We start from the raw sequence: 57,671 nt of genomic DNA, 5'->3' as shown, positions 1-57,671 counted from the left end.
AAAATATCCCTGCAAACGTTTGCCAGTCCTTCGGGCTCGGAATCAACAGTGAAGCAAAGCCTGACTGATTATTTGCAAAAAAATTCCGGAAAGGTTCAGGCTGTTTTGGCTCATACGGCAAAATTGGAGGAAGCCGCCAGCGATGCTTTGAAACAATTACAATTAGCTAAAAAGGTTTTGCTGATTGGAGGGCAGGCAACTATCCCTTCTCTGGAACGGATGGCGAGTGGAAGTCAGGTGAGTGATGTGGATACCAACCCCTATCTCCAAGGAGCAAACGCCTTTCAGTGGGCTCAAAAAATTATTAACAAAGAGCCTCTTGATATCAGTGATTCTATTACCAGCGAGCAAGGAGAAATTCCTGCCAAGATAATTCAAGTTAAAACCGTGACTCCTGAAAATCTGGCTGTTATTCAAAAGAGTTATGTTAAAACGATGCAGAGTGCTGAACAAGATCAAAAACAGCAGACCGCAAAGGCTAAACCTCAGAGCAAAAGCCAAGGAGACAGTAAAACCCAAGGAGACAGTAAAAACAAAGGAGGGGATCAGCAAGGGGCAGGCGGCAGTGAAAATCAAGGCCAAAATTCAGGCAATGTTCCTTCAGGGGTTAAAAAAGTTACGGAAACAGTTAAGACGGAAACTACGCGAGAGTATTTAGATGGCCAGGGAAAAGTCATAGGAACGGAAAAAACAACCAACGAACAAGTTAAAACGGTGCCCCCGGAAATGTTGCAGCAAGAACAAAAAGCTCAATCCTCACAAAGTTCATCACAAGGCCAGGGAGATCAGTCACCTCAAGAAAAAGTCGGCAGTGGAGGCAGTGGAGACAGCGGAGGCTGACATAAAACATATACAAATAAAAGAGTCACGGGGAACATACTGATTAGCTCCCCTTTTAGTGGACGGTTTAAAAACGAAAAACTATTTACTAAAAGGAGGAGCTTTTATATGGTGCAGCGAGAAGCTCCCCCATCCTCTATAGATGAGATGAAGCGCTGTCTCAAAATATTACCGGAACACCAGTTCCAAAGTTGTTCTCTATGTAGTAAAATAAAGGTATCAAATAACATACCATTTTTATTTAAATGATTTCGCAAAGGTTTAGAATAATAAGGATCTTTTGGCTGCTTAAGTAAACTAGGGTCTGATTTGTTGAATGCATATCTCTCTAGAGGTAAAATAAACTTAGAAAAATTATAATTATATGCTTTGCACTTAAGTTAAATACTAACTTGCATATTTCGTAAATAAGAATTATCTTATTGTAATTATCTTGCTTTAATAAAGGGGATCGAAGGATGGAATTTCGTTTGCATGCTCCATACCAATCTTCGGGGGATCAACCTCAAGCCGTCGAATCTTTGGCAGCCGGAGTGAAGGAAGGACGGCGTTTTCAAACCCTGCTTGGGGTCACCGGCTCGGGTAAGACCTTTACCATGGCAAACATTATCACGAAAGTACAAAGGCCAACCCTTGTTCTGGCCCATAATAAAACATTGGCGGCGCAGCTCTACAGTGAATTCAAAGAGTATTTCCCGGAAAATGCCGTAGAGTATTTTGTGAGTTATTACGATTATTATCAACCGGAGGCTTACGTTCCCTCCAGCGATACCTTTATTGAGAAGGATGCTTCAATTAACGACGAGATAGAAAAATTGCGGCACTCTGCTACGGCGGCGCTTTTCGAGCGGCGAGATGTTCTGGTAGTTGCCAGCGTTTCCTGCATTTATGGTTTGGGTTCACCTGAGGAGTATCGTGATCTGGTGCTTTCTTTGCGACAGGGACAAGTTATTGACCGCAATGATATTTTACGCAAATTGATTTCAATTCAATATGACCGTAATGACATCGCTTTTACTCGGGGAACTTTCCGTGTGCGCGGTGATGTTGTAGAAGTTTATCCGGCATCATCTAGTGAAAAAGTTCTTCGGGTCGAGATGTTCGGTGATGAAATTGAACACATTTACGAAATCAATGTTTTAACAGGGGAAATATTAGGCGAAAGAAACCATGTAGCAATTTTTCCTAATTCTCACTATGTAACTGCCCACGAAAAGGTCATGAAGGCTGCAGAGAATATTGAACTCGAATTAACTGAACGTCTGCAGGTATTGCAATCGCAAAATAAACTCTTAGAGGCCCAACGTCTTGAACAGAGGACACGGTATGATTTGGAAATGCTCAGAGAAATGGGCTTTTGCAACGGGATTGAAAATTACTCCCGACATTTAACGTTCCGAGAACCGGGAGAGACGCCTTATACCTTGCTCCACTATTTCCCAGAAGATTTCTTGCTTTTTGTCGATGAATCTCATGTTTCAATTCCCCAGGTGAGAGGAATGTACGAAGGAGACCGTTCACGGAAGACTACGCTTGTAGATTTTGGCTTTAGGCTTCCGTCTGCTTTAGATAACCGCCCCTTGACCTTTACCGAGTTCGAAAGGATAATTAACCAAATAGTTTTTGTCAGTGCTACACCGGGTCCTTATGAACTAGCTCATTGCCCGACAGTTGTTGAACAAATTATCCGTCCAACGGGTCTCCTGGATCCGGAAGTGGTGGTCCGTCCGACGAAAGGTCAAATTGATGATTTATTGGGAGAAATTCGCGAGAGAATTTCTCGCAGCGAAAGAGTCCTTATAACCACGCTGACCAAAAAAATGGCTGAAGATTTGACCGATTATTTAAAAAACCTGGAAATAAAGGTAAAATACCTTCATTCTGATATTAAGACTTTAGAACGTGTGGAAATCCTGCGCGAGCTGCGCCTGGGCATGATTGACGTTGTTGTTGGGATCAATCTTCTGAGGGAAGGACTGGATTTGCCTGAAGTTTCCCTGGTAGCCATTCTTGACGCTGACAAAGAAGGCTTCCTCAGATCGGATCGCTCACTGATCCAGACCATTGGCCGCGCTGCGCGTAATGCTCAAGGAAAGGTCATCATGTACGGAGATAAGATAACTCAATCGATGCAAGTTGCCCTCGACGAGACAAATCGACGCCGGGCAATTCAAATGGCTTATAATGAGAAGATGGGAATTATCCCGCAAACGATTCGCAAGATAGTTCATGATGCGCCGGAAGCAACAAAAGTGGCCGAAACCAAACAAGCATACGGATCGCAGCTTCCGCCCGAGGAGCTGGCTGCCCTTATTGCGAGCTTAGAGCAAGAAATGCGTCTCGCTGCTCAAAACCTGGATTTTGAACGAGCGGCAGAAATTCGTGATGCTATGATAGAATTAAAAGGTGAAGAAAATAAGTATAAGATGACAAGCCAGCAGCGCGGAAGCGGAAGTCGTTACAACCGGGCTAAAAGTAATAGTAAAAAGAGAAAGAAAACAAGTTAGACAAGGGAGTGGATCTCTTGTCCCGTATATACAATTTAGGAGGCAATCATGAGCCAAGAATACTTGCGTGTGCGTGGAGCACGCGCTCATAATTTGAAGAATATTAATATTGATATTCCCCGGGACAAACTGGTCGTAATTACCGGCTTGTCTGGCTCCGGAAAATCATCGCTGGCTTTTGATACGATCTATGCTGAAGGCCAGCGGAGATATGTAGAATCACTTTCTGCCTACGCCCGGCAATTTTTAGGGCAAATGGACAAGCCGGATGTCGATTCTATCGAGGGACTTTCGCCGGCAATTTCCATCGATCAGAAAACAACGAATCGAAATCCCCGTTCAACGGTGGGAACAGCAACGGAAGTTTCGGATTATTTGCGTCTGTTATATGCTCGTATAGGTCACCCTCACTGTCCAAAATGCGGACGTGAAATTTCACAACAAACTGTTCAACAAATGGTAGATCAGATTTTGGAGCTGCCAGAGCGTACGAAACTTCAAGTTTTGGCTCCTTTGGTCAAAGGGAAAAAAGGAGAACATCTTAAAGTTTTTGAGGAGGCCCGCAAAGCCGGATATGTGCGAGTCCGAGTTGATGGTGAAATTCATGATTTGAGTGAAGAAATCAAATTAGTGAAAAACAAAAAACATTCAATTGAAGTCGTGATTGACAGAATAATTCTTAAACCTGAGAGCGCTGAACGTTTGGCGGATTCTTTAGAGACGGCACTTAAGCTTGGCGAAGGAAATGTTATTATCGATGTCACAGAGGGCGACGAACTGCTGTTTAGTGAAAATTTTGCCTGTCCTGACTGTGGTATAGCACTGGAGGAAATTTCGCCCCGGCTTTTTTCGTTTAACAGCCCTTATGGTGCCTGCCCCACATGTACGGGTTTAGGTGCTAATTTGGTTGTAGATATTGACTTGATTATCCCGGACCGTTCTAAGTCCTTGTCCGAAGGCGCCATAGCACCCTGGGCCAAATCGACCTCGACCTACTATCCCAAAATGATGGAGGCCGCGGCCCAGAATCTCGGCTTTAAGATGGATACTTCACTGCAGGAACTCTCTGAAAAACAATGGCAGGGTCTGCTCTATGGCACAGAAACACCTATTCGCTTTCAATACCATAATATTTTTGATCAGTTAAAAACCTATCATTCAAACTTCGAAGGGCTAGTCCCACTGTTTGAACGTCGTTATCGGGAATCCGCCTCTGACATGGTACGTACCGAAATCGAAAGTTATATGACGGAACGGCCTTGTCCTGACTGTCAGGGAAAACGCTTAAAACCTGAAGCCCTGGCAGTAAAGGTGGGCGGTATTTCCATTGATGATTTATCCCGGCTTTCCATTACGGAGGCGATTGACTTTATTAATCACTTGACATTAACGCCGAAAGAAGAAACTATCGCTCATCAAATCTTAAAGGAAATCAGAGAGAGATTAGGCTTTCTAATCAATGTGGGATTAGACTATCTTACCATGGCTCGTTCCGCAGGTACGCTCTCCGGAGGAGAAGCTCAGCGAATTCGCCTTGCCACCCAAATTGGATCAAGCCTTATGGGCGTACTTTATGTCTTGGATGAACCAAGTATCGGGCTTCATCAACGGGACAATGCCCGGCTGCTTTCCACCCTAAAACGCTTAAGGGATTTAGGAAATACGTTAATTGTCGTCGAACACGATGAAGACACAATGCTTGAAGCTGATCATATTATTGACATTGGCCCGGGGGCGGGGGCCCACGGCGGTTATGTAGTCGCTGAGGGAACAATTCAACAAATTATGGCCAATAAGAAGTCCGTAACGGGTCAGTATTTAAGCGGGGAAAAACAAATCCCCGTACCGGAGAAGCGGAGAGAAACTAATGGCAAATGGTTGGAAGTACTCGGGGCTCGGGAAAACAATCTCAAAAGTATTAATGTACGGATCCCTTTAGGGCTTTTGACTTGTGTTACCGGGGTTTCCGGGTCGGGAAAGAGTACTCTGGTCAATGAGATCATTTATAAAGGCCTGGCTGCAAAGCTAAACGGAGCTCGGAAGCGTCCTGGTGCTTTCGATAGTTTGGCAGGATTGGAGCACCTGGATAAGATTATTGATATTGACCAATCTCCTATCGGACGAACCCCCCGTTCCAATCCGGCAACGTATACAGGTGTTTTTGATCTGATACGCGAGCTATTCTCCTTGACTCCTGAAGCTAAGATGAGAGGTTATAAACCGGGTCGGTTTAGTTTTAACGTTAAAGGCGGACGCTGTGAAGCGTGTCACGGAGATGGAATTATTAAAATTGAGATGCATTTTCTCCCCGACGTTTATGTTCCTTGTGAAGTTTGCGAAGGAAAGCGATACAACCGGGAAACCCTTGAAGTTCGTTATAAAGGGAAAAGCATTTCTCAAGTTCTGGATATGACCGTAGATGAAGCCGTAGAGTTCTTTCAGGCCGTTCCTAAAATTTCCAGGAAACTTCAAACCCTTCAGGATGTCGGACTCGGGTACATTCATTTAGGACAGCCGGCGACAACCTTATCCGGAGGAGAAGCTCAACGCATTAAACTAGCCACAGAATTAAGCCGGCGCAGTACGGGAAAAACCATCTATATTCTTGATGAACCTACTACCGGACTACACATGGCGGATATTGATAAGCTTCTCCAAGTCCTGCATCGTTTAGTGGACGCCGGAGATACTGTACTAATTATTGAGCATAATCTCGATGTAATAAAAACTGCCGATTGGCTTATCGACCTTGGACCTGAAGGAGGCGATAAAGGAGGCGAAGTTGTTATCACAGGGACGCCTGAGGATGTGGCCGCTTTTCCTTCATCCTATACGGGACAATATCTCGGACGTTTTCTTTCTCGGGCGCAGGCGGAGGATTTTGGAAAGATTATTAATTCTTAATCGAGATTTCTAATCTCTAGTTGTGAGAGTGTTGGGTCACTGCTAATTAAAGGAATGTGGGGTATGAGTAATGAAAATGACGATGAAGACAGTTCGCGAAGCCGCCCGTGAAAAACTTAAGGGATATTGCCGAGTTTGTCCTGAATGTAATGGCAAAGCTTGTGTCGGAGAAGTTCCGGGGATGGGCGGTGCCGGCACTGGTGCTTCCTTTAAGAATAACGTTGAAGCCCTGGCTGCCTATCGGATTAATTTAAGGACACTCCATGGGGCTAAAAATCCCAATACAAAGCTGGAGCTTTTTGGACAAGAATTGACTACCCCGATCATTGCCGCTCCGATTACCGGCAATAAGTTCAATATGGGCGGGGCCTTGAACGAAGAGGAATGGGCGGAGGCTATTCTTCGAGGTTGTCAAGACGAAGGATCTTTGGGAACGACCGGTGACGGCCCGGACGTAGCCCTGTATAACAGTGGTGTGGATCAAATCGCTAAATTTCAAGGACGCGGTATACCTTTCACAAAACCCAGGGAGCCTGAAGAAGTCATTAAATGTCTTAAGCGTGCTGAGGAAGCCAACGTTGTTGCCGTTGGCATGGATGTTGACGCTGCAGGTTTGATTACTATGGCTGTAGGCCCTAAGCCGCTGGATGATCTGAAATTGATTATATCCAGTACGAGGCTGCCGGTGATCCTTAAGGGAATTATGACTGTTGATGAAGCAGAATTGGCAATTGAAGCCGGTGCGGCGGGAATTGTTGTTTCTAATCACGGAGGACGAATGATTGATCATACTCCGGGAACGGCTGAGACTCTGCCGGAAATTGCGGCAGCTGTCGATGGACGAATTGCTGTTCTCGTCGACGGGGGAATTCGATCAGGGGTTGACGTCTTAAAGATGCTGGCACTTGGAGCGGATGCAGTCCTGATTGGACGTCCTCTTGTCATTGCTGCCTATGGCGGAGGCGCTGAGGGAGTAGCCTTAACTGTTCGCAGGCTGACAAACGAATTGAAACAAGCTATGATCTTGACAGGATGTGCTTCCTTGAATGATATCAGTATGGACGTCATCTTTTAAAAATAGGAAACAAGCATAGCAGAATGCACGAGGGCCTTCCATTAATATAATGAATGGAAGGCCCTCGTGCATTCTGGCACAAGAATTGCATTAAAAGGTTTAAAACGCTATACTTAGGGCGAAGGGGGATTTTCATTTGCGTGTTCTCTTGGTGGCACTTAATGCAAAATATGTCCACACCAATTTGGCCCTTCGTTATTTGAAAGAAGGACTTTTGCGTTCCGTAACTTCGGATGTAATTTTGCGAGAATATAGTATTAATGATCGCCTTGAGCGTATTGCCGGGGAAATCTATGAAACCAGGGCCGATGTCATCGGCTTCTCATGTTATATTTGGAACATCAAGGAAGTCCTGAGTGTCGTTAGGCAGCTGCATCCCGTTTGCCCTGATGTGCGTTTTGTACTTGGTGGTCCGGAGGTATCCTTTGACGTTGAAGAACTGTTAAGCTCTCATCAAGAAGTGGATGCCGTAATTCTTGGTGAAGGCGAGAAATCTTTTAATGACCTGCTTTTAGCTTGGCAGAAGGGAGAGGACCTTTCAAAGGTTGAGGGCTTAGCCTGGAAATATAACGCAAAAGTGATTGTTAATTCTCCTAGTCGGAAATCACTTAATTTGAATGAACTTCCTTTTCCCTATGCAGATGAAGAGGATTTTTCCGGACGAATTGTATATGTTGAAACGACTCGAGGTTGTCCTTTTTCCTGCCAGTATTGTCTGTCCTCCACCTTCCAAGGTGTTCGTTATTTGGAGCCCGAAGGATTTCGCCGAATGTTTCGCCGTCTTTTAGGCCAAGGTGCGCGTACAATTAAGTTTGTTGACCGGACCTTTAATGCCCATAAACGACATGCTTTCGAAATTTTAAATATTGTTCGCGACGAGTGCTGCTCTCTGGGATTATCCGGTCAGGTACGGGTTCACTGTGAAATAGCGGGGGATCTTTTAGATGACGAATGGATGGATTATTTCAAGAATTATCCTCCAGGTTTGATTCAACTGGAAATTGGTGTTCAGTCGACCTACCAACCTACATTAGAAATAGTTGCCCGGCATCAAAACTTCGATGCTTGGAAAAAGTATGTACCTATAATGAAGAAATCGCAAATTCCTTTGCACCTCGATTTGATTGCCGGCCTGCCTCTCGAAAATTGGTTGCATTTCCGGAATTCCTTCAATGAAGTTTATGCTGTCAAACCAGATATGCTCCAATTGGGGTTTCTGAAAGTCCTCAAAGGATCGGGCCTGCGTCTGAACAGCCAAAAGTATGGCCTTCTGTTTACCCCTGAGCCGCCATATACTATATTAGAAACAGCTGTCTTATCACATGAGGAAATGCTTCAATTGCAGCGTATGGAAGAGGTTCTTGACAAATATTATAATTCAGGGAAGTTCATTCACTCTTTGCGTGAAGCCCTTCACATGTTTCCTTCAGCCTTTGACTTCTATCATGAATTGGCCGAGTATTGGGAGAAGAAAGGTTGGTTTCAGCGCTTATGGCCGGGTAAAGCATTATTTGATAAATTATGGGAGTTTATAGAATGGGTTCAACCTCAAAGGGTGAGCCGGAAAGGGTTTCTGGATGCTTTGCGTTTCGACTATTATTTATGGGAACGTCCCAAGACACTACCTGACTATTTTGTCAGAAGTGAAGGGCAGGGAGAATGGCCCAACGGCGGGGAAGCAAAGAGAACCGGCGAAGAGATTCAGCGAGATGGCTGCTGGGCCAATGTAGTTCCTGAGTTTGCAGCCATGGATCGTCGCCAGTGGAATCGTAACACAGCCGTGGCTTATTTCGAGACAGATGTGTTAAAAGTGGGTGAATCTGGTCCCGGCTGGTTCCTCTTCCTTTATCAGCAGGGCCAAGCTAGGATTTATCGCTATCAAGTATGAATGGAGTGCAGAATCATGATTTCCCGTACTCTACCCCGCAGTATTTTCTGTTTATTAATCATTTTTTTCTTAGTTATTGGCTGCGCTCAGGCACCTCAGACAGGACAGCCAGGCGGTCCGGCTCCCGCCGTCATAGAAGTTTGGCATTCTCTTCTCGGGGCCCAGGCAGACGCCTTACAGGCCCAGACTGAGGCAATCATGAAAGCTCATCCGGAGGTGATCGTTAAACTTAAATATATTCCCGAAGAGAAGTTTGCATCCTTTTCTTATCAGGCTGAAGCAGGCGGAGAAGGACCGGAAATTTTCATTGCCCGGCGAGAGGTTATTCGCCAGCTCTATAGTCAGGGAACTTTAGCCAAGACGGCCTATTCTGATCAAGGAAGTTTTTCAGCTGCTTCGGCCGGTTTTCGCTTTGGGGATACCCAGTATGCCTTACCTTGGTTAACAGATGTTCCTCTGCTTTATTACAGAACAGATATGGTAAGTACTCCTAGTACTCTTGACAGCCTCTTTTCATCCCAAGGAGGCACTTCTGTTCTTGCGGCGGATACTGGGACCCTTTCCGCTTGGTGGAATGGACAAGGCGGAAAGTTGATGAATGCCGGGAAACCCTCTCTGGATGATCCCAGTAATCTTGCGTTTTTACAGAAGCTAATAGCTTGGCAAAGCGCAAAGACCCTGAGAATTGATCCGCAGGCTATGTCTGCCTTTGCAAATGGTCAAACTCCCTATGTGATTGCCGGGGCGAGCCAGGCAGCACTTTTAAATCAACAGAAAGTCCCATGGGGATGTATTCCTCTGGCTGATTTAACGGGGGGGCAGGGAGAGCCCCTTTTAGGTTTAACTTTCGGGATCGCGAATTCTGCGATCATGACAAAAGATCTAGGCCCGGAGATCCAGATCGTTGAAAAGGGACTTCTGCAGCCTGAGGCTGAGGGAGCTCTTGTCAAGGCAGGATCCCTTCTGCCGGCGAATATGGCCTATTATAAGTTACCCGAAGCTCAAACAGGAGTTTATCCCCAAGCTTATCAAGCTTTTGCAAAAGCCTGGGTCCTGTCGGGCAGTGCTCAGGAGTGGAACTTGATTTCTCTTCAGGATACAGCCTGGAGCAGTGCTTTGGCGGGAAGTCTCAGTCCGCAGGATGCTTTGACAAATGCTCAGACCCAAGCCTTAAAAGCTTTAACGAAAAGTTCTTAAATGAAGATATAACTATGCAGAGGGGGTGAAAGGAATGGATAAAGAGGGGTTGGAAATCATTGTAATTACTGGCTTGTCCGGGGCTGGAAGAACTCAGGCCATGCAGAGTCTTGAAGATCAAGGTTTTTTTTGTGTCGACAATTTGCCGCCAACCTTCTTGGTCAAATTTGCTGAGTTGTGTGCTCAATCTCGCGGCAAGGTTTCCAAAGCGGCTATTGTTTGCGACTTGCGGGGAGGGGAATTCTTTTCTTCACTGAGTGAAGCATTAACTAATTTGGAGAAAGAAGGGTTTCATCTTCAAGTCCTCTTTTTGGATGCTGCGGATAAAACCTTGATCAGGCGCTATAAGGAATCTCGCCGTCGTCATCCTCTGTCACCTCAAGGAAGAGTCTTAGACGGGATTCAGGCAGAACGTCAGCAGCTTGAAGAGTTAAGGATCCGAGCTGATGAAATTATTGACACTTCCGATTTAACGGCCTCGCAGCTTCGTGCAAAGGTGGCCGAACGTTTTGCCAAAGGGCAAGGCAGGCAAATGGCGGTATCTGTAATTTCCTTTGGCTTTAAATACGGAATACCTCTCGATGCTGATTTACTGATGGATGTGAGGTTTTTGCCTAACCCGTTTTATGTGGAATTATTGCGTCCTTTGACTGGCGAAGATAAGTTAGTGCAGGATTATGTTTTCGGCAATCAAATGGCTCAAGAATTTATGGAAAAATATTTAGCCTTGCTCGAATATATTCTTCCTAACTATGTGAAAGAAGGGAAAACTCATTTAGTCATCGGTATCGGCTGTACAGGCGGGCAGCACCGTTCCGTGGCCATCGCTGAACGGGTTGGACAATTTTTAAGGGAACGCAATTATGCAATTAGTATAAAACATCGGGATGCCGCAAAAAATCGGAAGGGCGGAATCCCTCGATGAGAAGTGTAAGACATGATAAGATTGCTCAATATCTGAAATGGCTTTACCCAAATTTGAAAGTAAAACGATGGTTCCTTGTAGCAGTCTTTGGAATTTTCCTTTTTGCTACAGGTTTTGCCGTTATGAATGATGGCGTGGCCTTGGGATATGCGGAATTGCAATTTCGGGAGATAATTTATCATCTTACAGGAAGCACTCAACACGTAGCTATACCGACAGGCTTGATTATAAGTGTCCTTGGAGTTTTAGCAATTGCTATCGGTTTTAAGCGCATGTTGTATTCGATTATTTCCGGTGTTTTACCGGGAAACGAAGGTAAAATTGTTGATGTTATTTATGCTCGGCAACATTTAATGAGGGGCCCCAAGATTGTCGTTGTAGGTGGGGGAACAGGGCTGTCATCGCTTTTGCGCGGTTTAAAACACTACACGCGTAATCTTACAGCCATCGTAACAGTTTCAGACGATGGCGGAAGTTCCGGTCGTTTACGTGAGGAGATGGGTATTCAGCCGCCAGGTGATGTGCGAAACTGTTTAGTGGCCCTCGCCGACACCGAGGAAATTATGGATACCTTGTTTTCTTACCGTTTTGAAAGCGGGACTCTTAAAGGCCATAGCCTGGGAAACTTACTCTTGGCAGGCCTGACCGATACCTTTGGCGATTTTCAGAAGGGAATAGAACGAGTCAGTAAAGTCTTTGCCCTGCGCGGCAAGGTTTTTCCTTCAACCTTGGAACAAGTTGAGTTAATGGCTGATTTTGAAGACGGGCGACATATAAGAGGCGAGACATCTGTGCGGGAAACTGATGGTAAGATCTGCCGAGTTTCTTTAGATCCCAGTAACTGTACCCCTTTACCTGGTGCTTTACAAGCTTTGGAAGAGGCCGATCTTATCGTTTTAGGTCCCGGAAGCCTTTATACCAGCGTTTTGCCGAACCTCTTAGTTAACGGTCTTCGCGATAAAATTCGTAAGGTCAATGCTCCCTGCGTTTACGTCTGCAATGTTATGACCGAAAAAGGGGAAACTGATGGCTACAGTGTGTCGGATCATTTAAAAGCAATCTTGGATCACTGCGGACCTGGTTTTGTGGATGCAGTATTGGCAACCAAAGGAGAAATTACAGCCTCAATTTTGCAGCGATACGTTGAGGAAGAGGCTGCTCCGGTAGTCACGGATCCTAAAGAAGTGGAGCGGTTAGGTGCAAGGTATTTTGAAGCTAACCTTGTTCAGGAGAGAAATGTCGTCCGTCATGATCCCGATCTTCTGGCAAAGGAACTCATCCGTTTACTGTTTCGCTTAAAACCTATGGGTGAACGTATTGCTCTAGTCGATGCTTATTTACTGTCCCAGAAGCTCCGTAAAAATTCATAAAGGTTTTGAATTATGTGAGTCAAGCTTCTATCCTGGTGTTCAAACCTCGATAAAGGAGGGCTTAGCATTGTCCTTTAGTGCTGTAACCAAAGAAGAGTTGGCACGTTTGTCCGAAAAAAAGCCGTGTTGTGAGCTGGCAGAATTAGCTGCTTTAGTCCGCATGGATGGTACCCTTCAAATTAGTGCTCATCAACAATACACTCTGAATGTTATCACGGAAAGTGCGCCTGTAGCCCGCAAAATTTATCGCTTAGCGAAAGATGTCCTGAGGAGACCCGTAGATATCGTCGTCCGGCGTAAATTAAGGCTGCGTAAGAATAATTCCTATATGGTTCGAATTTATCCCCGGGGAACAGAAGACTTGCAGAGTCTTGGCTTACTTAATGAAGATGGGCAAATATACCATGGTATTTCGCCGGATTTAATCAAAAAACGCTGTGATCAAAGGGCTTATTTGCGGGGGGCTTTTTTGGCCGGAGGTTCCATTAATAATCCTGAAGGAACGTATCACCTGGAAATCGTCAGCAATGACGAGGAACATGCCCAAGCATTATGTCAGTTGGTTAATTGCTTTAAATTAGGGGCTAAAGTTAGTATGCGGAAGCATTGGTATGTTGTTTATATTAAAGAAAGTGAACGAATTGTGGAGTTCCTCGGCTTTATTGGAGCACATCACGCCCTCTTAGAATTTGAAAATGTCCGGGTTCTTAAAGATGTTCGCAATCAAGTTAACCGTCTTGTCAATTGCGAAACGGCAAACCTGGATAAAATTGTCGATGCTGCCGTAAGACAGCTGGAAAATATTCAGCTTATTCAAAATACAATTGGACTTCAGGCCTTGCCGCCAACCCTGAGGGGTATGGCTGAGCTGCGTCTGGAATATACGGATGCCAGTTTAAAAGAACTTGGCGAAATGCTCCAGCCTAAAGTCGGCAAATCAGGCGTTAATCATCGGATGCGCAAAATCGAAGAATTAGCCGAACGAATTAGGAACGAAAAGACAGGAAATTCTAAGCTTATGGTTTAAAATGTTTTGAATAACGATCCCGCGACATTTAGAGGAGATGGGGGGATTAGGTGCGGTTAGGATATGGCTTAAGTTTAGAGCAGACTCAAAAACTAATTATGACTCCGGAATTGCGACAGGCGATTACTATTTTGCAATTGTCCGCACTTGAATTGTCCACATATGTTGAGGAACAGCTGCTAGAGAACCCTTTACTGGAAACACAGGAAGAAAATTCGGAGGTTAAAGGAGAATCTGAGCATAATAGTGCGGAAGAAAGCCCTTTAGACAATAAATGGGATGTTGATTGGCAGGATTATTTCCATGATCAAGATGAAAATCGCCCCCGGCAAGAACGGGTAACTCCTGACGAAAAGCAGCGATTTGATCCTTTTATATCTGCTGCACCGACTCTTCAGGAGCATTTGCTGGAACAACTTCATGTTCAAAAGATCTCGGTTCCTTTAAATGTTGCTGAGTATATTGTTGGGAATCTTAATGATAATGGCGGTTTGACCTTGACCTTGGAAGATATAGCTCGGGAGACTCATGTTTCTCTGGAAACAGCGGAAAAGGCTTTGGCGGACGTGCAAACTTTGGACCCATTAGGCGTAGGAGCGCGAAACCTTGAAGAATGTCTGAGACTCCAGCTCCCGCTCATTCCCGATTGCCCTGATGAACTGTCTGAGTTATTAAAGTATCTTGAAGATTTGGCGGCAGGACGTCTGCAAAAGATCGCCCATACTCTGAAACTGTCGATTACTCGTGTTCAAGAACTTGCAGATATGATTCGAAAATTAGACCCTAAGCCTGGTCTGCGTTTTTCTGGTCCTGGAGATGTGCGCTATATTGTTCCCGACGTTGTCATCGAAGAGATTGGCGGAGAGTTTATTATTTTGGTTAATGATGTTACTGTTCCTCGCCTTGGGATTAATAAAGCCTACCGTGAGGCTCTAAGCCGTGAGGAAGAAACGGATACCCGCAAGTTTGTCGAGCAAAAACTAAACGCAGCTGCCTGGTTGATTCGCAGCATTGAGCAGCGGCGCTTAACACTCTATAAAGTTGCTAATGCCATTGTGAAATGGCAAACCGATTTTCTGCGCTATGGTATTCACCATCTTAAACCACTTACCTTAAGGGATATTGCTGAGGAAATCGGGGTCCACGAGTCGACGGTCAGCCGGGCAACTTCTCATAAATATGTTCAGACGCCGCGAGGAATTTATGAATTTAAATTTTTCTTTGCCAACGGCATGGGGCGTGGGCATAGCAGCGAGTCAAACATCACAACAGAGGAGATTAAGCTTGCCCTGAGAGAGATCATTTCTTTGGAGAACTCGAAGAGTCCTTACTCTGACCAGAAATTAGCGGATCTGCTTAAAGCTAAAAATATGGAGATCTCCAGGCGGACGGTAGCTAAGTATCGCGATGAGCTGGGAATACCTACGGCTACGGTAAGAAAACGATATTAATAAATTCTTTCTGAATTGAGCAAAAGTACAATGTTAATATTTCTAGTATAGGAGAGTGAAGCAAGGTATGGGAATCACTCTCACCTGTAGATTTGGGAGTCTTACGATACAGTGAACTCGCTTACGCTAAAGCTGAACATCGGGGCTTCAGATACAATAATGTCCAGTGGACATTATTGCCGAGCCGTCTTTCCCAACAGGAATACTTAGCGGCGAAGGAGGACTCTACCCCACCTGAAGTTAACGAAGGACCCACCTCCACTTATAGAAGTGGGGGCCATAAAAACTAGATAAAGGAATAAGAATTATTGGAAATTTTATTATTTTAGCATTTTAGTATTGAAAAACGCTAAGAGAAAGAATAGACTAATAGCAAAGATAGAATAATGTCATGAATTTGAAAGTTAATTAGATAATCCAATATGTGGCAGAGTATCAGAGAAGCCGAATTATATTAGTTGTTTTAATGAATGACTAGTATAATTGGGCTTTTTGTTTTTCTAATAGGTTAAGAATACTTCAATAACTAGGGATTTTGCCCAAATTCTCTGTTCATACGTACCTTGCCTAGAATTGCTTTCATAATATTCCCGATACTTGGAAAAGGAAAATCGTATTCTTTGGCTAGAAACTCATAAAAACTTAACTATAATTAGAAGAGGAGCATTCCTGTAGTAGGAAAAAATGAGCTTTGTCAAAAAGAAGACCTCACGTTACAATTTGAAAGGACTGTTGGCCAACAGAATCCAATCAAAATAACGGAGGTCATCCCAAATGAATTTTACACAAAACGAGAAACTAAAGCAACTTTCTGAAAGAAGTATTGTTATCGGAGTGGACATCGCCAGCGAGCTTCATTACGCCAGGGCTTTCGACTGGCGAGGAGTAGAGCTGGGCAAAGTATTCAAGTTTGAAAACAGTGCTGAAGGATTCAGGGATTTCTATGCATGGATTGAACGTTTAAAAGGTCAAGCACAAAAGGACTGCATAGTGGTAGGCGCAGAGCCAACCGGCCATTACTGGTTCGGCCTGGCATCATATCTAAAAGAGCAAAGCATTAAGCTAGTCCTCGTAAACCCATTCCATGTAAAGCGTAGTAAGGAGCTTGATGACAACCACCCCAGCAAAACGGATGCTAAGGACCCCAAAACAATTGCTAAGCTGGTCATCGAGGGGAGATACAATGAGCCCTATATCCCGGAGGGGATCTATGCAGAACTGCGAATAGCGATGGCTTGCAGAATGCGCATCCAAAAGGAAATGAGCAGTATAAAAAATCGCATTCAGAGGTGGCTGAAAATCTACTTTCCCGAGCATGAAACGGTGTTTGGAAAGTTTGATGCGACAAGTAGCATGCTGGTTCTGCAAGTTGCCCCGCAACCTAGGGATATCAAAAGACTTGGAGTAGAAGGAATAAACCGAATTTGGAGAGACAACAAGTTGAGAGCAGTCGGAATGAAAAGGGCTAAGAGCCTGTATGAAGCTGCTCAGAAGAGCATTGGTTGCACCGAAGGAGAGTCTTGTTCCCGAATGGAAATTCAGCTATTACTCCAAGACTATCACACTAAAACAGCACAATATCAGGCAGTCATAGAAACCATCGATGAGTTGTGCCGTCAGATACCAGAAGTAGCGAAGTTACTTGAAATTAAAGGTGTTGGCCTTGTTACCGTGGCAGGCTTTCTCTCCGAAGTTGGAGATATTAGACGCTTTAATTCTCCAAAGCAGATCCAAAAGCTTGCGGGCTTAGCCTTACGAGAAAGCAGCTCAGGTAAGCACAAGGGACAGACCACGATCAGTAAGCGCGGCCGCGCACGACTGAGGGCAATCCTATTTCAAGCAGTGATGCCGCTAGTCGCAAAAAACGCAGAGTTTGCAGAGATACACAACTACTACACAACAAGGATCAAGAATCCCCTGAAGAAGAAACAATCACTAATTGCCTTAAGCTGTAAACTAATTCGGGTGTTCTATGCAATATTAACAAAAGGTACAGAATACGATCCAGAAAAGCTAATTAAGGACATTCATCGTCCAGTTGAGCATTTAGCAGCGTAATTAGAATAGCAGCGAAACCATAAGAAACAAACGATCTGTGGGTTAAAGCGTCACCACAGAAGCGAGCAATCCAGGTAACCTAGCAAAACAAAAGAGCTGGTAGTCAGTCGCATATTTTTCCATTAGAGCAAGGACTCGGTAGAGGAGCATAACTGACACCCAATCATGGATAGGTGGAACGAAGGAATTTAGGGCAGATTTATAATCTTGACCCTGTTAGACATGGGAGGTTTACCACCGTGAGAATCATGGGTTTACAACGGCCAACATATCCACAAATAGTAGACGTTGGCTTTGCCATATCCAATTTCTCCGAATTAGACATTTTATGCGAATTCTATCCGTGGTGAGCTAATTTGGTTAGCTAGGAATTCTATGAAAATACGAGATATCTAAAGAAAATATCAAGATATTATAGGGAGGCCTTATCATTATAGTGAAGAAATATGTCATGGCTCTTGACCAAGGGACTACGAGCTGCAGAGCAATCCTATTTGACAAGGAAAGCAAAATTGTGGGAATAACTCAAAAGGAGTTCACCCAGATTTATCCTAAAGCAGGTTGGGTTGAACATGATCCGGAAGAGATATGGAGTACGCAATACGGGGTAATTGCTGAACTCATTGCCAAAACAGGTATAAAAGTTGATGAAATTGCTTCGATCGGCATAACGAATCAACGTGAAACAACGGTGGTTTGGGATAAAAATACCGGTAAGCCGGTTTACAACGCCATTGTCTGGCAGTGCCGCAGAACGACTGCCATTTGCGATGATATAAAGGCGAAGGGCTGCGAAGAAATGGTTCGGAAAAAAACAGGCCTGGTGGTTGACGCCTATTTTTCCGGAACTAAGGTTAAATGGATTTTGGATCATGTTGAAGGAGCTCGTGCTAAAGCCGAAATAGGCGATTTGTTGTTTGGGACAACAGATACCTGGCTGATCTGGAAACTCACGGGCGGAATGGTCCATGTTACAGATTATTCCAATGCCTCCCGAACGATGATGTATAATATTCGTGAATTGCAATGGGATCAGGAATTACTCAAAATGCTGGATATTCCCAAGGAAATGCTGCCAGAGGTGCGAAATTCCAGCGAAGTCTATGGTCATACTGATGCCGGAGTCTTCCTGGGTTATGAGATTCCTATTGCCGGTGTGGCCGGCGATCAGCAAGCCGCTTTGTTTGGACAAGCATGCTATGAGCCTGGAGATGCGAAAAATACCTATGGAACAGGCTGCTTCATGCTTATGAATACGGGAAGTAAAATTCATGTTTCCAAACACGGTTTATTGACTACGATTGCTTGGGGGATTGACGGTAAAGTCGAATATGCCTTAGAAGGAAGTATCTTTATTGCCGGAGCAGCGATTCAATGGCTGCGGGACGGTCTGAAGATGATTGACGTTGCCCCTGACTCCGAGTATTTTGCCAAGAAGGTTAAAGACACCGATGGAGTTTATTTTGTCCCTGCTTTCGTGGGCTTAGGCGCTCCCTATTGGAATATGCGCGCTAGGGGCGGAATCTTTGGGCTTACTCGCGGAACCACAAAGTCCCATATTATTCGCGCAGCTCTTGATTCCCTGGCCTATCAAACCAAAGATGTTTTGGGATCAATGGAAGCTGATTCCGGTATTTCCTTAAAATCCTTGAAAGTTGACGGCGGTGCAGTGGCCAATAATTTGCTCATGCAGTTCCAAGCTGATATCTTAGGAACAAAGGTTGACAGACCGGAAATCATCGAGACGACAGCCCTGGGCGCTGCCTACCTTGCCGGTTTAGCGGTGGGTTTCTGGAAGAGCAAAGAGGAATTGGCAAGCCGCTGGCTGCTGAATCAGCGTTTCGAGCCTGCAATAGAAGCTGAGAAGAGAGAGAAACTGTACAAGGGCTGGTTAAAAGCCGTTGAGCGGACAAAAGATTGGGAAGAAGACTGAGCTGCGCTTGTAAACTCCGATAAGAATAGATAAGGCGGCTTGAGAATAAGTGAAGCCACTAAAGAGGCCATTGCGAAACAACGGTTTCTTTGGTGGCTCTTAATTTCTGGCAAGGAGGAGCTATGGATGTGTGAGATTGAGACCCAAGTTGTGGTAATCGGCGGAGGAGCGACAGGGGTTGGAATATTAAGAGACTTGAGTATGCGTGGTATCCCGGCGCTTTTGTTAGAACAAGGAGATCTGGCACATGGGACAAGTTCACGCTTTCATGGACTTTTGCACAGCGGTGCGCGCTATGCAGTTAAAGATGCTAAAGCAGCCCAAGAGTGTATCGAGGAAAATAAGATTGTGAAACACATTGCGGCTCATTGTATCGAAGATACCTTCGGCTGGTTTGTATATTTAAAAGGGGATGATCCGGGCTATTTACAGTTATGGCTTCAAGGATGCGATCAAGCTGGAATACCTGTGAAGGAGGTTCCCCTTGAAGAGGCCTTTCGCCTCGAACCTTTATTATCACGACAAACAGCACGGGTTTTTGAAGTTCCGGATGCTACGGTCGACGGTTTTAAATTGTTATGGGCCAATGTGAAATCAGCAGAAAAATACGGAGGATCGTATCGTACGTATTGCAAAGTAAAATCCCTGTGGTTAGAGAATAAAGACATCAAAGGTGTGTACGCCGAGGATCTCATTACCGGGGAAATGATTCAAGTCCGCAGTAAAATTGTCGTCAATGCTGCGGGTCCTTGGTCGGCTGAGATTGCTGCTATGTCCGGGTTTGATGTGCATATGCTGAAAAATAAAGGTTCACTCCTAGTGTTTAATCAACGGATGTTCAATCGAGTAATTAATCGTTTGCGAACTCCGGGTGATGGGGATATCTTTGTGCCTCATGAAACCGTAACGATCTTAGGGACGACCTCACAGATGGTTGATCTGCCGGATGACAATCAGGTCAGAGAACAAGATGTTTCATATTTGTTGGAAATGGGCAAAGATCTTGCGGAAGGAATTGAACAGCACCGTGTTCTGCGTGCTTTTGCAGGCATTCGTCCCTTGTATGAAAGTGAAGATGCCTCAGAGCATGAAGGACGAGGGGTAAGCCGCAACTTTGCTCTCATTGACCATGAAAAAAGAGACGGAGTTCACGGGCTGGTAAGTATAGTGGGCGGTAAATTAACGACCTATCGCTTAATGGCTGAAAAAGTGACGGATTGGGCGGCCGCCAGATTAAATGTTACAACCGCTTGCCGCACAGCTGAGGAGCCTTTGCATCATGAACTCCCGGCAGACGTCTGGAATAAGGCGCGCCAACTGCTGGGAGCTGCAGCCGCGGATAAGATGATGGAACGTTTGAACGAAGAAGCCGCTTCTGTCATAGCAGTCATCGAAAAACAGCCTGAACTTGGACAATTTATCTGTGAATGTGAAATGGTCACACAGGCCGAAGTTCTCCATGCACTCCAAGATCCTGCGGTTCATTCCCTTGATGATCTGCGCCGTAAGACAAGGCTGGGAATGGGGACCTGTCAAGGAACCTATTGTACCTATCGCTCGACGCCTATGCTCAAAGATGCCTTTGGCAGTTGGGAGAGAACCTTGAAAGAATATCGGATTTTAATAAGCGAACGCTGGCGGGGGATAACCCCGGTGCTTTGGGGAGATCAGCTGCGTGAGAGCGAATTGGCACGTGCTTTGTATTTGAACGTTTTGGATTTTAAGGCAGTTGAAAGTGAGGAATGAGCAAAATGTGGGATGCCATAGTGGTGGGGGGCGGTTTAGCAGGTTGGACAGCAGGAATTCGTGCCGCACAACGGGGCAAAAAGGTGCTTATTGTGACAGAAGGAGTCGGTACACTCTATTATTTCTCAGGGATTTTTGATTATGGAGATTTGGAGAGTTTGCGCCATTTGCCGAAACACCCTTATTCCTTATTTGATGCTGAGGCAATTGATCGCGGCAAACACTTTATCCAAGAGCTTTGTCCGGAATATATAGAAACTAACAAGTCCCAGCATGCTTTAACGGTATTAGGGACAGCCCGTCAAGGTGATCTTATGCCCCGCAGCATGGTTCTGCCGAATCACCAGGAACAGGGGAGCTTCGTACTATTAGTGCCTGAAGGATTGAAGGATTTCTTTCCGGAAATTGTAGTGTCGAACCTGGTTCGCGAATTTCCCGGATGGCAAGTGAACGTAAAGAGAGTACACGCGGAAAATTTTGGAGAATGGCAAAGAATGGGCAAGAGTGCATCCGGTATTGATTATGCGGCAATCTGGCGATCAAAGGAGGGGCAAAACCTTCTCGCCCAGGAAATTGAGGCGATTAAACGAGAACATCAAGGAGCAGGCAGCAGATCGGGAAAAATCGCTGTGGTTTTGCCCAGTCTGGTAAGCGAGTACTTTGATGCTTCGCGTACTAAAACTTACGTGCAGGATTATTCCTTGCCGGTCATAGAAATGAGTTCCTTTCTACCAAGTCCGCATGGCCGTTACTTTGCGGAATATTTAAAGCATCAATTTACGGATTTGGGCGGTGAATTAATGATTGGAGCGCGCGCGGCTGCTCTGAATGGAAAGCCGATGTCGGCTAAGCAGCCTAAGTCCTGTCAGGAAATAATAGTCCAGAGTATGGGTAAAGTTTTGCACTTAAAAGCCAAGAAGTTTATTCTGGCTACCGGCGGACTCTTAGGCGGCGGAATTAAAGTGGGCATAGAAAGAAAATTGATTCAAGAAGACGTTTTCGATTTGCCCTTATATGTGCCGCAGGAATGGAGCACTTCCCAGTTCTTTGCTTCCCAGCCATTTGCCCAAATTGGCGTAGAAACGGATAAATGTCTGCGTCCCTTGGACACTAATCAAGGACGAGTTATCTGGGATAATGTCCACGTCGTGGGAAGAATGCTGGCCCATTGGGATCCCTGGACTCAACGGTGCGGCGGAGGTGTATCGGTAACCTCAGGCTGTGCTGCGGCTGAAATTATTTAGGTCCTATCCACTTGAGACGGAAAGGAGGATCCTTGACAATGGATGTAAGAAATGAATTGACGGCACGGTTGGATGCTTGCCAAAAATGTAATGTATGTACGGCTCAGTGCCCGGTGGCCAAAGTAAATCCTCATTTTCCGGGACCGAAAGGTTTAGGACCGGATATGGAACGATTCCGCAGGGGGCAGTTTATTCCAGGGGAGACAACTTTGGATGATTGCTCAAATTGCAAAACTTGTGAAGTAACCTGTCCCTCAGGGGTAAAAATTACAGAGATGATCCTTGAAGCCCGGAGGGCAGCCCGTAAAGGGCCCCATAAAACGATGCTCAGCCTCAAATTACGCTTAAGAGGATATGTTCTGGGCCGGGCAGAATATCTTGGCAAGCTCGGGGTTTTATGGCCTGGGATGGCCAATCAAGCCTTGAAACTAAATTTAGTACGGTGGGCCCTTGACAAAGGACTTGCGGTTAGTCAAAAAGGTCCCTTGCCTGCTTATGGAAGACCTTTAGAAGTAATTGAGGATAAAGGCGGAAGAGCTGGAGGCGCGTTCCGTAAGCAAGTTATCTACTTCCCGGGTTGTTATACGCGTTATAATGAAGGGGATACAGGCCGAATCATGATCAAAGTTTTAGAGCATATTGGCTATAAAACCATTGTGCCTAATTTTCATTGTTGCGGTTTACCTTTAGAGGCTAATGGCCAGTTCGACAAGGCCCGTAAGAACGGACTTTATAACTTGGAATTAATGCGCCCCTATCTGGAGGCAGGAGTGCCTGTTATAACCTCCTGTACCAGCTGCGGCCTGACCTTGAAAGAAGACTATCCTAAGCTGCCGGCACCGGGGGCTCAGATGATTGGGGCTCAGACCTATGATTTGTTCGAATTTCTATGGCAGCTTCACGAAAAGCGAGAATTGCCTCTGGACTTTCAAGAGGTCAAAGCTTGTTTTGGGTACCATCTCCCATGCCACTTAAAAGCTCAAGGGATCGGAACTCCTGCTTTGCGCATTTTACGCTTAATCCCCGGTGTTAAAATACGCAATCTTGATGCCGGCTGCTGCGGCTTATCCGGGAGTTATGGATTTAAAGCTGAAAAGTATGATAAGGCAATGAAAATTGGAAACCCTCTTTTTGAGGCGGTCAATGTCGGAGTTGAACGAGGAGACTTTCAGGAAATGTTAACGGAATGCGGGGTTTGTAAAGTTCAAATTCAACATGGTACTTCTATTCCTACGAAACACCCTTTGCGTATTTTGGCAAAAGCATATAAGATAATACTCGAATAAGCTTGGGGCAGCAAAGAGTATAGTTTAATCCTCGGCTTGTGATATAATCAAAGACTGCTGCGGGTCTTGATTTGATAATGAATAAGTTAATTAATAAAACCTTGGGGGATAGTAACATGGATTTTTTAAGTACTGTTATGAAGGGAAAAAGGGTTGGTGCAACAATTCGGAGAGTCGAGGATTTAAGTGAAGCCATGCTTCATCCCAATATCAGCGCTATCTTTCTTTTAGGTGCAAACATTAATCTCCTGCCTTCCATTGTGAAAAAGGTTCATGGTGATAATAAAGTTTTGATGGTCCATCTTGACATGCTGGAAGGTGCCGGAAAGGACAAGGCGGGGATACATTTGTTGGCGAGAATGGGACTGCGCGGTCTTGTCACGACGAAGCCAAACTTGGTTAAATATGCGCTTGACGAAGGTATGGTGGTGATTCAGCGTCTGTTTGTTTTAGATTCGGAGTCTGTTAAAACAGGGATAAAAATGGCTGCCGCTGTCAAACCAAATGCCGTGGAAATTTTACCGGCCACGATCCCGCGCTTTGTTATCCAGGAAATGAAAGATTCCTTGGGGATACCCGTTCTTGGCGGTGGATTATTAAGAACTGAAGAAGACGTCACGACTGCTTTAGCAAAGGGAATTGATGCTGTTTCTACAAGCCTGCGCCATTTATGGGATATGAGCTTTGACTGAGGTTTTTTGATAGGTATCCTTAACGTTAAATAGAGATTAAGATATTGTTAATAGCGAGAAACATAGTAACGTCAGGCAGGAATCTCATGTTTTAACGAAGAATTTAAGTTCTAATGAACTATTTTACTATTTGAATCTGAAACTCCTCTGGAGAAGATGCCATCAATAGTTTTATAAACTTGGAGTTTGGGAGAGTAGGAAGTTTCTTTTCTCGGTATACTAAGATATATTATTGAAGTTATATAAAACACTGAGAAACACCAAACCCTTGTGCCTAAGAAAGGGGATTTTTGTATGAACAAAAAAAGTGTCAAAGATGTCACTGTTAAGGGAAAGCGAGTATTAGTTCGGGCGGATTTTAATGTGCCGCTAGACGATCAAGGGCAAATAACGGATGATACACGCATACGTGCTTCTCTCCCCACCATTGAATATCTCGTTAAAGAGGGAGCCCGTGTCATTCTTGCTTCTCATTTGGGACGCCCCAAGGGCCAGGTCAATGCGAAATATTCTTTGGCGCCTGTTGCTAAACGACTGAGCGAACGATTGGGGCAAAATGTTGCCTTGGTTCAAGATTGTATTGGAGAAGCGGCTGAAGAGGCTGTCGATAAGTTACAAGATGGTCAAGTCCTTTTGTTGGAAAACGTTCGTTTTCATAAAGAAGAAGAAAAGAATGATCCGGAGTTTGCTCGTGAGATGGCTTCCCTGGCAGATATCTTCGTTAATGATGCCTTTGGAACAGCACATCGTGCTCATGCTTCGACGGAGGGAGTTACGCACTATATTCCTGCTGTGGCAGGGCTGCTGATGCAAAAAGAAGTGGAGTTTATGGGAAATGCTTTGGAACGGCCTGAACGTCCCTTTGTGGCAATTATCGGCGGAGCGAAAGTAAGTGATAAGATCGGAGTTATTGAAAACCTCTTGGATAAGGTTAATGCCTTGATTATCGGCGGGGGAATGGCTAACACCTTTCTCAAAGCTCAAGGTTATAAGGTTGGTAAATCTTTGCTGGAAGAGGATAAGCTCGATCTAGCGAAACAATTGATCGAGAAGGCAAAAAGCAAAGGCGTCGCTTTAGAATTGCCCATTGATGTTGTTGCAGCTAAGGAATTTGCCGCTGAGGCCTCACATCGTATAGCTGCTTTATCAGATATTCAGGATGACGAAATGGCCTTAGATATCGGTCCGGCAAGTGCTGAGCGGTTTAGTACCATTATTTCTTCAGCCCAAACTGTTGTTTGGAACGGTCCTATGGGAGTTTTTGAGATGGATGCTTTCGCTCGAGGAACTGAACGAGTGGCTAAGGCTGTTGCAGATTGTCAAGGGACTACGATTGTCGGGGGCGGAGACTCTGTAGCGGCTGTCGAAAAGACCGGTGTGGCAGAGCGGATGACGCATATTTCGACAGGCGGGGGAGCATCTCTCGAATTTTTAGAAGGGAAAGTTCTGCCGGGTGTTGCGGCCTTACAGGATGCGTAAAGTTTCAATTGATTGCGGGAGGAATTAACTGTGGCAAAGAGAAGACCTGTCATTGCGGGCAACTGGAAAATGTTTAAAACCGTAAAGGAAGCTGAAGATTATGCAGTAACGTTTTTAGAGGAAATTAAAGACGTCACTGCTCTTGATATTGTTCTCTGTGCTCCCTTTACTGCCCTCTATTCCCTTAAAAATGAAATGGAAGAAAGTATTGTCCATTTAGGGGCACAAAATATGTCCTGGGCTGATCAAGGTGCCTATACAGGTGAAATATCGGCTCAGATGCTGTTAGAAGCTGCTTGTACTTACGTAATCTTAGGACACTCCGAGCGCAGAGAAATGTTTGACGAAACCGACGAAATTATTGCCAAGAAGGTCCGCAAGGCCTTGGCTGCAGGGCTGACTCCTATTCTTTGCGTAGGAGAAAATCTCAGCATTCGTGAAGAAGGAAAAGCTGTTGAACGAGTGCAGGGTCAGGTGTCTAAGGCCTTGGAAGGTATTTCTCCGGAAGATCTTAGCCGGGTTGTTATTGCTTATGAACCTATCTGGGCTATTGGAACGGGGGAAACGGCTTCGAGTCAAGATGCTCAAGAAATGTGTGCCGCCATACGTTCCACACTTGCCGAGTTCATGGGAGCAGCTTCCGAAAAGGTGCCGATTCTTTATGGAGGAAGTGTTAAGGCGGACAATATTGCCGAATTATTGTCGGAATCCGATGTTGACGGGGCACTCGTCGGAGGGGCTAGCCTTGATCCTCAGGGATTTTCCAAATTAATACATAACGCTGCTTCAGTTTAGGCACGCGTGGAAGGAAACTAGAAATGAGTACTGACAAACCACTATTGCTGATGATTCTTGATGGCTGGGGATATCGCGCAACCCGAGAGGGGAATGCCATTGCTCAAGCGAACTTGCCCAATTTTCGGCGTTTGGAAAAGGATTATCCTCATACTCTGCTTCAGGCGTCAGGGGAAGCGGTGGGATTACCCAATGGTCAAATGGGCAACTCGGAAGTAGGACATTTGAACTTGGGAGCGGGGAGAGTTGTTTATCAGGAATTAACCCGTATCTTTAAAGCCGTCAAGGACAAAACACTTTTTGAGAATCCTGTTCTCATAGAGGCTATGAAATCTGCCCGCCTTCATAATCAGGCCTTTCATCTGATGGGCTTGCTGTCTAATGGCGGAGTGCATTCTCATATTGAACATTTATTTGCACTTCTCGAGATGGCTAAAAAAGAAGGTTTAAAGAAGGTGTTTATTCATGTCATTCTTGACGGTCGAGATGTCTTGCCCCAGAGTGCCAAAGAATACATTGCCCAGCTTGAGGAAAAGATTAAAGAACTGGGCATTGGACAAATTGCTTCAGTAAGCGGGCGTTATTACCTGATGGATCGGGATAAACGCTGGGAACGTTTGGAAAAAGGCTATCAAGCCTTGGTTTACGGCCAAGGAAAATTTGCTCCCAGTGCTCTTGCAGCAGTAGAAAATTCTTATGATATGCGTGTAACCGATGAGTTTGTACTTCCCACGGTAATTCTTGGGGATGATGAAAAGCCTGTAGGCTTAATTCAAGAAGGAGACAGTGTGCTCTTTTATAATTTCCGCTCTGACCGGGCGCGGGAAATTACCAGGGCTTTTGTGGACGAGGAATTCGCAGGTTTTGAGAGGCCGAATCGTCCCCATGTAAATTATGTGTGTATGACACAATATGACGATACGATTCCGGCTCCCATTGCTTTTCCCCAGCAAGATTTGAAGAATACTCTGGGTGAAGTCCTTTCCAAACTGGGGCATAAACAATTGAGAATTGCTGAGACTGAAAAGTACGCCCACGTAACTTTCTTTTTTAACGGCGGAATCGAAGAACCTGATCCGGGTGAAGAGCGAATTCTCATACCGTCGCCCAAAGTTGCAACCTATAATCTTCAGCCGGAAATGAGCGCTCCGGAAGTCACCAAAACACTTCTTGGTGAACTCAGAAAGAAGGCCTACGATGTAATCATTCTGAACTTCGCTAATCCGGATATGGTCGGACATACCGGTGTTTTCGAGGCAACGGTAAAGGCGGTGGAAACCGTTGATCAATGTCTGGGACAGATCGAGGCTGAATTGCACAGCATGGGCGGAACACTGCTCGTGACGGCAGATCACGGAAATGCCGAAGAGAAGATAGATCCTGAGACAAATCTTCCCTTAACGGCTCATTCCACAAATCTGGTACCGTTCATTTTGGTCAGCGACCAACTGAAAAGTACCGCTCTGCGTGAAGGCGGAGCCCTATGCGATGTGGCACCAACTATTTTGGAAATACTTCAGGTTCCCCAACCCAAGGAAATGACGGGGAAATCATTACTGAGGTCTTAATAAGAATAAGGGGGATTTTTCAATGAGTGTGATTACCGATGTTTATGCCCGGGAGATTCTTGATTCCCGCGGCAACCCGACTGTAGAAGTGGATGTTGTTTTAGCTGATGGCATTATGGGCCGAGCTGCTGTTCCTTCAGGTGCTTCGACAGGGGCTTTTGAAGCTGTGGAACTTCGTGACGGCGATAAGGCTCGTTTTATGGGAAAAGGTGTTCTGCAAGCCGTCGATAATGTCAATTCCGTGATTGCTCCAGAAGTCGAGGGACTATCTCCCTTTGATCAACCGGGTCTTGACCAATTGCTCAAAGAACTTGACGGTACAGAAAACAAAGGCAAACTAGGCGCTAATGCGATCCTTGGGGTATCATTAGCTGCGGCCAAAGCCGGAGCTGAATCCTTAGGTCTGCCACTCTATCAATATTTGGGCGGAGTCAACGCCAAAGAACTTCCCGTTCCCATGATGAATATCCTCAACGGCGGGAAGCATGCGGACAATAATGTGGATATTCAGGAATTTATGATTATGCCCGTGGGAGCATCGAGCTTTGCTGAAGCTCTGCGTATGGGTACAGAAGTCTATCATAGTTTAAAATCTGTCCTTAAAGAAAAGTCCCTGGCCACATCAATTGGCGATGAAGGCGGATTTGCACCGAGTTTGGAATCCAATGAGGATGCCTTGCTTTGCATCATGGACGCCATTCAAAGGGCTGGGTTTGTTCCCGGTGAACAAATAGCTTTGGCACTAGATGTAGCGGCTACTGAAATTTATGACAACGGGGCTTATCATCTAGCCGGAGAAGGTCTAACTAAGAGCTCTGAAGAAATGATTGACTACTATGAAGGCCTAATCAACCGTTACCCTATTGTCTCCATCGAAGACGGCCTTGCCGAAGAAGACTGGGAAGGCTGGGCTAAATTAACCCAGCGTTTAGGGGATCGAGTTCAGCTCGTTGGCGATGATTTATTTGTCACAAATCCTGCTCGTTTAGAACGTGGAATTGAAGCAAAATGTGCCAACTCTATTTTGATTAAAGTTAATCAAATTGGGACCCTCACTGAAACGTTAGATGCCATCGAAATGGCTAAAAGGGCAGGGTATACTGCGGTTGTCTCCCACCGTTCCGGTGAGACCGAAGATGTTACCTTAGCCCATATTGCAGTCGCAGTCAATGCCGGTATGATTAAAACCGGGGCTCCGGCACGAACAGAACGGGTTGCAAAATATAACGAACTGCTCCGCATTGAAGAAGAGCTTGGGGACAGTGCCATTTATCGCGGCAGAAAAGCCCTTGCCAGAAGCAAGTAATTACTCCGGCCAACATCCTTTTATGTTTGTTGAGTTTTCAGGCTGCTTGTGCTAAAATAGTCCTACTGACTATTTACGGTGACGATACAGCAGAGTGTTGTATTGGGGGGGTGTTTACTTGAAAATTGCTTTGATCGTGGTTTTAGTGCTTAGTTCTATAGGATTGATTGCCACTGTCCTTCTCCAATCTGGAAGAAGTGCGGGGCTGTCCGGAGCAATCTCTGGTGCCGGCGAATCCATTTTTGGGAAAAAGAAGGGCATGGATGAATTACTTGCTAAAGTTACAGCTGTCTTGGCTGCTGTCTTTCTTTTAAGCTCGCTGGGATTAGCAATGCTTCAGTAACAAGAGGAGTTTGGCCTTGATGGTTCGTTCCAAAGTCCGAACTGCGCTATAGTTATGATACATAAGGGACACTTCATATGAGGTGCCCCTTTCGTGCTATGTTTTGTGTAGTGAATTTAGACAGGAGGGGATCGAGTGAAACCGCAGAAACGGTTGGTGGATCCATTTTATTTTCCGGGAAATCCTGTAGGCTGTTTGCTTATTCATGGTTTTTCAGGATCGCCTTCTGAAATGCGTTATTTAGGCGAGCGATTGGCTGCCCTCGGCTGGACAGTTCTGGGAATTCGACTTTCAGGGCACGGGACCACGCCGGAAGAAATGGCAAATACCCGTTGGGAGGACTGGGTCAGTGATGCAGAAGCAGGTGTAACTGAGTTAAGAAAGACATGTTCCAAGGTAATCGGAATGGGACTTTCAATGGGAGGGTTATTAGCTCTGCATTTGGCAACACTAGATTTAGTTGATGGCCTGGTATCCATGAATTCACCGATGCTGCTGGCTGATCGGAGAACACGGTATGTACGCTTGATCCGTCCATTCCGAAAATTTGTCACAAAACCAAAGCCGCCTATTACTGCCCAAGTTCCTTCGGATTCTCGGGTAACTCAATTAAAACCGGAACGTTTTGTCTACGATAAAATCCCTATTGATTCTCTGATATCCTTGAACAAAGCCATTCACAAAGTTCGCCGCGAACTTAAACATATAAAATGCCCGGCCTTATTGATGCAAAGCCGAAAAGATTTCACCGTTGACTCAGCCAGTGTTCAAATGATTCGTAAGTACATCCAGGCTTGTGAACCCGAAGTGCTTTATTGGGAACATTCCGGACATATCTTGACGCTGGGGACTGAACGAGACGAGGTTGTCCTCAAGGTTCATGAGTTTCTTCAAAGATATAATAAGTTTCTATAATGGTTTTATAGGCAGTTTTAGTGGAAAGATGAAATGCTTAGAGCATGGATAAAATAGGGAATTGGGATGATTTATTGTATAATAAGTTGTTGTATGCTATAGATGAAAGGAGGAACTCATATGCCTTCTGAAGGGATAAAGGTTGTCTCTGAAAACCGTAAAGCTTTTCACGATTATTTCATAGAAGACCGACTCGAGGCTGGAATAATCCTTACCGGAACTGAGATAAAATCAATCAGGAATGGGCGTGTAAACTTAAAGGACAGTTATGCCCATTTAGATAATGGCGAGATTTGGGTGTATCAAATGCATATCAGTCCTTATGAACAAGGAAACCGCTTTAACCATGATCCGTTAAGGCCTCGAAAGCTGCTATTACACCGGTCAGAAATTAGCAAATTAGTCGGAAAGATTCAGCAGCAAGGCCTAACCCTAATTCCAACTAAAATGTATTTGAAAAAGGGCTTGGCAAAAGTCGAATTAGGAGTTGCTCAAGGGAAGAAGAATTACGATAAGCGTCAAGCACTGGCCGAAAAGGAAAGTAAACGAGATATTGAACGAGCATTAAAAGATCGGAACAGAAGTTAATAGAGTAAAGACATTTTTGCCAATATCAATCCCACTGATTATAGTTATTTAATTATTTATAACTGTTTATAAACTATAGATTTATTTCTAGTGAACTCGTTCAGCTAAAGCTGAACATGACATTATTGTCGAGCCGCTTTTCCCAAAAGAAATACTTAGCGGCGAAGGAGAACTCTACCCCACCTGAAGTTAACGAAGACATGATAATTAAAATAACTATAAATACTTACCATGATAATCCTGATATTCCAAAGAAAATTTGTTTGTTTTATGCTTAAATATGATATACTAATTATGTAATTAATTCGGGGGCGTTTTAGACTCGCTCGGGGAAGCGGTGGCAAAAGTTGCGCGTCGAGATTCCACCTGGTCTCGTTAAACGGTGGAAACAAATAGTTAACGAAGATAATTTCGCTCTAGCTGCCTAAGTGCCGCTAGCATCCTGCCTTCTGACCTACGGTGAAGGGTTCAGGGTGTCAAATTAGTAGGACGCTCTAATGTCAATGCTCGGAGACATTAGCTAAGATGATCGAGCTAGCCTGAAATGAATCCTTGCCTTTAGGAGTCACGACCGGCGAAACTTAAATTAAAGGACACACGCGTAGACGCTTTTGTGGTCGTTCTTCGATACAGGGGTGCAAGTCCCCTCGCCTCCGCCATAATTTGTCTGAAAACCCGCATTTCATGCGGGTTTAACTGTTTTTATGGGGTAAAGACCAGGGTCTGCTTGACAATTATTCAAAATTGTGCTAATATTAAGCCATAATTACTGTTAATGCTGTATATGGATTGGCTGGAGTTTAAAGAGAAAAGCCTTTTTTTAAGACGTACGGGAACGTATGCCTTAGAAGAAGGCTTTTTATTTTATCTTTACCAGCTTGTAATGTCCATTTCGTAATTCACAATGAAGCGTAATTATAAAAAAATGGATACAAGAAAGTATGCTGAATTATGAGTATTACGAAGCGCAACGGTAATATGTCAGGGGGTGAAAAAGCGAGTATTGGCGAACTAATTTTAATTCATTGAAAGAGGGGGGTTAGCATGAAAAACGGTGAATTTGTCGTTAAAACAAAAGATGATATTATCCGATTTATTGATCAGAATCCTACTCAAAAACGTGCATTCATGCTTGTTCTGATTGCACTTGGGGGTATCTTCCTAGAAGCCTACGATCTGACCATCTTAGGAACAGCCACCGATCAATTAATCAAGCAATTCCACCTAACAGCTGCTGGTTTGTCGGTTATTATGACGATAATGCCTTTCGGAGGGATGATTGGAGCGCTTGTAGGAGGACTATACACAGATCGATTTGGACGCAAATTGATGTTTCTAATTGATTTAATATTACTCGTGATAAGTTCTTTCGGCGCCGCTTTATCCCCTAGTCCGCAGATTCTGGGCTTTTTCAGATTTTTTCTGGGGATTGGAATTGGAATTGATGTCCCCATAGCATTTAGCTTTATTACAGAGCTTAGTAATTTCAAATCAAGAGGGAAGTACACTAATTATTGGCAAGTGTTTTGGTATCTTGCCACAACATCTTCGGCTTTAGTGGTAATAGGACTTTATAGTTTAGGTACTGGAAATACATTATGGAGATGGAGTGTAGCTGGGGGTGGACTCATTGCTCTGGCTGTTCTGATTCTGCGGTTAATGTTCTTAAAGGAAAGTCCAATGTGGGCAGCGAAAAATTTGCCCTTAAAAGAGGCAACGGAGATTTTAGAAAAAACCTACAAAATTAAGGTTAAATTGGAACAACCAGATGTAAGCGAAGACAAACATCTGAAAAAAGTACCTTTAAAGATCCTCTTTAACAAAAGATATAGGCCACGCACAATATTGGCAACTGCTATAAAAACGACCCAAAGCTTGCAGTATTATGCTGTAGGATTATACATTCCGCTTATCGCAGTCTTTGTAATGGGTGAAGGGAAACTGCAGAGTCTTGGCGGAACAGCTTTAATTAATTTGGCAGGGATTCTCGGTGGGTTTATCGGAGCTCAATTAACATTTAAGCTGGGTTCGCGCAAACTGTCAATTTTTGGTTACGTAATTGTTATTATCGCCATGCTTTCTATCGGATTTTCATATGGTGGGGTCCCGATGTGGGTCATAGCGTTATTAGTCGCTTTATTTCTCTTTGGACACTCGGCTGGTCCAGGGTCAAATGGAATGACTATGGGGGCGTTATCATTTCCAACAAGCCTTCGTGGACTCGGTTCAGGGTTCGTTGAGGGATCAAGTCGCTTAGGCAGTATGATTGGTACGTTCGCTTTTCCTATTATTCTTACGAACTTCGGACTTTCCAAAACCATGCTTATTTTATCATTAGCTCCACTAATTGGCTTGATTTCAGCATTAATTATTAAATGGGAACCCGTTGGTAAAGACATTGAACGAGAGGACGAAGAAGTTAGAGAGGAAATAAGACTGCAAACGACAGCACGTTGATTTTAAAAAGCTTGAATGCCTTGTGTTTGTCGGTACTCTGGTATTTGCAAGGCGTTCAAGCTTTTCCTGCTTCATCACATCAAGCGGGACTACGTGCCGAAGTCGGTCATACACCAGCATCAGCAATGATTTAACCAAAGATCTGCGTTGACATCAATTGAAGACTAAGGTATACTACAAAAATACTCGGTGAAGGATTATATGATTGTAATCCATATTTTTTAATGAAATTCCGTGGATTAAAAATGGCCTCGTTAGTCATCAGAAAAACAAAAGCTGTGGAAAACTATGGTTTGGAGATGTGAGAAAACCGTAGCCTTAAATTTCCTTCTTGAAAGGATAGATAAGGTTGCGGTTTTTTGTTTTAACGATGTCTTAGCTTAGAAATAAGGGGGTTGAATAATGCTTAACGACGACCTTAGCGGATATGCCTTTATATTTGATCTCGACGGAACACTATACATAGGTGATGAAATTATCGAGGGTGCACCATCTGCTTTGGAATGGATAAGGTCTAAAGATGCAAAGGTTAGATTTCTTACTAATAATCCTCGTTTTAGTGTTGAATATTATGTAAAAAAATTAAAGGGACTAGGGATATACGCCCTTCCAGAAGAAGTAATTACTTCTGCAGTAATCACAGCCAACTACCTAAAAAAGCGAAAGCAAAAGTATGGCCGCCTCTATGTAATTGGTGAACAGGAGCTGATTGAGCAGCTTACAAAAGCCGGCATAGCAATTTCTGCAGACTCCTCAGCGGAAACTGTACTTGTTAGTTTTGATACAACATTGAATTACGAAAAGCTGCTCAACGGGCATCGTGCCCTGAAAAAGGGCGCTGCATTTATTGCCACGAATCCCGATCCAGTATGCCCTTACCGGAATGATGGCTTACCTGATGCAGGAGCAATTATCGCAGCTTTTGAGGCTACGACTGGGCGAAAAGTTGAAATGATTTTCGGTAAGCCATCCAAGGATTTAGCGCTGCAAATAATAGAGGATTTAGGAATTACAAGAGACCATTGCATAGTAATTGGGGACAGGCTGACAACTGATATACAGTTCGGTAGCGAAGGCGGAATGAAAACGATCTGGGTAAACCCTGGGTTTAAAGAGTCTAAGACAGTTATTCCAGCGAACGGTGTGCAGCCTGATTTTACAATAAATTCTGTTCGCGAACTGCCAAAAGTTTGTAATGAAATTATTGAATAACGCTTCACTGGCACTATCAAAGAAGAGGTGGAGGACACATGATCGATTATGAGGTTGTCATCGTTGGAGGCGGCGCAACTGGGGTAGGAATATTACGGGATTTAAGCATGCGGGGGATTACTGCTTTACTTTTAGAACAGGGTGATCTCGCTCATGGAACAAGCTCTAGGTTTCATGGATTACTGCACAGCGGGGCACGTTACGCAGTAAAGGATCCCATTTCCGCTTCGGAATGCATTGAGGAGAATCTGATTCTCAAGAAAATTGCAGCACCTTGCATATCCAACACAGGCGGCTGGTTCGTACAGACGGTTGAGGATGATTCGTCGTTTGTTGAGCAATGGATTAAAGGATGTGCTCAAGCCCAAATTCCGATCCATGAAGTGCCTCTATCCGAGGCCTATGAAAAAGAACCTTTGTTAAGTAAGGAAATAGTAAGGGTATTCGAAGTTCCCGATGCCGCGGTTGATGGTTTTAAACTTGTTTGGGCGAATGCGAAATCCGCTAAACGTTATGGTGGACACTATAAAACCTACCATCAAGTTGAGAGCTTTCAATTTGAGGACCGAAGGGTTACGGGTGTGATCGCTCGAAACCTTTTGAATGGAGAAATGTTGACGATCTCTTGCAAAATTGTTGTCAATGCGGCGGGAGCATGGGCATCTAAGATTGCTGCTTTCGCGGGGGTTTCATTAGAGGTCATTTGCGACAAAGGAACGCTATTGGCATTTAATCAACGACTCTTCCAACGGGTTATCAATCGGCTGCATACGCCTGGAGATGGAGATATTTTTGTTCCCCATGAAACGATAACGATTTTAGGAACGACTTCGGAAATTGTTGATTCTCCCCGAGAAAACAGTCCCTTAAAGGAAGAAGCAAGGAAGTTGTTGGCAATAGGAGAAGAGGTGTTGCCTGAGCTGGAAAAATATCGAGTTATAAGGGCTTTTGCCGGAGTTCGGCCTCTTCATCGGGAAGACAGTGATGTTCCAGGGGCAGCGGAAGAAGGCCGGGAAGTCAGCCGAACGTTCGCCTTACTTGACCATGAGCTCCGAGATGGAGTTCGTGGGATTGTGAGCATCGTTGGCGGAAAGTTTACCACTTATCGGCTAATGGCTGAGAAGGTTACGGATTGGGTTTCCGATAAGTTAGGAAATGCCACACCTTGCCGCACGGCAGAGGAATGTTTGTCAGAGGTCCCCAATACCGTTCATGAAAAAGCACGGCGGCTTTTGCCCTGTGCTGCTGCTGAAAAAATGATTGATCGCCTGGGTGAGGATGCTGACAGTGTTTTGGCAGAGATTGAACGAAACCCCGGCAAAGGAAAAATGCTTTGCGAATGTGAAATGGTCAGTGTTGCAGAAGTTGAAAAGATAGCTTCAGACCAAGATACACATCATTTAGCAGACATACGGCGTAAGACACGCTTAGGTATGGGAACTTGCCAAGGAGCCTTCTGTACTTACCGTGCCCTGCCCTTGTTATGGAAGGATAAGGGGAAATATGACCCTATAGAAAAAGAATTGACACTCTTTATTAATCAGCGCTGGAAAGGAATCCACCCGGTTCTCTGGGGACAACAGCTGAGGGAAACGGAGTTAACTCGGGCGATTTATGCAAGTATCCTTCAGCTGAACGATAACCGAGGTGAATAAGGAGGTATTCCCATGTGGGATGGAATTGTCATTGGTGGGGGCCTCTCCGGGCTTATAGCAGGAATTCGGGCATCTGAAAAAGGCAAGCGGATGCTGGTGATTTCTGAAGGCGTGGGAAGCTTGACCTATAGTTCGGGGGTTATGGATTTTGGAGATGTTGAACGCCTAAAGGAAGAAAAGAATCATCCGTATGCTTTAATGGGTGAAACAGTGGTGCGAGCGGGAATGGAGTATTTTCAAAGGCTTTTTCCGGATTATCAAGGAGCATGGCAGAATTCCCAGCAGGTACTTACTCCTTTAGGCTCCCCGAGAGAGGCCGATTTGGTGCCAACTGGGCTAAATGCGGGAGTTTTGCAGAAAGCCAAGGAAATTGTGCTGATAGCTCCCGAAGGAATGAAAGACTTTTTTCCGGAGGTCATCAAAGCCAAGTTAGAGCGAGTTTATTCCAAAGCCAAGATTGAGATATACCCTGTTGCAGTTGAAGCCTTTGACATTTGGCGTAATTCTGGAAAATTAATAACGGGAATGGATTATGCAAAATACTGGCGTTCAGATCAGGGAGCAGTCAATTTAAAAAATATCCTAGGTAAACTTACCGAAGAAATGGCTTGTAGTTCCTCTGGGGCAACTTCAGGCGAAAAGCAAGGCGAAAAGAGCGCAATTATCTTTCCTGGGTTGGCAGCATGTTTTTCAAATGTCTTAAAAGGAGTTCTCGAGGAAGTTCCCTTGCCAATCGTCGAAATGACTGCTTTTCCGCCTTCTGCCAGCGGACAGTTCCTGTATGAAGCCTTGAAACAGAAGTTTAAAGCACTTGGCGGGGAATTACTTGTGGGGACCGGTGTCAAGAAAGTAGAGTTTCAAGGGAAACGCTGTCATACGGTCATTGTAAAGAGCAAAGGCAAAGATGTCACTTTTTCTGCGCAGTCATTTATCCTGGCGACGGGTGGCATTTTCGGAGGAGGAATTCAGGTAGGGCCTAAAGATGCAAATGAGTCTGTTATGGGGCTGCCTTTATACGTACCTGCTCAATGGACAAACAGTGAATTTTTAGGTGAACAGCCCTATGCCAAGATGGGGGTTGAGGTTGATCCTGAACTTCGTCCGCTCGCTGCCGGAAATCAGGAACCGCTCTTCGATAATGTTCGGATCGTTGGGCGCCTATTGGCTCATTGGGATCCCTGGTTGGATCATTGTGGCGGAGGGGTGTCACTCGCTTCCGGATGGTTAGCCGGAGAGATCTTATAGAAAGGATGCGGGATAATGGATCTGAAACAGGACAACGTTAAAAATTTGGATGCTTGTATTAAATGCAGCGCTTGTACAGCTCTGTGTCCGGTAGCCGCAGTGAACCCACTTTTCCCGGGTCCGAAGAGTGTTGGACCGGATGCCGAACGATTTAGACTTGAAGGAATCGAGATGGATATAAAATGTCTTAATTATTGTTCAAATTGCAAGACCTGTGAGGTAACCTGTCCCTCCGGTGTAAGAATTACATCAATGATCCTGGGAGCCAGGGAAAGAGCCAAACAGAGTAAGCATAGTGACGGGAAGACACTCCAACACAGATTCCGAGATCTCGTCTTGGGCAGAGCGGAATATTTAGGCCGCTTGGGTACAATCTGGCCGAGTATGACAAATACAGTGCTAAGTATATCTTTAATGCGTGTTTTGATGGAACAGATCTTGGGTCTCAGTCGTCATGCCCCTCTGCCTTCGTATCATACCAAATTCAAACCTCAAGGAAGCTTTGTCCAATCAGACAAACAGGTCGTCTATTTTCCCGGTTGTTTTGCCAAGTATAATGATGCCCAGACGGCACAGGCGGTTGTTAAAGTATTAGAGCACAATGGTTACCAAGTGATTGTTCCTAATTTCCACTGCTGTGGAGTTCCGCTGCAAGCCAACGGTTACTTTTCTCGTGGAAGAGAAAACGCCAAGAAGAACCTGGCCCTTATGGAGCCGTATTTGAAGGCCGGCCTACCTGTTATTACTTCTTGTACCAGCTGTGGTTTGGCACTTAAGGAAGAATATCCTGAACTTGCTGCCGCAGGCGCAGAATACATCGGACAGCAAACGTATGACTTATTTGAGTTCCTGTGGGAGCTGCACGAACGGGGAGAGCTCCGTGAAGACTTTCAATCGGTGCCGGTTTCTCTAGGTTATCATGCGCCTTGCCATTTAAAGACTCAAGGAATTGGTACGCCCTCGGTGCGCTTGCTGCGCTTAATTCCCGGAGTGCAGATCCAAGATCTCGACGCCGGATGCTGTGGCTTATCTGGAAGTTACGGTTTTAAAGAAGAAAAGTATGATATAGCCATGCAAATCGGGAAACCATTGTATCAGAGCGTTCAACAAGGAGTTGCGGAGGGGAGATTTCAGACAATGACCACTGAATGCGGAGGGTGTCAGGTTCAAATTCAGCATGGGTCCGGTGTTAAAACAGAGCATCCTGTGTGGTACCTGATAAGAGCGTATGATTTATAGACCGGTATCTGCAGGACTCTATTCATAGTTTAACGAAGTATTCATTATAGTTGAGAAGGCTCGCGTGGAATAGTTCAGTTGTTTTAAGAAATCGATGTATTTATAAAACGGTGATTTTATATTATAATGGAAATGATAAGATATTTTTTTATTTTTTGAGTCTTTACAAAATTTGATAGGCTAGGCAAGAGGTATAGAGAAAGCCGCAAATTTATCTGTATGTACAGGTTTATTTGTGCTTTTTTTATTTTATCGAGATACTTAGAACCTTTACTTAGTGATATTTTGGGGAAGGAGTTGAGAGGGTATTAGCAGTATAGAGACTATATTGTATTTCTTAGGTGGATTGGCTATTTTTATGTATGGGGTTCAAACAACTTCAGAAGCATTACAAAAATTTGCTGCCAATCGTTTGAAACAAATCCTACAGTCCATTACAAAGAAGAAATTTTTAGCGGTTTTATTTGGCGTTATCATGACAGTTGCGTTTCAAAGCAGCGCCGCGACAACAGTTTTAGTTGTTGAGTTTGTGAATACAGGGTTGCTCAATCTTGCCCAGGCCTTGGGAATTGTCTTAGGTTCTGCGGTAGGAACATCAATCTCTATTCAGCTTATCGCTTTTCAAATCCTCGATGTTGCCTTAGGTGCTTTATTTATTGGGTTTATACTTTATTTTGCAGGAAATAAACAGTGGAAGCATTTAGGCCAATCACTGATCGGATTTGGTTTGATCTTTGTCGGGATGGCTGATATGTCTACAGCCTCGGCTCCGCTTCGCGATATTCCTCAGGTCTATACGTTTTTGTCCCAATTGGGATCAAGGCCTTTATTAGCAATTATAGTAGGGCTGATTTTAACGACAGTAATTCAAAGCAGCACCGGTGTCTTTGCAATCATGATGTCTCTGGCAGGTCATCATTTGTTAGGCTTGGCTGCTATCGTTCCGTTAGTTATCGGTGCACATATCGGTGGTACGGTAACAACGTTACTAACCAGCATTACGGCCCAAAAAATGGATGCTAAGCGTACGGCAATAGCGAATACGGCTTATAAGGTCATAGCAGCAGTTTTAGTATATCCCTTTATGACACAATTTTCCTATCTTATTAAATGGACAACGAGCGATGTACAGCGGCAGGTGGCGAATGCCCATTTACTGTTTGCGGTTTTCATGGTTATAATATTTTTCCCCTTTAATAACCTAATAGCTAAAGCCTTGAATCGTTTGATTCAGGATCGCACTGGCCAAGACAGCGAATTAAAATTCAGGGCTATCGATGAGGATTCCTTGGAAGTGTCGGCAGTTGCCTTGAAACAGGCGAATCAGGAAATCTGTCTTTTAGGAGATTTTATTTGTACTAAAATGTTGCAGAGAATTCCGGAAGCTTATTTAGAGGATAATGAGAATTTAGCAGAGAACGTTGAGAAGGCTGAAGAGCATGTGGATTGGTATTACCGACACATCATGCGCTTCTTGGCAATTTTATCTCAAAAAGGCTTAACGGATGAACAAGCGGAAGAAAGTATGAATATCCAGTTTATCCTCAAGGAATTTGAAGATATTGGAGATGCAGTCATGGCAATGATTCAATTGTTTAAGAAATTGCATCTTGAAAAGTTAAATGGTCAAAAAGAAAGCTGGGAACACTTAGATGAGTTATATCAACAAGTATTCGAGCATCTTGTAATTGTCGTCAAGGCATTAAAGCATTGGGATTCGGAGGCAGCAGGGGAAGTGATACGGGACCATCCAGAGACAGTTCGCCTGCAGCGCACCTTACAGTTTAATTATTTGGCTCAAAACCCGCAAAATGAGGCAGACAATGAGATCAGGAATAAAGAGATATTCCGTTATGCTGTATTAGACTTAATTAGTTTACTGTATCTTGTAGATGAGCATACAGTAAATATTGCTCAGGTCATCATGGGAATTGTTTAATAAGGAAGGATAAAAAGATGAAGATTATAGGTCATCGAGGAGCGGCTGGCTCAGCTCCGGAAAATACGTTAGTATCCTTTGAAAAAGGCCTTGAATATGGGGTCGATGGTTTTGAGTTTGATGTACAGCTTTCAAGAGATGGAGAAATCGTAATTTGTCACGACGAGCGCGTTGATCGTACGAGCGATGGCGTTGGCTGGGTTAAGGATTTTAGCTTAAAGGAACTCAAGCAGCTTAATTTTGGAGTGGCCTTTGAAAAATATGCCCCCATTCCGACACTCTACGAATTACTTGCAATGTTAAAAGGCAGGTCTCTTACACTTAATGTTGAAATAAAGACGGGGCTTATACCATATCCGGGAATTGTAGACAAAGTGGTTAAATTGCTTGATAAGTTCGGAGTGACCGATCAAAGTATTATTTCTTCGTTTGAACATAAGACAATCGTTGAAGTGATCAAGAACCATCCTCAAATCAGTACAGGATTGCTATATGATTGTGGGCCAATCAACCCTTGGATTTATGCCCAGAATTTGGGAGCTGTTAATCTTCACCCTCATTTTGCCTTTGTTAATCCGGAGTTAGTGTCAGAAAGCCATAGCCGAGGTATTGGTATTAATACATGGACAGTGAATGAACCGTGGCAAATGGAACATGTCCTAGAGTCAGGAGTGGATATGATTATTACAAATTATCCGGAACGGTTTGTAAAAAACAGGTAAAAGATTTGGCAATTTCGTTTTTGTGTAATTCAGTGGTATTGAGATATAAATATCTGTGTTTTTAATGAAAACTTGAAATGTAAAAGGCTGAGAGACGAAGAGAAGCCGCTTTCATAAATGCAGTGATAAACATCAAATAGCCGTAACTAAATTAAATGGCATCTTGTATAATAGGGATACCCCTGAAAATACATGTAAATATTTATGAAAAGAGGTACTGCTTCATGGGAGCTTTTCGTACATCAGGGTATGATAAAGTATTAATGAATCTACCGGTGATGACCATAGAATTGGCGGAGGCTGTTCAAAAACAAATTTCTTTGGCGATTGAGACTTTAGCTAATAAAGCCATCACCCAAGACTGGGAGCAATGTGACGATATTATCGATCAAATGCGGGACAATATAATAAACCGTTGTTTGTATATCATGAGCCTGCAGCAGCTTAGAAGTCAGGATTTACGCTGGATTTTGGGTTTTCAGCGTATTGCCCAAGAACTAGAACGTGTCGCAGACTATGCTTGCGATATCACTGAATTGAGTGATCTCAAACCGGATAGAAATTGGTTCGAAGATGTTTTACAAATGGCAAAGCATTTACTTGAAATGATGGAGTATACAGTTAATGTCTTAAAAGGAGAAAAAGAGTATACTGAAGATTTGGCAGATCAGGACGATCTGTTAGATGAAGCCTATCACAGATTAAAAACCGCTTTGGCTAAAGGCAATCTAACAAAAAGCGATGAGGGGCAGCTGGGTATAAGTATACTTGTTGCTCGGACACTTGAACGAATGGGGGACCATATTGTTAACGTGGCAGAGACTCTTTTTTATATAAAAACAGGAAAGAAGCGCCTAGATGCAGAAATATCATAATAGACTAAGATCAAGACATAACGGCATTTGGTTAATAACCAGATGACCGTTTATTTTTGCTCTTAGGTTGGGGGGAACGACGTTCACTAGTTATTGCGATGGCTCTCTAAAAATTATATATATGGTACCAGTAGCAGCTCCAAACTATTTGGTAAGGCAGATGGATCAACGCAGCCACTAATTTCTTTGCTTTAGCTGAGCGAGTTCACTTTCATATCCGACTATGTTAACATTTAAGATATTGAGAAATTATATAACTAAGGGGATTAAGAATGGACAAAAATGATCTCGCCAAGCTCAGAAAAGAATTTAAGGCAGGCAATGATGGGCTAAAATTAGGGGAAATTTGCAGTGTTTATATCAAAAAAGATAATGCACAAATTCTTGGGGTGGAAACCGAATATTTTGAGCAAATGGACGAATTAAAACAAGAGTTTTACCTCAAAGGATTTAAAAAGCTCCTTACAGGTCAACTGGATAGTAAAATATTTGAACTAAGTTTTGCGGACAATAAACTTGGTGAAAACCCGGAGCAAAAGGTCCTGTTTGAGGCCCTAAACTCAGATTTCAAAGAACAGATTGGGCACATTGTGAAAAAAATCATGGATCACAGCGAATCCTACGAATCGGATTATATGATTTCATTTACCCGTGGGGAATTTTGGATCCCTGCAAAAAACGAAGTGGGCGAAGATGACGCAGCGAAAAACGATGTTGTTAATGCTTTTCAATTTATGATGGGTACAGTCAACTTGGTGTCCAGTCCCAAACGGGCCTTAATGTTTGATTTTGAGGAAAAAAACTTTAGAGTTGATATCCCGATGAATGTTTATATCAATGCCGTATCACCTGAAGAGGGATTTGTGTTTCCGTCCATGAGTGATGGGTATGCAGATACGAATAAGGTCATTTATTATACTAAAAAGGATAATCAACCTAGTGAAGCTTTCATTCACCATGTTTTAAATTGCGAACTAGTCCCAACAGCTCAAGATGATAAAGAACGGTTTTTAACGATTATCAAAGATGTCGCCGGAGATCAGGTTGAACCTGAAGTAATAGCCAATGTTTATGAACAGATAAGTGATTGCATCCTTGATGCCAATGAAGACGGCGAGATCCCGACTCTTGGCGTCAAGGCTATTGAACAAATACTTGTCAAAAGCGGAATTGAAGATACACGCAAATTAGAAAGTTCATTTTTAGTCAATACGGAAAAGGCAGATTATGAATTTAAGGCGACCAACCTGTTACCAAGCAGCAAGGTGATTGAAATTAAAAGCAACGTCGCCCAAATTAAAATTCGTCATGAGGACTTAAAACGCATCAAACAAGTCAAGAGGAATGGGCGACAGTATTTACTAATTGAGATTGATGACCCTGCAATTTTGGAAGGCTTTGAATTGAGTACAGAGGAATTTTAACCTCGTTCGCCAAGAAGTTACCCACCTCTAAGCGTTAGCGTAGGTGGTTGGAGTATGTCACAACACAATTAAAGACAAAAAACGATTAAATATGGCTAAGAAACTATTTTAGCTTATTTAATCGTTTTTTGTCTTTTATAGTTCATATTATTTTGCTAGTCCAGCCGTTTTCATTTATTGTTGTCGAAAAGTCTTAACAAGCGGGAGTGGTTTAGCTTTAGCTGAACTCAAAATAGTCAATGAATTACCTTGACATACTGTTTCATCTGTATATAATGTATATATACAGATGAAACTCCTTACTGGCAGGTAAGCCCTAATATCTAAAAGAAAGAGAGGGAATACTATGAAACCAAGAAAAAAATTAATCTCAGCCGCGCTTGGGGTCTCTATGCTCCTAGTTGCAACCGGGTGCAGCCCGAACCAATCTCAAATTTTTCAGGCGTCCATGAATCTTGGAAATGCTAACTCCTTGCAGGAGCACACGACCCTGACATTTCAGGCCGACGGGTCGGGATTTTCTCCAAGTGACCAGCAGCAAGTTGACAGGGTCCTCGCGGTTTTAAACAACGCCAAGCTGGATCTTGATGTTAAATCCAACAGCAACGAGCAAAAAACGGCCTCGACTGCAGAGATGGAAATGAAACTGGCGCTGCAGGGTATGAATATCGATGTGCCTGTCTGGGTGAATTCCAACATGGAGGGGAAAACCCCTGAAGTCACAGAGATTGTAAAAGTCCCTACCCTCGCAGCAGCTTCTTTGCCTTCGCAGTTCGCAAGCAAGGAATACATGGTTTTTAAGCCCTTCGACAAGGCTGCGGAGAACATAGACGCCACAGCGTTCATGAATTTAAACAAGAATCTACAAGCCGCAACAATGCAGTTCTTGACGGCTTATGCTCAGCAGTTCAATCCCGACATCGATGTCATTGATCAAGGTGTTAAAGACATCGAGACGAGTAAGGGCACGGTTCCGGCCCGAATTTATGAAATCAAGCTGAATGACGCTCAGTTTAAGAAACTTATTCGCTATGCGGTCAATAACTTTGTTCAAAATGCTGATGCAATGAACTATGTCAAAGAACTGATGGATTCCAGCCTCCAGTTCAGCCAGACTCCCGATAAAGACGAGATCATCAGTCAATTCGACCAGGCCTTTGCTCAGTTCAAAGCCAACCGATCGGCGTTTCTCAGCCAATTCAACACGGTCATGGACAAATTGCAGAACGTCACGATTTTGGGAGACAAAGGCATAGATATTCAGTATGATATTTCCAGCGGTTATGTTGTAAAAGAAAGCGGAACCGTGGATCTTAAGCTTGACTTGGCCCAGCTCAGTCAGTTCATGAATACACTGCCCCCGACTCTAAATGCTCAAGGTCAACAAACCAGTGAACAGAAAGATGCCGTTCAGTCTTCCACTGCGAAGGGAACATTGAATTTGGCAATCAACTTTGCGACCGATGTGTCGGATATTAACAGTCTGCCTGTGATTGAGATGCCGCAAGTTGACAGCAGCAATTCATTTGATTACCAGGATTTAGTCAACTCTCTGAACGCAAACACAAAGGTGAAATCATCGGTAAAGTAGTTGATGAAAGCGGGAAAGATATTACGTCAACGGTTCCTGTTACACAGTTAGCAGCAATAGCCTCCCTAAGTTCATCAATTACGTTAGATTCAAGCAAAGGTTTAGGTACGATAACCTTTAAATCTTCTTCAGATCTTGATAAACCAATTATTATTACACTTACGGACTTAACTACCGGAAAAGTTGTGAGTTATAATTCCTCTTCGCCCAATGCCATCCCTGCGACTGGAGCTGTCTCATTTGGAACACATCGAACTCTTAATATGAGCAGTTTCTCAAAAGTTGGGACTACTACGGCAACCTTTAACTACCAAGTACTCGATGAAAGCGGAAAAGATATTACGTCAACTGTTCCGGCTGCACAGTTATCAGCGGTAACCTCCGTAAGTTCATCAATTACCCTGGATCCAAACAAAGGTTTAGGTACGATAACCTATAATTCTGCTTCAGATAGTGATAAATCAATAATTATTACACTGGTAGACTTAACTACCGGAAATGTTGCGACTCTTGATTCTTCTTCCGGCGCAGGCTCTTATACTGCCCCCGCTAATAATTCTGCGTCTGAAGTTTCAAGCTCCAATCAATACTCAGATCAAAAGGTCAGTAAAATTGCAATTAACTCAACGAAATTGGGAATACCCTTACCTTACGGTAATCAAAGGGTAGGTTATGCGACATATACCGTGTATGATCAATACGGCGCTGATATTACAAGTACTTCTCTGGCCAATAATATTCAATTCACCTCAAATGTGGGGACAATTACGGCTAAGCGTGGTTTAATCACATTGAGTTTTTTCTCGAATATTAATTCTGAATCACTTACTAACATTACAATAACTGGTGTTGACTCAAACAGCAATGTTACAACAACTGCGACGTTGACAGTTGGGCATTAGTTCAGTCAAACACTGAACAAGTTTGTGTTGGGCTTCTGCTCTCCTTTGTTTGGGTGAAGATGCTGGCGAGGAACAAAACTTGATTTAATGTCTTTAAACTGTTAAACTAGTGTTCAACAATTAAATAGTAATTAAAAGCGATGATAGAGAAGAGTAAATGTTTAGGAAGCATTAGAGAGCTGATGGTTGGTGAGAATCAGTGTGGAGTAAATATTGAATGGCCTCTTGAGCAGCAACCCGAAATGGTAGTAGGAGTTGACGTGATAATCCACACGTTACAAAAGGTGCCGTATTATTTTTAGTACGGAAAGAGTGATTTAATATATGTAATATTAAATAATTATGGGTGGTACCACGGTCCAATCGTCCCTTTTAGGATGATTGGACTTTTTTATTTTAGTTAAAAGGAGAGTTATTTATGGCGGTAATTTTCTCAGGTGTACAACCTAGTGGCACAATTACTTTAGGGAATTATCTCGGAGCAATGAAAAGCTTTACAAAGTATCAAAATGAGCATGAGTGCTATTTCTGTATTGTCAACCAACATGCTATCACGGTTCCCCAAGAACCGAATCAACTCAGAAATAACATCAGGAATTTAGCCGCATTATATTTGGCAATAGGTTTGGACCCGGATAAAGTTACACTATTTATCCAATCCGAAGTACCTGAACATGCTAAATTAGGTTGGATAATGACTACTTTATCTTATATTGGAGAGCTTGAACGGATGACTCAATATAAAGATAAATCGCAACGTCATGGGAGTGGTGACTCTATCCCTGCTGGCTTATTAACTTATCCGCCGTTAATGGCTGCGGATATACTCCTTTATCAAACTGACTATGTTCCGGTTGGAGATGATCAGAAACAACATATTGAAATAACCAGGGATTTAGCACAGCGTTTTAATAATCGTTATGGAGAAACGTTTAAAATTCCTGCTATTCACACTCCAGAAGTTGGAGCAAGAATTATGTCATTACAAGAACCAAAGAAAAAGATGAGTAAATCTGATGTAAATTCCTCGGCAACTATTTTTTTGCTTGACGAACCGGAATTAATCCTGAAAAAGCTTAAAAAGGCTCAAACAGATTCGGAAAACAGAATTTCTTACGATAAAGAGCTTAAGGCAGGGATATCGAATCTTATGGCGATATATGCTTTAATTACTAGTAAGTCAATTAAAGAAATCGAGCAGCTTTATGACGGAAAAGGCTACGGACAATTTAAAAATGATGTGGCCGAAGTGATTATTGAGGCTATTCGCCCCATTCAAGAAAGGTATAAGGAATTTGTTAATAGTGACTATCTTGATCAAGTATTGACGGACGGTGCAGCTAAAGCTTCCCAAAAAGCGGCAGCGACACTTAATAAAGTCGAAGATCTAATGGGTTTATCAAGAAGAAGATAAGTGTTCGGAAATAGGTGATGCATAAAGCTATGACCCAGTAGAAAAATATCTATTGGGTCATTTACATTGTTAGGGCATCAGATGGAAGGGGTGAAAGACCACCAGGAGGGTGCTTCTGGTTGATTCAGTGATTATGCCTGTTTATAATGAAGGAAGTCAGATCTATTCGAACGTTTCGCAAGAAATATACATCTTAGAGTACAATCAAGTAGAAAACTCAATCGTTCTGATGGTGAATGATAGATCTCATAACATAGGGGTTTATATTTCAAAGATTTATGAAGAAGTGAAACATAGGTATAGACCCAGATATTTGAGTTTCAAGAATACGAGGTAAAGGACTTAATAATGAATAAAGAGATGGAAGGTTCTACTAACTTTAAGGATAAAGGAAAGTATTCTTTGCCAAGGTATATTAAATATTTAATTGTTGGCGGATCGTCTGCGTTAATTGAGCTTTTGATATTCTCATTTTTAAGGATGTTATTCATTGATCTTACGATATCCAATATTATTGCTGTCGTTTTAGCGACCGTATTCAATTTCTTTGTCAACAGAGGATGGTCATTTTCCACTAGTTCAAACTTAAAACGAAGTTTCATATTATATCTTACTCTATTCTTACTAAACTTAACGTTTAGCACTAATGCAATACGAATAATGGTCAGGCTTGGATTTGTTGAGATATTTGCAAAAATAACCACTATGGCTTGTATAACAATATGGAATTACGTTCTTTATCGTAAAGTAGTTTTTAAGTAGCAGTAAAAAAAATCCCCTGGACTTTTTGTCTGGGGGATTTTTTTTAGGGGGGCACTTGTCGGAAAAAAGACGATATGAAAAGACATCTTTGACAAATTATTGTTAAAGAGGTTGAATAATTGGTAAATTAAGGTAACTAAAGAAAAAATACGTCGAAATTTTGTACTAACACAGTTTAGTGATTGACACATTAATGTATAAAATATAGAATATGCATAAATGGGAATTTTGGCAAACCTTAGTTTTTTCCAAAAAGGTTATGCGGAGGTGGGAGCAACACTTAAAAAAGCATCTTTGAACGATAGCCAAAGATACAATTAAAGAAAGAGATTTTAGGGGGAGAAGTAGAAATGAAGAAACTATTTGCAATGGCTACTGCCGCAGTATTGAGCCTAAGCCTGCTCGCTGGATGCGGTACCACAGGTGCCAGTTCTAACGGAGGCGGTTCAGCTGCCGGGGGTAACCTAAAGATCGGTGCTGACCTCGAACTTACAGGCGGCGTGGCAATGTTTGGTACGGCTGCCCAGAAAGCTATTGATCTTGCAGTTGAGCAGCAAAATGCCAAAGGCGGCCTTTTAGGCAAACAAATCAAAATGGATTACGCTGACAATAAATCCGACCCTGGTGAGTCTACTAATGCAGCTACAAAGCTGATTACCCAAGACAATGTTGTTGCAGTAATCGGAGCGATGACCAGCGGTAACACCCTGGCAGCGTCACAAGTTGCCATTGACAACAAAGTTCCGCTCATCACGCCGACCGGAACGGCTGACAAAGTGACTGTAGAGAATGGACAGGTTAAGCCCTATATCTTCCGCGCTTGTTTTATCGACCCCTTCCAAGGCCAAGTGGCGGCGCAATTCGCTGCCAATACTTTGAAAGTTAAAAAGGCCGCCATCTTTATTGACCAAAAGAGCGATTATTCCATTGGCCTTGCAGATGCATTCAGCGCTAATTTTAAGAGTGCTAACGGACAAATCGTTTCCCAAGAAAAATATGTTGCCGGCGACAAGGACTTTCGCCCACAGCTTGCCCGGATTAAGTCATCCAACCCTGATGTCGTGTTCGTGCCAGGATATTATGGTGAAGTTGGACCAATTGTTAAACAAGCCCGGGAAATGGGCATGAACCAGGCCTTTATTGGCGGTGACGGCTGGGGTTCGCCGGAACTGTTCAACTTGGCCAGTGCTGACCAGTTAAATAATTGCTATTATGTTAACCACGTGGCCATTGACGATCCGAGCATGGCTGATTTCGTCAAAGCTTTTAAGGCTAAATATAAGCAGGATCCTGATTCGTTTGCCGCTCTCGGCTATGATGCTGCTCGTCTCATGTTCCAGGCAATCAAAGATGCGAACAGCACAAACGGTGATAAGATTCGTACAGCTCTCGAAAACCTAAAGGGCTTCAAAGGTTTGAACGGTGACATCACGATGGATCCCAAGACTCACAATCCAATCAAAGATGCAGTCATCATCAAGATCGAAAACGGCAAGAATGTCTTTATGACAAAAGTATCTCCGAAATAAGCCTCGTAGGGAGAAGGGGGGGCAATCCCCCTTCTTTTAATTTTTAAACTGACAGTAGGAGGAACATTATGCACAGCATCACAGAGCTTCTGCAACAGCTCGTGTATGGACTGTCACTCGGAAGCATTTATGCCTTAATTGCTTTAGGGTACACCATGGTTTACGGAATCGTTAAGCTCATTAATTTCGCCCATGGCGACGTCATGATGGTTGGCGCTTACATGGGTTGGCTTGCAATCACAGTATTCCACTTCCCCTTTTTCCCAGCTATTCTCTTTGCGATGATCGTGGCAGCGATCGCCGGAATTATTATTGAACGGGCAGCGTATAAGCCTTTGCGCAACGCAACTCGTATTGCTGCTCTTATTACTGCTATTGGTGTTTCCTTGTTTCTTGAATACGGCGGCATGCTGGTTGTCGGGGCGCAAATGCGCACCTACCCCAACGTTTTTCCTGAGACGATGTATAAAATTGGAGGAATTACTTTTAAGTTTGGGGACATTGTCATGCTGGTGACCGCTCTCGTACTCATGCTCTTACTTCACTTCACGGTTCAATATACGAAGATTGGTAAAGCTATGCGTGCTTCTTCATTTGATATGGAAGCTGCTCTTTTAATGGGTGTAAACGTCAACACAACGATCTCTGCTACATTTGCTATAGGTTCAGCCCTGGCTGCAGCAGCAGGTGTTCTGTACGGAATTTATTTCAACTCTATTGACCCATTGATGGGTATCACTCCGGGGTTGAAGGCTTTTGTTGCGGCTGTTTTGGGAGGAATCGGGATTATCCCCGGGGCGATGGTCGGAGGGCTGGTTCTGGGCGTCACCGAGTCTCTCGTCAGTGGTTTAGGAGCCTCGACCTGGCGTGATGCCGTGGCCTTCTTAATCTTGATTCTTGTTCTGATTATCAAGCCAAGCGGGCTCTTTGGGAAAAATCTGCGGGAGAAAGTGTAGGTGAAAAGAGTGAGTATTCTTAACCGAAAAAATGCCTTGACGTTGTTCCTCGTTATTGTGATTTACGCTGTCATTCAGGGCTTGATCGTCACCGACATTTTACCTCCCCTCTATACTTCTACCCTGATTCAGGTCTGTATCTATGTGATTTTAGCAGCAAGCCTGAATTTGATTAACGGAATTACCGGGCAGTTTTCCATCGGGCATGCAGGCTTCATGGCCATTGGAGCCTACTTTGCCGGGATTGTAAGTGTCAAATTCCATGGCCCTTTATTTCTGGCCTTACTCGCAGGTGGTATTGTAGCAGCAGTGGCCGGTTTCATTGTTGGTTTGCCAACGTTGCGTCTGCGAGGAGATTATTTGGCGATTGCCACACTTGGATTGGGCCAGATCGTCATGATTATCTTCCAAAATATGGACTATTTTGGTGGAGCGGCAGGTATGCAAGTCGGCCGCCACGTCAATTGGTCATGGGCTTTTTGGGGGACAATCATTAGCCTTGTCGTAATCCACAACTTTGTTAATTCCACTCATGGGCGGGCTTGTATCTCTGTGCGCGAGAATGAGATTGCTGCCGAAGCAATGGGGGTTAATACAACGAAATACAAAGTTCTAGCCTTTACCTTGGGTGCTTTTTTCGCCGGTGTTGCCGGTGGTATCTATTCGAATTATATGTATTTTATTCAACCCACAACGTTTAACTTCCTAACGTCATTCAACATTCTTGTTATGGTAGTGCTTGGAGGGCTAGGCAGCATGACAGGCAGCATTCTAGGTGCATTAATTATGACAGTTTTAAATGTGGCTTTGTCAGGGATTCCATCGCTGCGGATGGTTATTACAGCCCTTCTTCTCATCATCATGATGTTATTCCGTCCTTCGGGTTTAATGGGGACGAAGGAGTTCAACCTAAATTTCCTGGAGAAGAAGGAGGAGAGAACCGTTGCTTAAAATTGAAAGTCTCTCCAAATCCTTTGGCGGGCTTAAAGCTGTTTCAAATCTAAATATTGACATTAAGGATGGCGAGCTGATTGGCTTGATTGGGCCTAACGGTGCCGGGAAAACAACTGTATTTAATTTAATTACGGGAGTTTATGAACCCACGGAAGGGGAAATCTTGTTTCGGGAACGCAAGATCGGCGGCCTCAAGCCATATCAAGTAACCCACAGAGGGATAGCCCGTACGTTTCAGAACATTCGCTTGTTTGCTGATTTGACTGTTATAGACAATGTAAAGATCGCTTACCATCAACACGCTAAGTACAGCTCTTTAGGAGCAATCCTGCGGTTACCCAGTTATTTCAAAGGGGAGGCCGAGATGGAGAATAAGGCCCTGGAACTGTTGAAGGTCTTTCATCTTGAGGGCAAAGCCAAAGAGGCTGCCAAAAACCTCCCTTACGGTGAACAACGAAGGCTGGAGATAGCAAGAGCGTTGGCTGCGGAACCTAAGCTTTTGCTTCTCGATGAACCAGCGGCCGGTATGAATCCTCAAGAAACACATGAATTAATGGAACTCATCCGCTGGATCCGCGATACCTTTAAGCTAACTATTTTACTGATTGAACACGATATGTCCTTAGTCATGGGAGTCTGTGAACGGATTTATGTTTTAGACTATGGAACAATCATCGCTCAGGGCGGTCCGGATGAGATTAAATCCAATCCGAAAGTCATTGAAGCTTACCTGGGAGAGGAGGCCATCTAATGTTAGTGCTGGAAGATGTCCATGTTTATTATGGAGCCATTCACGCTTTAAAGGGGATCTCCCTCCAGGTAAACCAAGGGGAAATTGTCACGCTGATCGGATCCAATGGAGCCGGAAAGAGTACATCTTTAAAAACAATTTCTGGCTTGCTGCGCCCGAAACAAGGAAAAATTAGTTTTAATGGTGAAGATTTATCCAAGATTCCACCACAGAAAATTGTGGCCAAGGGTATTTCCCAAGTTCCCGAGGGTCGCCGGATTTTTGCCAATATGACTGTTTCGGAAAACCTTGATATGGGTGCTTATCTGCGCAAAGACAAAAGCGGCATCAAGCAAGATGTAGAGAGAGTTTTTGAACTTTTCCCACGTCTCAAGGAGCGTAAAAGCCAAGTCGCAGGCACCCTGTCCGGCGGAGAACAGCAAATGCTGGCTATGGGCAGAGCCTTGATGTCCAGGCCGCAGCTGCTGTTGCTGGATGAACCATCTATGGGACTTGCTCCTATTTTAGTGAAGCAGATTTTTACGATCATCCAGGAAATTAATGCTCAAGGCACTACTATTTTATTAGTGGAGCAGAATGCACATATGGCCTTGTCGATTGCCAACCGCGCTTATGTTTTAGAGACCGGCAAGATCGCTTTGGGCGGACAAGCTCAGGATTTGGCCGCAAGTGAAGATGTTCGCAAAGCTTATCTGGGGGGATAAATAAGGCCAACATCGAGACTTCGGCGGGGGACTCTACCGTTAATCTATTGTTAATAGAATAAACGACAAAAGGTTGTATATAAAAGGATAGTAAGGTTATCTTCAAGTAAATAATTGAAGATAACCTTAATTTTTGGGTTAATAATTATTAACAACAATAAATAATACTTGCACTTAAAAGAGATTCTTAGTGACTGCTGTAAAACTTATGATGTTAATTAATTGATGCTTATTTCGGCTGCGGTGGTTTGATTTGAGGAGTTGGATTGCTTTTTTGGGGAGAAGATGGAGGATTACCTTGATCAAACGTACTCATGTTTTGACACTCCTTTAAATTCAATTTGAATTATTCTTTGCAATAACTAAATTTCTAAACCTTGATTCAATCTGCCAATTTCCGGTGATCTATATATTAAGTGCGAACCATCATACGTCATGTTTACAGACATGCTTAAGATTAAGCTAATTAGGCAGATACCGTGATAATTAAAAACCCTCATACTAGTACCAAAGGTAATATTATCTTCACTAGAGAATAGAACAATAACGGGGGGATAATATGAGTAGTTTGGGTTTATCAGTAGAAGAAATTGAAAAGCTGTTAGCCGGCAAGGTAATAAATGCGGAAGTTATTGCGGAGGTAATAGTCAAAAACAATAAATGTATCGAATTGGATATCGAAGAGAAAAATAAGAGATTTTATGAGTGTGTTAAGCGTATGGTTGATCTTGAATTATTGTATTGATCAAATATAATACAATGAATGTCGCGGAATAGACGAAAGGTTCCAGATTTTCTTCAAGAATTCTTAATAGAGTAATCACATAAACATCGCAATTTGTTTAAGATCATAACGATATGTTTCGGTTATTATAGAATTATACTCATAACAGTTAATGTGCCCAAGCTAAATAAAATCGGAGATTAAATTTATGTCTAACAAAGAAAAGTTTGTAAAAGAATTAATAAAAGAGGAAATCTATAAGGCAATGAGAGAAATCGAGGAGTTGCTTCTTACTCTGATCGAGTTGAAAGAAGATGATTTAAATAGGGATTTTGAAAATTTCAATTTCTGAAAATGTATCTGGAATCACTTATGTCCCCGAAAAGTGGCAATACGTTGGTAAGAGAAGCAGCAAATTAAGTCTTTTATATAAATAATTATTATCGATAACATACTGTTTACCTATGGACGAAGCGTGGTGGCAATGATACTCTTTATATAACACCTTTTACCATACTTTTGCACCTTGAATTTTCCTCTTCGACTTCCATCGGTAAGGATGGGAGTTCTTTTTTGGCAAAAACGGTTCACAGAAATAGCATAAGTTGAAGTTAAGATGTTTTGTATCGTATGCGCTGTATAATTAATAAAAAGCCGGAGAGAATATTCAATGTTACTGGAACTATTTTTTACTTAAATACTCTCACCAACGGTGCTGGGAGTATTCTTCTTCGCGGGAATAACCTCTTGTCCTCTTGTTGGGATAAGGGGTTTGTTAGTTTTCGAAGCTCTTGCCGTTATATATTAGACACTAGGGAATAGTTGCTCTATACTTATATCTAGAGTTGACCGAATTGGAGTTTTAAATAAAGCAAACCATGTTTGAATTCTGGGCACTATTTTTTCTAAGGTGGTATTAAAATGCTTCTGCAGCTATTTTTTAAATTGGCTCAGAATATAAGTGTCATTGTAACTATTTCATTTCTTTTGAGTAAGACTCGGATCTTTAAAAAAGCCATGAAACTAAAAAATAATCTCTGGGAAAAGCTCTTATTAATTTCAGTTTTTAGTGCTATTGGAATTATGGGTACATACACGGGAGTTTCAATCAAGGGCGCTTTAGCTAATTCGCGGGTTGTTGGTGTTGTGGTTGGCGCTTTAATCGGAGGGCCGGTTGTCGGGATTGGAGCGGGAATCATAGCGGGGCTTCACCGTTACTTAATTGGAGGTTTTACAGCGGCTGCCTGCGGATTAGCTACAGTAGCGGAGGCCTGTACAGCGGCTTGGTATGCTCGAAAGAGAAGCTCCAAAGATTTTTCCTGGAAGTTCGGACTTATCATTGGGGTACTGACTGAGACGCTGCAAATGTTAATTATCCTGGCGATCGCCCGCCCTTTTTCGGCAGCCTGGGATTTAGTCAGTGCTATTGGACTGCCTATGATTGTCATGAATTCTGTTGGAATTGCTATCTTTGTTGTCATAGCTCGAAACTCCCTTGAGGAGGAGGAAAGAGCCGGAGCTTTACAGGCCCAAAAGGCTTTAGAAATCGCTAAAATTACCTTGCCTATTTTAAGTAAAGGTTTAGACGAGTATACAGCCAAACAGGTTGCTCAGCTAATATATGACCGTGTGGAAGTCGAAGCGGTGGCACTGACAAACAAAGAAGTGATTTTAGCTCACGTGGGAAATGGTTGTTCTCATCATTTAGTTGGTACCCCGATAATGACTGAGGCTACCAAAGAGGCTTTGAATGCCGGCGAAATGAAATTGGCTCTGGACAAGGAGCAGATCGGCTGCCCAAATAAGGACTGTACTTTACGCTCCGCAGTAATTGTTCCTTTATTCAGCCGTGGAGCAGTGAGCGGTTCCTTAAAACTCTATCAGGACCGTGAACGTGGCATTGGAAGTGTTGAGATTCAGCTGGCTCAAGGATTGGCGGGTTTGTTTTCCACACAATTGGAACTGGCAGTCTTGGAGGAGCAGGCGAAATTAATCAGTAAAGCTGAGCTTAAAGCACTTCAGGCTCAGATTAACCCTCACTTCCTCTTTAATGCCCTAAATACAATTGTTGCCCTCGTGCGGACGGATGGCGAAAAGGCCAGAAAGCTGCTTATACAATTGGGCGAATTTTTTCGAAAGAATATTCAACGCGGAGACAAATTTGTAACTCTACGGCAAGAGCTTGAGCATATTAGGGCTTACCTGACTATTGAACAGGCACGCTTTGGTGATAATCTTAAAGTAGTTGAAAACATACAAGCAGAGGCGGAAGATTGGCAATTACCGGCTTTAACATTACAGCCGCTTGTGGAAAATGCAATTAAGCATGGAATTTATCCCAAAATTGAAGGTGGTACCGTAGATATTAGCTGCTGGGTTGAGGATAATGCTCTGCGGGTCGTGATTAGTGATGACGGAGTGGGAATTGAAGCGGAAAGGCTCGAAGAAATCTATCAAAAGAAGGGCAATTCCAGTCAGGGAATGGGACTGGGGCTGAGCAATGTGAACGATCGATTAAAATATCTCTACGGTTCCGGCCTTTTAATAGAAAGTGAACAAGGGAAGGGAACAAGAATTTTGTTTAGTATTCCCAGTTGAAAGGTGAGGGGAAAATGATGCGGGCGTTTATTGTTGATGACGAGGCTTTATCCCGGGATGAACTAAGGTATCTGCTGGAACAGGAGGAAGATGTTTCTGTTGTGGGGATGGCTCGTAACGGGCGAGAGGCTTTGGAGTTGATTCCCCAAATGCATCCTGACGTTGTTTTTTTGGATATACAGATGCCGGATTTGTCCGGTTTGACTGTGGCGCGTGAACTGCTGACTGCGATGGCACCGCATGACGTTCCTCTGTTTGTCTTTGCCACAGCCTTTGATCAACACGCCCTGGAAGCGTTTGAGGTTAATGCTATTGACTATATCCTTAAACCCTTCAGCGATGAGCGTTTGCAAAATACACTTGAGCGCTTGCGCAGCTTCTTGGAAAAGGTCGGAGATTCCGATAGGCTCGAAAAGGATAAACTTGATCGAATCTTGAACCTCCTGGAGAAACCTTCAGGTCAGGCGAAACTTCCGGTAGAAGAGAATGAACGGATTATACTTTTGGAAGCAAATAAGATTATTTATGCCTGGGCAGAAGATCGGCGTGTTTTGGTGAAGACAGACACGACCACTTATAAAACAGGATATAGTTTGAGTGAACTGGAAGCAAAATTGGGTTTATTGCAAACGCATAAGAGTTACTTAGTTAACAAAGATATGGTTCGGGAAATCGTGCCTTGGTTTAACGGGACTTACAATTTAATTATGTCAGATTCGGAAAAATCACAAGTACCGGTTAGTCGAACCTACGTAAAATCTGTGCGCTCTGCGCTAAAATTTTAGCAGTTCGCTATTGATCCGAGTTCACTCAAGTGATCTATAATCTTATCAAAGAAAACGTGCCCTTTAGGCGCGTTTTTTTACGTCTTAGTCAAAGAT

At 43.5% G+C, this 57,671-nt stretch carries 45 protein-coding genes, 1 other RNA gene and 1 other annotated feature (1 of these 47 only partly in view); all 46 genes read left to right on the top strand.

The window, feature by feature from the left end; all coding sequences use genetic code 11:
* On the top strand, nt 1-840 hold the 3' portion of the coding sequence (locus DEAC_RS04620; protein WP_047808869.1) for a substrate-binding domain-containing protein. Its footprint begins 552 nt before the window's first position; 840 of the gene's 1,392 nt are visible here — the last part of the coding sequence; its start codon lies off the left edge, out of view; the stop codon is at nt 838-840.
* Between the two features lie 458 nt (nt 841-1,298).
* Nucleotides 1,299-3,347 (top strand): excinuclease ABC subunit UvrB, encoded by a 2,049-nt coding sequence (gene uvrB, locus DEAC_RS04615; protein WP_047808868.1) that lies wholly within the window; start codon nt 1,299-1,301, stop codon nt 3,345-3,347.
* A gap of 48 nt (nt 3,348-3,395) precedes the next feature.
* Nucleotides 3,396-6,251, top strand: a complete 2,856-nt coding sequence (gene uvrA / locus DEAC_RS04610; RefSeq protein WP_047808867.1) for an excinuclease ABC subunit UvrA — start codon at nt 3,396-3,398, stop codon at nt 6,249-6,251.
* 76 nt (nt 6,252-6,327) lie between these two features.
* On the top strand, nt 6,328-7,326 hold the full coding sequence (locus DEAC_RS04605) for an alpha-hydroxy-acid oxidizing protein (RefSeq protein WP_047809057.1): 999 nt from the start codon (nt 6,328-6,330) through the stop codon (nt 7,324-7,326).
* Between the two features lie 136 nt (nt 7,327-7,462).
* The gene (locus DEAC_RS04600; protein WP_047808866.1) at nt 7,463-9,214 is read left to right on the top strand and encodes a B12-binding domain-containing radical SAM protein; all 1,752 of its coding nucleotides are present in this window, start codon (nt 7,463-7,465) and stop codon (nt 9,212-9,214) included.
* Between the two features lie 15 nt (nt 9,215-9,229).
* On the top strand, nt 9,230-10,411 hold the full coding sequence (locus tag DEAC_RS04595; RefSeq protein ID WP_047808865.1) for a sugar ABC transporter substrate-binding protein: 1,182 nt from the start codon (nt 9,230-9,232) through the stop codon (nt 10,409-10,411).
* A gap of 34 nt (nt 10,412-10,445) precedes the next feature.
* Complete coding sequence (gene rapZ, locus DEAC_RS04590; protein WP_047808864.1) at nt 10,446-11,336, top strand: RNase adapter RapZ; 891 nt, start codon at nt 10,446-10,448, stop codon at nt 11,334-11,336.
* Nucleotides 11,333-12,706 carry a gluconeogenesis factor YvcK family protein gene (locus DEAC_RS04585; RefSeq protein ID WP_047808863.1) on the top strand — a complete coding sequence of 458 codons (1,374 nt, stop codon included), beginning with the start codon at nt 11,333-11,335 and terminating at the stop codon, nt 12,704-12,706. The genes rapZ and DEAC_RS04585 overlap by 4 nt, the downstream gene beginning before the upstream one ends.
* 67 nt (nt 12,707-12,773) lie before the next feature.
* Entirely contained in the window at nt 12,774-13,733 is a 960-nt protein-coding gene (whiA, locus tag DEAC_RS04580; RefSeq protein ID WP_047808862.1) for a DNA-binding protein WhiA, read from the top strand.
* A 50-nt stretch (nt 13,734-13,783) separates the two neighbouring features.
* A complete protein-coding gene (rpoN, locus tag DEAC_RS04575) occupies nt 13,784-15,184 on the top strand; it encodes an RNA polymerase factor sigma-54 (RefSeq protein ID WP_047808861.1) in 1,401 nt (466 codons plus the stop codon).
* A 774-nt stretch (nt 15,185-15,958) separates the two neighbouring features.
* Nucleotides 15,959-17,242, top strand: coding sequence for an IS110 family RNA-guided transposase (locus tag DEAC_RS04570; RefSeq protein WP_047808144.1), 1,284 nt, complete (start codon nt 15,959-15,961; stop codon nt 17,240-17,242).
* A 433-nt stretch (nt 17,243-17,675) separates the two neighbouring features.
* The gene (gene glpK, locus DEAC_RS04565) at nt 17,676-19,175 is read left to right on the top strand and encodes a glycerol kinase GlpK (RefSeq protein ID WP_200903097.1); all 1,500 of its coding nucleotides are present in this window, start codon (nt 17,676-17,678) and stop codon (nt 19,173-19,175) included.
* A gap of 126 nt (nt 19,176-19,301) precedes the next feature.
* A complete protein-coding gene (gene glpA / locus DEAC_RS04560; protein ID WP_047808859.1) occupies nt 19,302-20,921 on the top strand; it encodes an anaerobic glycerol-3-phosphate dehydrogenase subunit GlpA in 1,620 nt (539 codons plus the stop codon).
* Entirely contained in the window at nt 20,918-22,165 is a 1,248-nt protein-coding gene (locus DEAC_RS04555; RefSeq protein ID WP_242847072.1) for an FAD-binding protein, read from the top strand. The genes glpA (DEAC_RS04560) and DEAC_RS04555 overlap by 4 nt, the downstream gene beginning before the upstream one ends.
* Nucleotides 22,166-22,203: 38 nt before the next feature.
* Nucleotides 22,204-23,451 (top strand): anaerobic glycerol-3-phosphate dehydrogenase subunit C, encoded by a 1,248-nt coding sequence (locus tag DEAC_RS04550; RefSeq protein WP_047808857.1) that lies wholly within the window; start codon nt 22,204-22,206, stop codon nt 23,449-23,451.
* Between the two features lie 116 nt (nt 23,452-23,567).
* On the top strand, nt 23,568-24,143 hold the full coding sequence (locus DEAC_RS04545; protein WP_047808856.1) for a glycerol-3-phosphate responsive antiterminator: 576 nt from the start codon (nt 23,568-23,570) through the stop codon (nt 24,141-24,143).
* 294 nt (nt 24,144-24,437) lie between these two features.
* Complete coding sequence (locus DEAC_RS04540; protein ID WP_047808855.1) at nt 24,438-25,622, top strand: phosphoglycerate kinase; 1,185 nt, start codon at nt 24,438-24,440, stop codon at nt 25,620-25,622.
* 30 nt (nt 25,623-25,652) lie between these two features.
* The gene (tpiA, locus tag DEAC_RS04535) at nt 25,653-26,417 is read left to right on the top strand and encodes a triose-phosphate isomerase (protein WP_047808854.1); all 765 of its coding nucleotides are present in this window, start codon (nt 25,653-25,655) and stop codon (nt 26,415-26,417) included.
* A gap of 23 nt (nt 26,418-26,440) precedes the next feature.
* The gene (gpmI, locus tag DEAC_RS04530) at nt 26,441-27,985 is read left to right on the top strand and encodes a 2,3-bisphosphoglycerate-independent phosphoglycerate mutase (protein ID WP_047808853.1); all 1,545 of its coding nucleotides are present in this window, start codon (nt 26,441-26,443) and stop codon (nt 27,983-27,985) included.
* Between the two features lie 22 nt (nt 27,986-28,007).
* Nucleotides 28,008-29,291 (top strand): phosphopyruvate hydratase, encoded by a 1,284-nt coding sequence (eno, locus tag DEAC_RS04525; protein ID WP_047808852.1) that lies wholly within the window; start codon nt 28,008-28,010, stop codon nt 29,289-29,291.
* 118 nt (nt 29,292-29,409) lie between these two features.
* Nucleotides 29,410-29,634: a preprotein translocase subunit SecG gene (gene secG, locus DEAC_RS04520; RefSeq protein ID WP_047808851.1), complete on the top strand. Its 225-nt coding sequence runs from the start codon at nt 29,410-29,412 to the stop codon at nt 29,632-29,634.
* 135 nt (nt 29,635-29,769) lie between these two features.
* Nucleotides 29,770-30,549, top strand: a complete 780-nt coding sequence (locus DEAC_RS04515; RefSeq protein WP_047808850.1) for an alpha/beta hydrolase — start codon at nt 29,770-29,772, stop codon at nt 30,547-30,549.
* Nucleotides 30,550-30,669: 120 nt separating this feature from the next.
* Nucleotides 30,670-31,137, top strand: a complete 468-nt coding sequence (gene smpB / locus DEAC_RS04510; protein WP_047808849.1) for an SsrA-binding protein SmpB — start codon at nt 30,670-30,672, stop codon at nt 31,135-31,137.
* Between the two features lie 307 nt (nt 31,138-31,444).
* Nucleotides 31,445-31,796: a transfer-messenger RNA gene (gene ssrA / locus DEAC_RS22580) on the top strand.
* Nucleotides 31,797-32,181: 385 nt separating this feature from the next.
* Complete coding sequence (locus DEAC_RS04505; RefSeq protein WP_047808848.1) at nt 32,182-33,594, top strand: MFS transporter; 1,413 nt, start codon at nt 32,182-32,184, stop codon at nt 33,592-33,594.
* A 402-nt stretch (nt 33,595-33,996) separates the two neighbouring features.
* Nucleotides 33,997-34,806, top strand: coding sequence for an HAD-IIA family hydrolase (locus DEAC_RS04500; protein ID WP_047808847.1), 810 nt, complete (start codon nt 33,997-33,999; stop codon nt 34,804-34,806).
* 38 nt (nt 34,807-34,844) lie between these two features.
* On the top strand, nt 34,845-36,461 hold the full coding sequence (gene glpA / locus DEAC_RS04495; RefSeq protein WP_047808846.1) for an anaerobic glycerol-3-phosphate dehydrogenase subunit GlpA: 1,617 nt from the start codon (nt 34,845-34,847) through the stop codon (nt 36,459-36,461).
* 12 nt (nt 36,462-36,473) lie between these two features.
* A complete protein-coding gene (gene glpB, locus DEAC_RS04490; protein WP_047808845.1) occupies nt 36,474-37,706 on the top strand; it encodes an anaerobic glycerol-3-phosphate dehydrogenase subunit GlpB in 1,233 nt (410 codons plus the stop codon).
* A 15-nt stretch (nt 37,707-37,721) separates the two neighbouring features.
* Nucleotides 37,722-38,945, top strand: coding sequence for an anaerobic glycerol-3-phosphate dehydrogenase subunit C (locus DEAC_RS04485; protein WP_047808844.1), 1,224 nt, complete (start codon nt 37,722-37,724; stop codon nt 38,943-38,945).
* Between the two features lie 358 nt (nt 38,946-39,303).
* Complete coding sequence (locus DEAC_RS04480; protein ID WP_053006281.1) at nt 39,304-40,884, top strand: Na/Pi cotransporter family protein; 1,581 nt, start codon at nt 39,304-39,306, stop codon at nt 40,882-40,884.
* Nucleotides 40,885-40,901: 17 nt separating this feature from the next.
* Complete coding sequence (locus tag DEAC_RS04475) at nt 40,902-41,606, top strand: glycerophosphodiester phosphodiesterase (protein WP_047808842.1); 705 nt, start codon at nt 40,902-40,904, stop codon at nt 41,604-41,606.
* A gap of 224 nt (nt 41,607-41,830) precedes the next feature.
* Nucleotides 41,831-42,481: a phosphate signaling complex PhoU family protein gene (locus DEAC_RS04470; RefSeq protein WP_047808841.1), complete on the top strand. Its 651-nt coding sequence runs from the start codon at nt 41,831-41,833 to the stop codon at nt 42,479-42,481.
* A gap of 272 nt (nt 42,482-42,753) precedes the next feature.
* Nucleotides 42,754-43,905, top strand: a complete 1,152-nt coding sequence (locus DEAC_RS04465; protein WP_047808840.1) for a DUF4317 domain-containing protein — start codon at nt 42,754-42,756, stop codon at nt 43,903-43,905.
* A gap of 346 nt (nt 43,906-44,251) precedes the next feature.
* Nucleotides 44,252-45,496: a hypothetical protein gene (locus DEAC_RS04460; RefSeq protein ID WP_053006280.1), complete on the top strand. Its 1,245-nt coding sequence runs from the start codon at nt 44,252-44,254 to the stop codon at nt 45,494-45,496.
* 263 nt (nt 45,497-45,759) lie between these two features.
* Complete coding sequence (locus DEAC_RS04455) at nt 45,760-46,398, top strand: hypothetical protein (protein WP_053006279.1); 639 nt, start codon at nt 45,760-45,762, stop codon at nt 46,396-46,398.
* A gap of 131 nt (nt 46,399-46,529) precedes the next feature.
* Nucleotides 46,530-46,772 (top strand) — a binding site (T-box leader).
* Between the two features lie 44 nt (nt 46,773-46,816).
* Nucleotides 46,817-47,812: a tryptophan--tRNA ligase gene (gene trpS / locus DEAC_RS04450; protein ID WP_047808839.1), complete on the top strand. Its 996-nt coding sequence runs from the start codon at nt 46,817-46,819 to the stop codon at nt 47,810-47,812.
* 348 nt (nt 47,813-48,160) lie between these two features.
* On the top strand, nt 48,161-48,574 hold the full coding sequence (locus tag DEAC_RS24765) for a GtrA family protein (protein WP_083995899.1): 414 nt from the start codon (nt 48,161-48,163) through the stop codon (nt 48,572-48,574).
* A gap of 350 nt (nt 48,575-48,924) precedes the next feature.
* A complete protein-coding gene (locus DEAC_RS04440) occupies nt 48,925-50,103 on the top strand; it encodes an ABC transporter substrate-binding protein (protein ID WP_047808837.1) in 1,179 nt (392 codons plus the stop codon).
* 68 nt (nt 50,104-50,171) lie between these two features.
* On the top strand, nt 50,172-51,059 hold the full coding sequence (locus DEAC_RS04435) for a branched-chain amino acid ABC transporter permease (protein WP_047808836.1): 888 nt from the start codon (nt 50,172-50,174) through the stop codon (nt 51,057-51,059).
* 9 nt (nt 51,060-51,068) lie between these two features.
* A complete protein-coding gene (locus DEAC_RS04430; RefSeq protein WP_047809054.1) occupies nt 51,069-52,010 on the top strand; it encodes a branched-chain amino acid ABC transporter permease in 942 nt (313 codons plus the stop codon).
* Nucleotides 52,003-52,764 carry an ABC transporter ATP-binding protein gene (locus DEAC_RS04425; protein WP_200903095.1) on the top strand — a complete coding sequence of 254 codons (762 nt, stop codon included), beginning with the start codon at nt 52,003-52,005 and terminating at the stop codon, nt 52,762-52,764. Before DEAC_RS04430 ends, DEAC_RS04425 begins: the two co-directional genes overlap by 8 nt.
* Nucleotides 52,764-53,468 carry an ABC transporter ATP-binding protein gene (locus tag DEAC_RS04420; RefSeq protein ID WP_047808834.1) on the top strand — a complete coding sequence of 235 codons (705 nt, stop codon included), beginning with the start codon at nt 52,764-52,766 and terminating at the stop codon, nt 53,466-53,468. The genes DEAC_RS04425 and DEAC_RS04420 overlap by 1 nt, the downstream gene beginning before the upstream one ends.
* 559 nt (nt 53,469-54,027) lie before the next feature.
* Nucleotides 54,028-54,213, top strand: coding sequence for a hypothetical protein (locus DEAC_RS04415; protein ID WP_047808833.1), 186 nt, complete (start codon nt 54,028-54,030; stop codon nt 54,211-54,213).
* 187 nt (nt 54,214-54,400) lie between these two features.
* Nucleotides 54,401-54,544 (top strand): hypothetical protein, encoded by a 144-nt coding sequence (locus DEAC_RS23475; protein WP_161796418.1) that lies wholly within the window; start codon nt 54,401-54,403, stop codon nt 54,542-54,544.
* A 569-nt stretch (nt 54,545-55,113) separates the two neighbouring features.
* Entirely contained in the window at nt 55,114-56,790 is a 1,677-nt protein-coding gene (locus DEAC_RS04410; RefSeq protein WP_047808832.1) for a sensor histidine kinase, read from the top strand.
* A 14-nt stretch (nt 56,791-56,804) separates the two neighbouring features.
* On the top strand, nt 56,805-57,575 hold the full coding sequence (locus DEAC_RS04405) for a LytR/AlgR family response regulator transcription factor (RefSeq protein WP_047808831.1): 771 nt from the start codon (nt 56,805-56,807) through the stop codon (nt 57,573-57,575).
* The last annotated feature ends 96 nt before the right edge of the window (nt 57,576-57,671 follow it).

Origin of the sequence: Desulfosporosinus acididurans (assembly GCF_001029285.1) — a bacterium.
Lineage (GTDB): Bacteria > Bacillota > Desulfitobacteriia > Desulfitobacteriales > Desulfitobacteriaceae > Desulfosporosinus > Desulfosporosinus acididurans.
The sequence above is the reverse complement of the archived record's forward strand: the minus strand, read 5'-3'. Positions and strand labels throughout refer to the sequence as shown.

Coding starts and splice junctions, on each gene's coding strand:
- uvrB (WP_047808868.1), top strand. CDS start 1,299: ATGGAATTTCGTTTGCATGCTCCATACCAATCTTCGGGGGATCAACCT.
- uvrA (WP_047808867.1), top strand. CDS start 3,396: ATGAGCCAAGAATACTTGCGTGTGCGTGGAGCACGCGCTCATAATTTG.
- DEAC_RS04605 (WP_047809057.1), top strand. CDS start 6,328: ATGACGATGAAGACAGTTCGCGAAGCCGCCCGTGAAAAACTTAAGGGA.
- DEAC_RS04595 (WP_047808865.1), top strand. CDS start 9,230: ATGATTTCCCGTACTCTACCCCGCAGTATTTTCTGTTTATTAATCATT.
- rapZ (WP_047808864.1), top strand. CDS start 10,446: ATGGATAAAGAGGGGTTGGAAATCATTGTAATTACTGGCTTGTCCGGG.
- DEAC_RS04585 (WP_047808863.1), top strand. CDS start 11,333: ATGAGAAGTGTAAGACATGATAAGATTGCTCAATATCTGAAATGGCTT.
- DEAC_RS04570 (WP_047808144.1), top strand. CDS start 15,959: ATGAATTTTACACAAAACGAGAAACTAAAGCAACTTTCTGAAAGAAGT.
- glpA (WP_047808859.1), top strand. CDS start 19,302: ATGTGTGAGATTGAGACCCAAGTTGTGGTAATCGGCGGAGGAGCGACA.
- DEAC_RS04555 (WP_242847072.1), top strand. CDS start 20,918: ATGAGCAAAATGTGGGATGCCATAGTGGTGGGGGGCGGTTTAGCAGGT.
- DEAC_RS04550 (WP_047808857.1), top strand. CDS start 22,204: ATGGATGTAAGAAATGAATTGACGGCACGGTTGGATGCTTGCCAAAAA.
- DEAC_RS04545 (WP_047808856.1), top strand. CDS start 23,568: ATGGATTTTTTAAGTACTGTTATGAAGGGAAAAAGGGTTGGTGCAACA.
- DEAC_RS04540 (WP_047808855.1), top strand. CDS start 24,438: ATGAACAAAAAAAGTGTCAAAGATGTCACTGTTAAGGGAAAGCGAGTA.
- gpmI (WP_047808853.1), top strand. CDS start 26,441: ATGAGTACTGACAAACCACTATTGCTGATGATTCTTGATGGCTGGGGA.
- eno (WP_047808852.1), top strand. CDS start 28,008: ATGAGTGTGATTACCGATGTTTATGCCCGGGAGATTCTTGATTCCCGC.
- smpB (WP_047808849.1), top strand. CDS start 30,670: ATGCCTTCTGAAGGGATAAAGGTTGTCTCTGAAAACCGTAAAGCTTTT.
- DEAC_RS04505 (WP_047808848.1), top strand. CDS start 32,182: ATGAAAAACGGTGAATTTGTCGTTAAAACAAAAGATGATATTATCCGA.
- DEAC_RS04500 (WP_047808847.1), top strand. CDS start 33,997: ATGCTTAACGACGACCTTAGCGGATATGCCTTTATATTTGATCTCGAC.
- glpA (WP_047808846.1), top strand. CDS start 34,845: ATGATCGATTATGAGGTTGTCATCGTTGGAGGCGGCGCAACTGGGGTA.
- glpB (WP_047808845.1), top strand. CDS start 36,474: ATGTGGGATGGAATTGTCATTGGTGGGGGCCTCTCCGGGCTTATAGCA.
- DEAC_RS04485 (WP_047808844.1), top strand. CDS start 37,722: ATGGATCTGAAACAGGACAACGTTAAAAATTTGGATGCTTGTATTAAA.
- DEAC_RS04480 (WP_053006281.1), top strand. CDS start 39,304: ATGTATGGGGTTCAAACAACTTCAGAAGCATTACAAAAATTTGCTGCC.
- DEAC_RS04475 (WP_047808842.1), top strand. CDS start 40,902: ATGAAGATTATAGGTCATCGAGGAGCGGCTGGCTCAGCTCCGGAAAAT.
- DEAC_RS04470 (WP_047808841.1), top strand. CDS start 41,831: ATGGGAGCTTTTCGTACATCAGGGTATGATAAAGTATTAATGAATCTA.
- DEAC_RS04465 (WP_047808840.1), top strand. CDS start 42,754: ATGGACAAAAATGATCTCGCCAAGCTCAGAAAAGAATTTAAGGCAGGC.
- DEAC_RS04460 (WP_053006280.1), top strand. CDS start 44,252: ATGAAACCAAGAAAAAAATTAATCTCAGCCGCGCTTGGGGTCTCTATG.
- DEAC_RS04455 (WP_053006279.1), top strand. CDS start 45,760: ATGAGCAGTTTCTCAAAAGTTGGGACTACTACGGCAACCTTTAACTAC.
- trpS (WP_047808839.1), top strand. CDS start 46,817: ATGGCGGTAATTTTCTCAGGTGTACAACCTAGTGGCACAATTACTTTA.
- DEAC_RS24765 (WP_083995899.1), top strand. CDS start 48,161: ATGAATAAAGAGATGGAAGGTTCTACTAACTTTAAGGATAAAGGAAAG.
- DEAC_RS04440 (WP_047808837.1), top strand. CDS start 48,925: ATGAAGAAACTATTTGCAATGGCTACTGCCGCAGTATTGAGCCTAAGC.
- DEAC_RS04435 (WP_047808836.1), top strand. CDS start 50,172: ATGCACAGCATCACAGAGCTTCTGCAACAGCTCGTGTATGGACTGTCA.
- DEAC_RS04420 (WP_047808834.1), top strand. CDS start 52,764: ATGTTAGTGCTGGAAGATGTCCATGTTTATTATGGAGCCATTCACGCT.
- DEAC_RS04415 (WP_047808833.1), top strand. CDS start 54,028: ATGAGTAGTTTGGGTTTATCAGTAGAAGAAATTGAAAAGCTGTTAGCC.
- DEAC_RS23475 (WP_161796418.1), top strand. CDS start 54,401: ATGTCTAACAAAGAAAAGTTTGTAAAAGAATTAATAAAAGAGGAAATC.
- DEAC_RS04410 (WP_047808832.1), top strand. CDS start 55,114: ATGCTTCTGCAGCTATTTTTTAAATTGGCTCAGAATATAAGTGTCATT.
- DEAC_RS04405 (WP_047808831.1), top strand. CDS start 56,805: ATGATGCGGGCGTTTATTGTTGATGACGAGGCTTTATCCCGGGATGAA.